The sequence below is a fragment of the Novosphingobium sp. BL-S-32 genome (genome assembly GCF_056857055.1).
The window spans coordinates 900,709-958,379 of sequence record NZ_CM166477.1 but is presented as its reverse complement, the minus strand read 5'-3'; the positions used below and the strand labels follow the sequence as shown (position 1 = coordinate 958,379).

General features: G+C 65.7%; 48 protein-coding genes (2 of these 48 only partly in view). 11 read left to right on the top strand and 37 right to left on the bottom strand.

Going from position 1 to position 57,671, the window contains the following annotated elements:
- Both AC1VVK_RS20885 and AC1VVK_RS20880 read left to right on the top strand, forming a co-directional pair.
- Nucleotides 1-571, top strand: partial view of a polysaccharide deacetylase family protein gene (locus tag AC1VVK_RS20885; protein ID WP_482906659.1) — the 3' portion only. The gene continues 305 nt to the left of window position 1, outside the view; the window shows 571 of its 876 coding nt (coding positions 306-876); the start codon falls outside the window, past its left edge; the stop codon is at nt 569-571.
- Between the two features lie 98 nt (nt 572-669).
- Entirely contained in the window at nt 670-1,005 is a 336-nt protein-coding gene (locus AC1VVK_RS20880) for a hypothetical protein (RefSeq protein ID WP_482906658.1), read from the top strand.
- Between the two features lie 14 nt (nt 1,006-1,019).
- Here the strand turns inward: AC1VVK_RS20880 and AC1VVK_RS20875 are convergent, their stop codons facing one another.
- From AC1VVK_RS20875 to AC1VVK_RS20840, 8 genes are all read right to left on the bottom strand, one after another.
- A complete protein-coding gene (locus AC1VVK_RS20875; RefSeq protein ID WP_482906657.1) occupies nt 1,020-2,252 on the bottom strand; it encodes an SGNH/GDSL hydrolase family protein in 1,233 nt (410 codons plus the stop codon).
- A gap of 96 nt (nt 2,253-2,348) precedes the next feature.
- The gene (locus AC1VVK_RS20870) at nt 2,349-5,270 is read right to left on the bottom strand and encodes a TonB-dependent receptor (protein ID WP_132385968.1); all 2,922 of its coding nucleotides are present in this window, start codon (nt 5,268-5,270) and stop codon (nt 2,349-2,351) included.
- 133 nt (nt 5,271-5,403) lie between these two features.
- Nucleotides 5,404-7,083, bottom strand: a complete 1,680-nt coding sequence (locus tag AC1VVK_RS20865; RefSeq protein ID WP_482906656.1) for a GH35 family beta-galactosidase — start codon at nt 7,081-7,083, stop codon at nt 5,404-5,406.
- A 1-nt stretch (nt 7,084) separates the two neighbouring features.
- Entirely contained in the window at nt 7,085-8,542 is a 1,458-nt protein-coding gene (locus AC1VVK_RS20860; protein WP_482906655.1) for a mannitol dehydrogenase family protein, read from the bottom strand.
- A gap of 8 nt (nt 8,543-8,550) precedes the next feature.
- A complete protein-coding gene (gene uxaC, locus AC1VVK_RS20855) occupies nt 8,551-9,963 on the bottom strand; it encodes a glucuronate isomerase (RefSeq protein ID WP_482906654.1) in 1,413 nt (470 codons plus the stop codon).
- Entirely contained in the window at nt 9,960-11,282 is a 1,323-nt protein-coding gene (locus tag AC1VVK_RS20850; protein ID WP_482906653.1) for an MFS transporter, read from the bottom strand. The genes uxaC and AC1VVK_RS20850 overlap by 4 nt, the downstream gene beginning before the upstream one ends.
- Nucleotides 11,279-12,490 carry a D-mannonate dehydratase ManD gene (manD, locus tag AC1VVK_RS20845; RefSeq protein ID WP_482906652.1) on the bottom strand — a complete coding sequence of 404 codons (1,212 nt, stop codon included), beginning with the start codon at nt 12,488-12,490 and terminating at the stop codon, nt 11,279-11,281. The genes AC1VVK_RS20850 and manD overlap by 4 nt, the downstream gene beginning before the upstream one ends.
- Nucleotides 12,491-12,501: 11 nt before the next feature.
- Complete coding sequence (locus AC1VVK_RS20840) at nt 12,502-14,871, bottom strand: glycoside hydrolase family 3 N-terminal domain-containing protein (protein WP_482906651.1); 2,370 nt, start codon at nt 14,869-14,871, stop codon at nt 12,502-12,504.
- 255 nt (nt 14,872-15,126) lie between these two features.
- On the opposite strand from AC1VVK_RS20840, the gene AC1VVK_RS20835 reads away from it, so the two are divergent.
- Both AC1VVK_RS20835 and AC1VVK_RS20830 read left to right on the top strand, forming a co-directional pair.
- Nucleotides 15,127-17,241 carry an alpha-glucuronidase family glycosyl hydrolase gene (locus AC1VVK_RS20835; protein WP_482906650.1) on the top strand — a complete coding sequence of 705 codons (2,115 nt, stop codon included), beginning with the start codon at nt 15,127-15,129 and terminating at the stop codon, nt 17,239-17,241.
- 111 nt (nt 17,242-17,352) lie between these two features.
- The gene (locus AC1VVK_RS20830; RefSeq protein ID WP_132385961.1) at nt 17,353-18,411 is read left to right on the top strand and encodes a LacI family DNA-binding transcriptional regulator; all 1,059 of its coding nucleotides are present in this window, start codon (nt 17,353-17,355) and stop codon (nt 18,409-18,411) included.
- A 199-nt stretch (nt 18,412-18,610) separates the two neighbouring features.
- Here AC1VVK_RS20830 and AC1VVK_RS20825 read toward each other — a convergent pair whose 3' ends face one another.
- From AC1VVK_RS20825 to AC1VVK_RS20805, 5 genes are all read right to left on the bottom strand, one after another.
- Nucleotides 18,611-19,471: an SMP-30/gluconolactonase/LRE family protein gene (locus AC1VVK_RS20825; RefSeq protein WP_482906649.1), complete on the bottom strand. Its 861-nt coding sequence runs from the start codon at nt 19,469-19,471 to the stop codon at nt 18,611-18,613.
- Nucleotide 19,472: 1 nt separating this feature from the next.
- Nucleotides 19,473-20,225 (bottom strand): D-xylose 1-dehydrogenase, encoded by a 753-nt coding sequence (gene xylB, locus AC1VVK_RS20820; protein WP_482906648.1) that lies wholly within the window; start codon nt 20,223-20,225, stop codon nt 19,473-19,475.
- Nucleotides 20,226-20,236: 11 nt separating this feature from the next.
- A complete protein-coding gene (locus AC1VVK_RS20815) occupies nt 20,237-21,346 on the bottom strand; it encodes a fumarylacetoacetate hydrolase family protein (protein WP_482906647.1) in 1,110 nt (369 codons plus the stop codon).
- 317 nt (nt 21,347-21,663) lie between these two features.
- Nucleotides 21,664-22,611 carry a glycosyltransferase family 2 protein gene (locus tag AC1VVK_RS20810; RefSeq protein WP_243652431.1) on the bottom strand — a complete coding sequence of 316 codons (948 nt, stop codon included), beginning with the start codon at nt 22,609-22,611 and terminating at the stop codon, nt 21,664-21,666.
- A 45-nt stretch (nt 22,612-22,656) separates the two neighbouring features.
- Entirely contained in the window at nt 22,657-23,622 is a 966-nt protein-coding gene (locus tag AC1VVK_RS20805) for a beta/alpha barrel domain-containing protein (RefSeq protein ID WP_482906646.1), read from the bottom strand.
- A 263-nt stretch (nt 23,623-23,885) separates the two neighbouring features.
- On the opposite strand from AC1VVK_RS20805, the gene AC1VVK_RS20800 reads away from it, so the two are divergent.
- Nucleotides 23,886-24,917, top strand: coding sequence for an NAD-dependent epimerase/dehydratase family protein (locus AC1VVK_RS20800; protein ID WP_482906645.1), 1,032 nt, complete (start codon nt 23,886-23,888; stop codon nt 24,915-24,917).
- 16 nt (nt 24,918-24,933) lie between these two features.
- Here AC1VVK_RS20800 and AC1VVK_RS20795 read toward each other — a convergent pair whose 3' ends face one another.
- Nucleotides 24,934-25,851, bottom strand: a complete 918-nt coding sequence (locus AC1VVK_RS20795) for an alpha/beta fold hydrolase (RefSeq protein ID WP_482906644.1) — start codon at nt 25,849-25,851, stop codon at nt 24,934-24,936.
- A 495-nt stretch (nt 25,852-26,346) separates the two neighbouring features.
- Here AC1VVK_RS20795 and AC1VVK_RS20790 point away from each other — a divergent pair, with 495 nt between their 5' ends.
- Nucleotides 26,347-27,180: an alpha/beta fold hydrolase gene (locus tag AC1VVK_RS20790; protein WP_482906643.1), complete on the top strand. Its 834-nt coding sequence runs from the start codon at nt 26,347-26,349 to the stop codon at nt 27,178-27,180.
- A 41-nt stretch (nt 27,181-27,221) separates the two neighbouring features.
- Here AC1VVK_RS20790 and AC1VVK_RS20785 read toward each other — a convergent pair whose 3' ends face one another.
- The gene (locus tag AC1VVK_RS20785; RefSeq protein WP_482906642.1) at nt 27,222-27,806 is read right to left on the bottom strand and encodes an isochorismatase family protein; all 585 of its coding nucleotides are present in this window, start codon (nt 27,804-27,806) and stop codon (nt 27,222-27,224) included.
- A gap of 83 nt (nt 27,807-27,889) precedes the next feature.
- On the opposite strand from AC1VVK_RS20785, the gene AC1VVK_RS20780 reads away from it, so the two are divergent.
- Together AC1VVK_RS20780 and pncB are read left to right on the top strand one after the other, a co-directional pair.
- Nucleotides 27,890-28,624, top strand: coding sequence for an NUDIX hydrolase (locus tag AC1VVK_RS20780; RefSeq protein WP_482906641.1), 735 nt, complete (start codon nt 27,890-27,892; stop codon nt 28,622-28,624).
- Nucleotides 28,625-28,635: 11 nt separating this feature from the next.
- Nucleotides 28,636-29,940 carry a nicotinate phosphoribosyltransferase gene (gene pncB, locus AC1VVK_RS20775; RefSeq protein WP_132385954.1) on the top strand — a complete coding sequence of 435 codons (1,305 nt, stop codon included), beginning with the start codon at nt 28,636-28,638 and terminating at the stop codon, nt 29,938-29,940.
- A gap of 15 nt (nt 29,941-29,955) precedes the next feature.
- Here the strand turns inward: pncB and AC1VVK_RS20770 are convergent, their stop codons facing one another.
- The 5 genes from AC1VVK_RS20770 to AC1VVK_RS20750 all read right to left on the bottom strand — a co-directional run bounded on the left by AC1VVK_RS20770 (nt 29,956) and on the right by AC1VVK_RS20750 (nt 35,830).
- The gene (locus tag AC1VVK_RS20770) at nt 29,956-30,825 is read right to left on the bottom strand and encodes an aldo/keto reductase family oxidoreductase (protein WP_482906640.1); all 870 of its coding nucleotides are present in this window, start codon (nt 30,823-30,825) and stop codon (nt 29,956-29,958) included.
- Nucleotides 30,826-30,935: 110 nt separating this feature from the next.
- Entirely contained in the window at nt 30,936-32,174 is a 1,239-nt protein-coding gene (locus tag AC1VVK_RS20765) for an MFS transporter (protein WP_482906639.1), read from the bottom strand.
- 17 nt (nt 32,175-32,191) lie between these two features.
- A complete protein-coding gene (locus tag AC1VVK_RS20760) occupies nt 32,192-33,049 on the bottom strand; it encodes a TIGR03620 family F420-dependent LLM class oxidoreductase (RefSeq protein WP_482906638.1) in 858 nt (285 codons plus the stop codon).
- Between the two features lie 193 nt (nt 33,050-33,242).
- On the bottom strand, nt 33,243-33,626 hold the full coding sequence (locus tag AC1VVK_RS20755; protein WP_482906637.1) for a YidH family protein: 384 nt from the start codon (nt 33,624-33,626) through the stop codon (nt 33,243-33,245).
- Between the two features lie 173 nt (nt 33,627-33,799).
- Nucleotides 33,800-35,830: a molybdopterin-containing oxidoreductase family protein gene (locus tag AC1VVK_RS20750; RefSeq protein WP_482906636.1), complete on the bottom strand. Its 2,031-nt coding sequence runs from the start codon at nt 35,828-35,830 to the stop codon at nt 33,800-33,802.
- 122 nt (nt 35,831-35,952) lie between these two features.
- Here AC1VVK_RS20750 and AC1VVK_RS20745 point away from each other — a divergent pair, with 122 nt between their 5' ends.
- Both AC1VVK_RS20745 and AC1VVK_RS20740 read left to right on the top strand, forming a co-directional pair.
- Nucleotides 35,953-36,522 (top strand): TetR/AcrR family transcriptional regulator, encoded by a 570-nt coding sequence (locus AC1VVK_RS20745; RefSeq protein ID WP_482906635.1) that lies wholly within the window; start codon nt 35,953-35,955, stop codon nt 36,520-36,522.
- A gap of 122 nt (nt 36,523-36,644) precedes the next feature.
- The gene (locus AC1VVK_RS20740) at nt 36,645-38,207 is read left to right on the top strand and encodes an MltF family protein (RefSeq protein WP_482906634.1); all 1,563 of its coding nucleotides are present in this window, start codon (nt 36,645-36,647) and stop codon (nt 38,205-38,207) included.
- 48 nt (nt 38,208-38,255) lie between these two features.
- On the opposite strand, the gene AC1VVK_RS20735 is transcribed toward AC1VVK_RS20740, so the two are convergent.
- Entirely contained in the window at nt 38,256-39,224 is a 969-nt protein-coding gene (locus AC1VVK_RS20735; RefSeq protein WP_482906633.1) for a quinone oxidoreductase family protein, read from the bottom strand.
- Nucleotides 39,225-39,281: 57 nt separating this feature from the next.
- On the bottom strand, nt 39,282-39,848 hold the full coding sequence (locus AC1VVK_RS20730) for a TetR/AcrR family transcriptional regulator (RefSeq protein ID WP_132385945.1): 567 nt from the start codon (nt 39,846-39,848) through the stop codon (nt 39,282-39,284).
- Nucleotides 39,849-39,964: 116 nt separating this feature from the next.
- Between AC1VVK_RS20730 and AC1VVK_RS20725 the strand changes: the two genes are divergently transcribed.
- Entirely contained in the window at nt 39,965-41,563 is a 1,599-nt protein-coding gene (locus AC1VVK_RS20725; protein ID WP_482906632.1) for an ABC-F family ATP-binding cassette domain-containing protein, read from the top strand.
- A 194-nt stretch (nt 41,564-41,757) separates the two neighbouring features.
- On the opposite strand, the gene AC1VVK_RS20720 is transcribed toward AC1VVK_RS20725, so the two are convergent.
- From AC1VVK_RS20720 to AC1VVK_RS20650, 15 genes are all read right to left on the bottom strand, one after another.
- Nucleotides 41,758-43,236, bottom strand: coding sequence for an aldehyde dehydrogenase (locus AC1VVK_RS20720; protein ID WP_482906631.1), 1,479 nt, complete (start codon nt 43,234-43,236; stop codon nt 41,758-41,760).
- A complete protein-coding gene (locus AC1VVK_RS20715) occupies nt 43,233-44,078 on the bottom strand; it encodes an HTD2 family dehydratase (protein ID WP_482906630.1) in 846 nt (281 codons plus the stop codon). The genes AC1VVK_RS20720 and AC1VVK_RS20715 overlap by 4 nt, the downstream gene beginning before the upstream one ends.
- Before the next feature lie 2 nt (nt 44,079-44,080).
- Nucleotides 44,081-45,031, bottom strand: a complete 951-nt coding sequence (locus AC1VVK_RS20710) for an SMP-30/gluconolactonase/LRE family protein (protein ID WP_482906629.1) — start codon at nt 45,029-45,031, stop codon at nt 44,081-44,083.
- Nucleotides 45,032-45,034: 3 nt separating this feature from the next.
- Entirely contained in the window at nt 45,035-45,928 is an 894-nt protein-coding gene (locus tag AC1VVK_RS20705) for an NAD(P)-dependent oxidoreductase (RefSeq protein WP_482906628.1), read from the bottom strand.
- A gap of 49 nt (nt 45,929-45,977) precedes the next feature.
- Nucleotides 45,978-47,165: a CaiB/BaiF CoA transferase family protein gene (locus AC1VVK_RS20700; RefSeq protein WP_482906627.1), complete on the bottom strand. Its 1,188-nt coding sequence runs from the start codon at nt 47,163-47,165 to the stop codon at nt 45,978-45,980.
- On the bottom strand, nt 47,162-48,322 hold the full coding sequence (locus AC1VVK_RS20695) for a CoA transferase (protein ID WP_482906626.1): 1,161 nt from the start codon (nt 48,320-48,322) through the stop codon (nt 47,162-47,164). Before AC1VVK_RS20695 ends, AC1VVK_RS20700 begins: the two co-directional genes overlap by 4 nt.
- A gap of 142 nt (nt 48,323-48,464) precedes the next feature.
- A complete protein-coding gene (locus tag AC1VVK_RS20690; protein ID WP_132385939.1) occupies nt 48,465-49,673 on the bottom strand; it encodes an FAS1-like dehydratase domain-containing protein in 1,209 nt (402 codons plus the stop codon).
- A gap of 252 nt (nt 49,674-49,925) precedes the next feature.
- Entirely contained in the window at nt 49,926-50,507 is a 582-nt protein-coding gene (locus AC1VVK_RS20685; protein ID WP_482906625.1) for a cysteine hydrolase family protein, read from the bottom strand.
- A gap of 139 nt (nt 50,508-50,646) precedes the next feature.
- Nucleotides 50,647-51,846 carry a thiolase family protein gene (locus AC1VVK_RS20680; RefSeq protein WP_482906624.1) on the bottom strand — a complete coding sequence of 400 codons (1,200 nt, stop codon included), beginning with the start codon at nt 51,844-51,846 and terminating at the stop codon, nt 50,647-50,649.
- Between the two features lie 9 nt (nt 51,847-51,855).
- Nucleotides 51,856-52,290 carry a Zn-ribbon domain-containing OB-fold protein gene (locus AC1VVK_RS20675; RefSeq protein ID WP_482906623.1) on the bottom strand — a complete coding sequence of 145 codons (435 nt, stop codon included), beginning with the start codon at nt 52,288-52,290 and terminating at the stop codon, nt 51,856-51,858.
- On the bottom strand, nt 52,287-52,718 hold the full coding sequence (locus tag AC1VVK_RS20670) for a Zn-ribbon domain-containing OB-fold protein (protein WP_482906622.1): 432 nt from the start codon (nt 52,716-52,718) through the stop codon (nt 52,287-52,289). Before AC1VVK_RS20670 ends, AC1VVK_RS20675 begins: the two co-directional genes overlap by 4 nt.
- Nucleotides 52,715-53,893: a thiolase C-terminal domain-containing protein gene (locus AC1VVK_RS20665; RefSeq protein ID WP_482906621.1), complete on the bottom strand. Its 1,179-nt coding sequence runs from the start codon at nt 53,891-53,893 to the stop codon at nt 52,715-52,717. Before AC1VVK_RS20665 ends, AC1VVK_RS20670 begins: the two co-directional genes overlap by 4 nt.
- Nucleotides 53,893-55,164, bottom strand: a complete 1,272-nt coding sequence (locus tag AC1VVK_RS20660) for an MFS transporter (protein ID WP_482906620.1) — start codon at nt 55,162-55,164, stop codon at nt 53,893-53,895. Before AC1VVK_RS20660 ends, AC1VVK_RS20665 begins: the two co-directional genes overlap by 1 nt.
- Nucleotides 55,165-55,225: 61 nt before the next feature.
- On the bottom strand, nt 55,226-57,589 hold the full coding sequence (locus AC1VVK_RS20655) for a TonB-dependent receptor (protein WP_482906619.1): 2,364 nt from the start codon (nt 57,587-57,589) through the stop codon (nt 55,226-55,228).
- 56 nt (nt 57,590-57,645) lie between these two features.
- Nucleotides 57,646-57,671: the 3' end of a class I adenylate-forming enzyme family protein gene (locus AC1VVK_RS20650; RefSeq protein WP_482906618.1), read on the bottom strand. It continues 1,663 nt past the right edge of the window; only the last 26 of its 1,689 coding nucleotides appear in the window; the start codon falls outside the window, past its right edge; it ends in the stop codon at nt 57,646-57,648.

Here is a 57,671-nt window from a genome sequence, read left to right as displayed (position 1 = left end):
CAATCTCGATGCCGTGGGCGAGCCGACGTTCGTCGCCGAGATCGACCGCAACGACGCCGAACTGGCGCCGCGCGGCATGAAGCGCTGGTTCCGCTATCCCTTCCTTGCTGAGGGCAAGAACCCAGCGGTCCGCGACGCCGTGCGCAAGGCACTGGCCGATCGGCACTACCATATCGCAGGCGTGAGCCTCTCGTTCGACGACTGGGCGTGGAACGAACCCTATTCCCGCTGCGTCACGCAGGGGAACCAGAGCGCCATCTCCGATCTCGAAACCCGCTACCTCGATGCCGCGCGCGCCGACGCCGAAGCCGCGCGCGCCGCGTCCAAGGCGCGCTTCGGGCACGACGTACCCTATGTGTTGCTGCTCCACATCGGCGCATTCGATGCGCGGATGCTTCCGCGATTGCTCGATCTCTATCGCGGCATGGGGTTCCAGTTCATCACGCTGGAACAGGCGCAGCGCGACAAGTTCTACGCCGCCACCGATCCGCGTGAGCCGGGCCCGACACCGGCTTTGCTGAGGACTACACCGCTGCCGCCGAAGCCGGGCGCCGAGGTTTGTCCGAGCTAAGCGTTCTTCGATCTAATCCTGCTTCAATAAGATCGCCTCGGCCCAAGCTCGCAATCAGTTCGATTGCGGGCAATGCTGCCCAGTGCCAATACTCCATCATGAAGAACATCCAGATCATCGACAGTGCTGCGAACGCCGCCTTCAGCGTATTTCAGGCGACAGCGGAGGAATTCGACAGGATCTTTCCGGATGGACGCGACATGGAGTTGATCGAAGACCTGATCGACCGGCTTGGGGAAGACGCCGCCGGGGCCATATTGACGCCTCTTTGGGACCGCCCGATCCTGAAGCGCGATGCGCTCGGCATCCACGGCACCCTGTTTTACGAAAATGAGGATCGGCGGGATTACATCCCGCCGTCAAAACGCGAAGTCGATTGGGACAGCGGTTCGATCAATCAGGCGCAGCGGGATTTCTTCGCCAAGCATCGCTAATTTGCACCCGCCCCCTATCGCAGCAATTCCAGCGGCACCGCCTCGCCCATAGCCTTGTATCCGGCCGGATTGGGATGGATCGCATCGCCGCTGTCGTAGGCCGGGTTGAGGTGGTCAGGACGCGCCGGGTCGCGCATGACTTTGTCGAAGTCGATCACCGCATCGAAATGGCCGGGCGTGCGGATCCAGGCATTCACCGCCTGCCGGTCCGCCTCGTTCGCGGCAGTGGGGTGGTAGAACTCCATGCCCATGAACGGCAGCAGCGTCCCGCCGTAGACCTTGACGCCATGCGCATGCGCACGCGCGACGATCTGGGCGTAAGCGCCGGTGATCTGCTCGACCATGGCGGCGTGCTGCTCGGCCGTAGCCGGGTGCTCGCGCGTCAGGTTGCCAAGGTCGTTAATCCCTTCCAGCACGATCAGGTGGGATACGCCGGGCAGCGCCAGAACATCGCGGTCAAGCCTGGCCATGGCGTTCGGGCCAAGGCCGTCCAGCAGCACGCGGTTGCCGCCGATGCCCTGATTGATGACCGAGCGCTTGCCGCCAAGGCGCCGGGCGAGCACGTCTGTCCAGCGGTCGTTTCCGTTGGTGGTGGTGCCGCGACCATCGGTGATGGAGTCGCCCAGCGCCACCACCGCTCCGGTACCACAAGCGTGTGCCTCGATGCCGGAGAGCAGGAACCAGTGCTCCATGGTCTTGGCCGTGGGCAGATCGGCCTCGCGCACATGGTCACCGGGGATCCAGTAAGACGTAGTGCGCGCGCCGGGGTGCGAGGTCTGGCGCTGCGGCACCGCCTCCACGTGGAGCGAGATGGCCAGATCCTCGAACGCCTTTACCGGCAGCTCCACCGGCTCGGAGAGCCAGTCGCTGCCCGGCGGGATCACCACGCGGGTCTTGCCGGCAAAGCGCAGCGGCGTGAGCGAGGCGGTGTCGATCCCGGGCTTGCCCACATGCGGCGCCCGCGCCAGCGTGGCCGCCTCGATCACCAGCGGCGTATCGCCGAAAGCATTGGAAAGCCGCACGCGCAGCCCGGTGCCGCCGATGGAGGTGCGCACGATCTGGCGCAGCGTTACGTCGCTACGGGCCTCGGCGGGCAGAACATTGTCTCCATCCGGCTGCATTTGGGACGATCCCCACGCCGGGATCCAGGGGCAGGAAGCCGCCTGTGCGGGCGCGGAAATTCCGGCGCCCAGCAGGGCGACGGGCAGAGCGGCGGTCAGGGCAAGATAACGGACTTTCGGCAGCATCGCGTGAACCCTTGAAAAGAAAAAAGCCGGCGCCCTAGGTACGGGGCGCCGGCTCGAAGTTTACAGGGAGGAGGAGGGGTTCCCTGGAAAGAACGATCAGAAGTTGGCGCGCAGACCCAGCAGGACCTGACGGCCCGGATAGTAGACCGAGTACGCAGCGTTGTCGTACTGGAAGGTCGTGCGGATCGGCGCGTTGTTGATGTTCAGCACGTCCAGCGTCAGACGCAGACGGTTGTCGAGGAACGGCAGCTGGTAACCGGCCGAAAGGTCGAGCTGACCGCGGGCATCCGAACGCAGCGCGGCGCCCTGGATGTTGTTCTGCGGACCGTTCAGCGCGATCGACGCGTCGTTCCAGACGTAGTTCAGGCTGACCGAAACGCCGTGGCCCTCGTAGAAGCCCTGAAGGTTGTACGAGTAGGGCGAGACGCCGGTGGCGACGAGGCCCGAGGACGACGACTGCTTCAGGTACGTGCCGTTGGCCGAGAAGCCGAGGCCCTGAACCAGGAAGTCGAGCGGCTGGACCCAGGTAACTTCGATGCCCTTGATGCGCAGGTCGGACAGGTTGATCGGACGGTTCACCGTGATTGGCAGATCGTTGATCGCCACGCCGGATGCGGCAGCGCGGTTGCGCAGCGCGTCCTGCTGGGTAGCGATCAGGCTGTCGAACGGAATGTTCAGCGAACCGAAGCTGGCGCTGGTCACCTGCGTGCTGGTGAAGCCCTGGATGTTCTTCAGGAACGCCGAGACGCCGACATAACCGATGCCGCCTGTGTAGAACTCACCGCCGATATCGTAGTTGTCCGAGGTGTAGGGCGTCAGATCCGGATTACCCGCAGTCGCCACCAGCGCCGACGGGTCGGAGAAGGTGATGCCCGGCAGGATCAGGCCCGCATCCGGACGGGTCATGGTGCGCGAAGCCGAAGCGCGCAGCTTGACGTTGTCCATCACGTCGTAGGTCAGGTTGATCGACGGCAGGAAGTTGTCGTAGTTCGCCCGTGAGGTGATATCGATGATGCTCGTGCCCACCTGGCTCGGGCCGGTGACGACCTGATTGGTGTGGGCATAGCGCATGCCGGAATTCATGTGCAGGTCGCGGCCGAAGATCTGGGTCACGCCGTTCAGTTCGAAGTAGGCACCCCAGACGGTCTCGTCCATGTCGCCGGTGGCGCCGCCGGTCACCGCACCGCTCGCCTGCGGCGCGCTGTCACGGTAGCTGGCGTAGTCGGTAGCCTGCCTCAGTGCATCGAAGTCCGGAACGACGAAGGCGTTGTAGCCGACGCTACCGCTGGCGAGATGGCCGAAGTTGTTGACCGGGAACTGCTTCAGATACTGCGAGATCGCCGAAGTGGGCACCGAACCGGTGGCGCCGGTGCAGCCGACGCCGCAGACCGAAAGCTGGTAGGCCGGGCTGTTGTCGTAAGCGCGGATCGAGCGCTCGGCGCGGTCATAGGCGCCGCCGAACTTCACGTTGAAGTCGCTGTCGCCGATCGTGGTGTCGAGGTGTGCGCCCTTGGTGTCGGTGCTGCGACGAACCAGCGCCACGTTCTGGCGGTACCACTGCCAGCCGAGGTTCGGATCGTTCAGGTTCGCGTTCGACGTGATGATCGGCTGGTTGGAACCGCCGGTGTTGTCGTAATAGACGTCCACGCCCGAATTCGGTGCGGTCTGGAAGGCCCAGGTCGGCTGTTCGCGGAAGAACGAGCTCTTCGACCAGTTGGCATTCGCCTCAACCTTGATGTTCGAGGCCGGCTGCCAGGTCACGCTGGGGTTGATGTTCCAGAACTTGGTCGTCTGCTTGAACTGGCTCGCCTCCAGGAAGAACGAGGAGTTCGCGAACGTACCGCTGGTGACGACGTTGTTGTCATCCACGGTGAGGTCGATCGGAACCATGCCGCCGGTCGCCTGCGCGCCGGTGCCCGGGCCCGAGTTACGGACCTGCCAGTTCATGTTGACCTTGTCGTAATTGCGCTCGGACTTGGCCCACATGGCGTCGAGAGCGAAGTGCAGCTCGTCGCTCGGGCGCCATTCCATCGACGCTAGCGCCGAAATGCGCGAGCGCGTGCCGGTGGTCAGGCTGTTGCGGCCGAGGCGCGGCAGCAGCGCGGTGCTGAGCTGGTCGCGGGTGAGGCCCGAGGTGGCAACGGGGTCCACCGGCTGCCCGGCGACAAGGCCGTGACCGGCATTGGCCGGAACGGTCGAAGCCCAGTTCCAGTTGTTGTTGCCGGCATCGGTGCAGCCCGTACCGCAAGGCAGGTTGCCGTCGCCCCAGCCCACGGATTCGAAGGCGTCGACGCGGGTCTTGGTCTTCACGCCGGCCACGCCGACGAGAATGCCGAAGGTATCGCTGGTGTGGCTGGCGACGATGGCGCCGCGCGGGCCGAACTTGTCGTTGCTGTCGGTATACTGGCCCTGCGCCACCACGGTAACGTGGTCGCCCGGCTTATCGAACGGACGGGCGTTGTGAAGGTTGACGGTACCGGCAATGCCGCCTTCGAGCGTCGAGGGCGTCGGGCTCTTGGCCAGGTCGAGGCGCGTGAAGAGTTCCGAAGGGAAGAAGTCGAGATCGACTTCGCGGTTGGCGCTGCCGCCGTTGGTGCCCCCGTCCGAGGCAACCTGAAGCTGCGAACCGTTGAGCAGAACGCGGGTGAAGCTGGGGCCGAGGCCGCGAATGGCAACCTGCGTGCCTTCGCCGTTGATGTCGCGGTTGAGGCGCACGCCGGGCATGCGGTTCAGCGTTTCGGCAAGGTTGGTGGCGGGCAGCTTGCCGATGTCTTCGGCGAAGATCGAGTCACCGAAGGCCACCGCATCGCGCTTGGCATTGGTCGCGCTCTGGAGCGAGGCGCGGATACCGGTGACGACGATATCTCCGCCCGACGGTTCAGCATTGGCATCCTGCGGGGCCTGGGCGGCGTCGGCAGCCGGTGCGGCGTCCTGTGCATGGACGGCAGGCGCGACAAAACCCTGGAGCGCGGCAGCACTCAGAAGAACGGCACGAACGGAAATACGGCTGGAACGCATTAAAAATACTCTCCCATGTAGGACATGTCCGCTTCCAAGCGGATCACGGGTCGCGCCACCGCTGGTAGCGCTATCATTAACCCCTACATATGGAGAGCACCGACCCGCGTCAATACCAATGTTAGCGGTATCTCTATTTGTAGGAGTAGAGCTTTACCCGCTGAATCTGCCACTTTCCGGCGTCCAGCCGGATATGACGGCCCTGATGGGTCTGGTCGCCATTGAGCAGTCGGCCGGGTATCCACGTGCCGGTCGAATCGAATTCGCCCTCGAATGCCGAATCGATTCCCGCCAGCGCGGCGGCGTCCGATTTGGGCTTGAAGGTCACCGTGATGCCCTGCCCGGCGATCAGATATTCCTCGGGGCCAATCTGGATGATCATCCCGCCCGCCGCAGCGATCGCGGCAGTCGTTCCCGGAATCGACGCATCGGCGCCGGGGTTCGCCACCGGCTTCTGGATATCGGCGTAGGCAATCGTGAAGCGATAGGGCCCAACGTCGCGGGTTTCCGGCTCGTAGACCAGCGTTTCGTCATAGAGCTGGCGCGGCTTGAAGCCCACCATGCGGTCGGTGCCCTGCGCATCGAGGATATAGGGCTTCAACTGCTGAAGCACGCCATAGGCGTCTTTGAGCGCGCCCGGATTCTCGTCGACGGAGTCGATGGAGAAGGGACCGAAGCCGATCGCGTCGAGCTGGCCGATCGCATAGAACGCGTTCGCCGGCGTCACTGGGTTGTTGGAATTGTGCGCCTCGGGAATGAACAGCACGTTATCCGGCCGCTTGTAGCCGTTCACGATCTCCACGAAGTTCGGGAAGTAGATGTCCGGCGACAGGAAATCGAGATGGGTACCGCCCGCCTTCCACACGTCGAGCAGGTGCGGGAGCGGGCCGCCGCTCGGATATTCGCCGGGGATGCGGCCCGGGCGATTGAGCGCCACGTTGACGTACATCGGGATCGGATAGGCCGCCTTGCCCGCCGCCGCGAGCTGGTCGGCGAAGCGGGCATAGTGCCACGCGGTGAAGACTTCGGCCGAGGCATCGCCGCCGCCGAACAGGTCTTCCCACGATCCGCTGGTGCGCGCGCCGTGCTCGAGCCACATCCGGCGCATGCCGGGGACAAGGCTGTCCTTGTGGGCGACGAGGTAGTTCACCAGTTCGGCCGGAACCGGCTCGCGGTAGGCGGCATTGGCGGCGGCGCTATAGTCGCGCGCGACCGGCAGCATGCCGATCTCGTTCTCCACCTGCACCATGACGACGGTGTTCTGCGTGGAATCGACCGCCTTCAGGTGCGCCATCAGCGCGGCATAGGCGCGCTCATCGGCCTTGAGCGTCTCCCCGCCGAACGTGGAGAGGATTTCCACGCTCTGCCCGTTGGGGAGCGCCGCACGCGGGAAGCGCTGCTGATCGCGCTTCACCCAGGCCGGAACGTACGTGGACATGGAGTTCTTCCACGCGCCGAACCACAGGATCACCAACTTGAGATCGTTCGCCCGCGCCGCCTTGATCTGCGAATCCACCGAAGACCAGTCGAACGTGCCCTCGGTGGGCTCGATCAGTTCCCACGACACCGGCGTCAGCACGGTGTTGAGGTTCATGGCCTTCAGCCGCTTCCAGTGCGGCGCCATGTAGGTCGCGCTGGAGGAGGCCGAATTGCTCAGCTCGCCCGCGATCATCAGCATCGGCTTGCCGTTCACGATCAGCTGCTTGGTATCGCCCTTGGCTTCGAGGCGAGGCGCATCGGCGCGCGCGGGAGCGGCCAGGCTCACGCTTGCGCAGAGAGCCGTGACCGCCATGAAGGCAGCGCGGAAGGTCATTTTACTTCTCTCCGAGGAACTGGGTAATGGCGGCGCGGGCGCCGGATTGTTCGAGCCGGGCCAGATGCGCTGCCACGGCAGCCAGCGCTTCCTCGTCCGGTACGAAGCCGAGCACGCCCAGCGCCGCCACGACGCGTTCGCGCGGGGTTTCGGCGGGGGCCAGCGCGGCGGCCAGAGCGGCAGCGGCGGGATCGTCAATGGCGAAGGTCTCGCCCGCGTCGGTCGTGCCCGCCTGCCAGCGCACCCATGCTGCAATGCCAAGCGCGATGGCAGCGAAGGAACCGCCCTGCCCGCGCACGGCGGTCAGCGGCGCGAGCAGGCGCTGCGGCAGCTTCTGCGATCCATCCATGGCGATCTGCCGGGTACGGTGCTGAAGCGCGCTGTTGGCGAAGCGCGCCAACAGCTGCTTGCGATAGGCCGCCACATCGAGCCCGGCAGGCGGATCGAGCGAGGGCACGACTTCGTCCCACAGCCGCTCGACGAACAGCAGCCCCTGCGCGGTGCCGACGAAATCATGCACGAACGCATCGCCCGCAAGACCGCCGAGATAGGCGATGGCCGAGTGCGCGCCGTTGAGCAAGCGCAGCTTGGCTTCTTCCCACGGGGCGACGGCATCGGTCAGCTGGACGCCGAATGCCGCGAAGTCCGGGCGCTCGCCCGCAAACGCGTCCTCGATCACCCATTGCAGGAAGGGTTCGGCCTTGACCATCGCGCGATCCTCGGCGCCGATCAGGGCGGCCAGACCGGCAATGTCCTCGTCCGTCGTCGCCGGAACGATGCGGTCGACCATGGTGGCCGGGAATGTGCAGGTCTCCGCGATCCACGCAGCCAGCGCCGGGTCGTGCGCCTCGGCCATGGCAAGCACAGCGCCCTTCAGCAGCGCACCGTTGTGCGGCAGGTTATCGCACGAAAGGATCGAGAGCGGCGCCAGCCCCTGCGCACGCCGACGCGCCAGCGCGGCGACGAGGAAGCCCGCTGCCGTGCGCGGGCGCTCCAGCCCGGCGAGATCGGCCGCCACGTCCGCATCCTCAGCCATGAGCTTGCCGGTCTTGCGGTCGAGGCAATAGCCCTTCTCGGTGATCGTCAGCGTGACGAGGTGCGTATCCGGTGAAGCCAGCGCGGCGATCACTGCCTCCGGGTCTTCCGGAGCGACCAGCACGCGCTGCACCACGCCCATGATCTGCGGCGTCTGCACCTCGCCCTCGCGCACGAGCAGCGTGTAGAGCCCGTCCTGCGGCGCCATCTGGTCCCGCACCGAGGCCGAGCGCAGCGAAACGCCGATCACGCCCCAGCGGAGGTCACCCGAGGCCAGCGCGGCCTCGAACACAGCGGCCTGATGCGCGCGGTGGAAGGCGCCGATGCCGAGGTGGACGACACCCGCCTTGACCGCCGCGCGGTCATAGGCCGGGCGGGCGACCGAGGCCGGAACCTCGGCGAGAGTCTCGTTCGAAAGCCTCACAGCTTGCCTCACAGTTTGTACGCCGCCTTGACCAGATCATAGGCGAGCGCGCGCGCCACTTCGTGCGCCTCGTTCTCGGGCAAGCGGTGTTCGGCCACGAGCTGCGCCAGCCATGCGCAGTCCATACGCCGTGCCACATCGTGCCGGGCCGGGATCGAGAGGAAGGCGCGGGTGTCGTCGTTGAAGCCGACGGTGTTGTAGAACCCGCCGGTCTCAGTTGCGCGCTCGCGGAAGCGGCGCATGCCTTCGGGGGAATCGTGGAACCACCACGGCGGCCCGAGACGCAGCGAGGGATAGTGGCCTGCCAGCGGGGCCAGTTCACGCGAATAGACTTCCTCGTCCAGCGTGAAGAGGATCAGCGTCAGGCGCGGATCGTTGCCGCAGCGGTCGAGCAGCGGCTTCAGGGCCTCCACGAATTCGCCCGGCATGGGAATGTCGCCGCCCTTGTCGCGCCCGAAGCGGTCGAGCACGGCCTTGTTGTGGCTGCGGTGGACGGCTGGGTGGAGCTGCATGACCATGCCGTCTTCCACGCTCATCCCGGCCATTTCGGTCAGGAGCTGGGCGCGGAACAGTTCGGCGTCTTCCTTGCTCGCGCCCGAAAGCACGCGCTGGTAGAGCGCCTCGCAGTCCTCGGGCGAAAGGTCGGCGGTCAGCGCGCTGGGATGGCCGTGGTCGGTCGAAGTCGCGCCCGCATCGCGGAAGCGCGCACGGTGGAAGCGGTGCGCGGCAAGGTAGCCCGCGTAAGTCGAGACGTCCTCGCCTGCCATTTCGCCAAACTTCGCGACCTTTTCGGCAAAGCCCGGCGTTTCGGGATCGACGACCGGATCGGGGCGATAGGCCGTGACGACGCGGCCGTTCCAGCCGCTTTGGCGGATCGCGCGGTGATGGGCCAGCGGGTCCAGCGGCCCTTCGGTGGTGGCGATCAGTTCGATATTGAACCGCTCGAATAGCGCGCGCGGGCGGAACGCCTCGGTCTTCAGCGCGGCGTCTATCACCTCGTAATAGTGGTCGGCCGTCGTCTCATCGAGCAGCACGTCAAGGCCGAAGACTTCGGCGAAGACCCAGTCCAGCCACATGCGCGAGGGCGTGCCTCGGAACAGGTGGTAGCTCTTCGCGAAAATGTTCCAGATCTTGCGCGGGTCCTGCTCCACCGGGCTGCCGTCGACGCTGGGCACGCCGAGCGATTCCAGCGCCACGCCCTGCGAATAGAGCATGCGGAACACATAGTGGTCCGGCACGATCAGCAGCGAGGCGGGATCGCTGAAAGCCTCGTCATAGGCGAACCAGGCCGGGTCCGTATGGCCGTGCGGGCTGACGATCGGCAGGTCCTTCACGCCCTCGTAGAGCGCGCGCGCGATGGCCCGGGTGCCGGGATCGGCAGGGAACAGGCGGTCGGGATGGAGAACGAGGGGACTAGTCATGCAGTAACTCTCTCACCGTCGGGATCGGCGACTTGATAGCGGGGAAGGATCAGGTGAATGACGCCAAGGGCCACGAGATAGGCGCAGGAGGCGACCACGAAGATCGGCTCGTAGCTGCCCACCCGCTCCAGGATAGTTCCGGCGAACTTGGCCATCAGCATGCCGCCCAGCGCGCCGGCAAGCCCGCCGAGGCCGACGACCGAGCCGGTCATCCAGCGCGGCATCGTATCGCCCGGAAGCGCGTAGAGATTGGCCGAGAAGCCCTGATGCCCGGCGCAGGCAAGGCCGATCAGCGCCACGGCGGTCCACAGGCTCTGCGCGCCCGGCGCAAGGGCAATCGGCACGGCGCAGAGCGCGGCAAGGAACATCGCCGTCTTGCGCGAACGGTTGACGCTCCAGCCCCGGCCGATGAAGCGCGAGGATGTCCAGCCGCCCAGCACCGAGCCGATATCGGCCAGCAGGTAGACGGCGATCAGCGGCGGTCCGAAGTCCAGCATCTTCACGCCGAACTGCTTGTTGAAGAAGTCCGGCAGCCAGAACAGGAAGGTCCACCAGACCGGGTCGATCAGGAAACGGCCCAGCATATAGGCCCAGGTCTGGCGATAGCCGAATAGCGCGCGCCACTTGACCGGGCGGACCGGCTCGACCGGATCGGCTTCGATCCAGGCCAGTTCCTCGGCGCTCAGGGACTTCTTGTCGCGCGGGCGGCGGTAGAAGCCGAGCCATGCGACCAGCCACACCACGGTCAGCAGGCCGGTGAGGATGAAGGCCCAGCGCCAGCCGAGCGTCATCGCGATGATCGGCACCACCAGCGGCGTCAGGATCGCGCCGACGTTGGAGCCCGCGTTGAAGATGCCGATGGCCAGCGCGCGCTCGCGCTTGGGGAACCATTCGTTGGTGGCGGCGATGGCGGCGGGGAAGGTCCCCGCCTCACCGATGGCCAGCGGGATGCGGGCGATCAGCATGCCGCTGGTGGACGTGAACAGCGCGTGCGCCATGTGCCCCACCGTCCACAGCGTCACCGCAAGGGCATAGCCCGCGCGTGCGCCGATCCGGTCGATCAGGCGGCCGAACACGACATAGGCAATGCCGTAGCCCGCCTGGAACCAGATCGCGAGGTCGGCATAACCGCTCTCGCTCCAGCCGTAGCGGGCTTGCAGTTCGGGCTTGAGCGTCGGCAGGACCAGCCTGTCGACATAGCTCAGGACGACCGCCGCGAAGAGCAGCGTGCAGACGATCCAACGGATCCGGCCCGCAGGTTTGCGCGGGCCGGTTTCGGTTTCGACTACTTTCAGCGTGGCGCCGTGCACAGTGCTCACCAGTTGTACATCGTGCCGTCTTCGAGGCGGTTCACCGGCAGGAAGGCGCGCGTATATTCATAGCCTGCCGCCAGTTCCTCGTCGATGTCCACGCCCAGACCCGGCGCTTCGCCCGGGTGCATCATGCCGTCGTCGAAGGTGTAGGCATGGGGGAAGACCGCGTCGGTCTCGGGCGTGTGGCGCATGTATTCCTGAACGCCGAAGTTCGGCACCGAAAGGTCGAAGTGCAGCGCGGCGGCCATGCAGACCGGCGAAAGATCGGTGGCGCCGTGGCAGCCGGTGCGGATCTGGTAAAGATCGGCCAGCGCCGCGATCCGGCGCAGATGCGTGATGCCGCCCGCGTGGACGACCGTGGCGCGGATATAGTCGATCAGCTGGTTCTGGATCAGGTCCTTGCAGTCCCAGATCGAGTTGAAGATCTCGCCCACGGCCAGCGGCGCGGTGGTATGCTGGCGGATCAGGCGAAAGGCTTCCTGATTTTCGGCAGGGGTCGCGTCTTCCAGCCAGAACGGGCGGTAGGGCTCCAGATCCTTGCCGAGGCGGCCGGCCTCGATGGGGGTCAGGCGGTGGTGGATGTCGTGCAGCAGGTGCACGTCCCAGCCCAGCGCCTCACGCGCGGCCTTGAACAGTTCGGGCACCACGCGCAGATACTTCGCGGTGTTCCAGACGTTCTCGGTCGGCAGATCGGCATCGGCCGGCTCGTAGAAGTACTTGTCCTTCGAGACGCCGTAGGTCGAGGCCATGCCCGGCACGCCGCACTGGAGGCGGATCGCCTTGTAGCCCTGCTTCTGGTATTCGAGCGCGACCTCGATCGTGTCCTCGATGCTGGTGCCGTTGGCGTGGCCGTAGACCATCACGCCCTCGCGGCTGGCGCCGCCGAGCAGCTGGTAGACCGGCAGGCCCGCGATCTTGCCCTTGATATCCCAGAGCGCCATGTCGACGGCGGCGATGGCGGTCATCGTCACCGGACCGCGGCGCCAGTAGGCACCCTTGTAGAGATACTGCCACACGTCCTCGATGCGATGCGCGTCGCGGCCGATCAGGCAGGGGATCACGTGGTCGGTCAGGTAGCTGGCGACCGAAAGCTCGCGGCCGTTGAGAGTCGCGTCACCGACGCCGGTGGTGCCGTCGTCACAGGTGATCTTGAGCGTGACGAAGTTCCGCCCCGGGCAGGTGATGATGACTTTGGCGTCGACGATCTTGGGCATTAGGGGAATCCTCAGGCGATTTCGAGGGTTGTGGTCTTATGATCGACGCTGCTGGCGCCGACCATGATATCGAACAGGCCGGGTTCGACGACTTCTACCATATCCTCGTTCCAGAGGCTGAAATCGTCGGGGCCGAGAGTGAACTCGATCTTGCGCGTCTCGCCGGGCTTCAGGGTGACGCGCTTGAAGCCGCGCAGTTCCATGACCGGGCGCGTGACGCTGGCGGCCTGATCGTGGACGTAAAGCTGCACCACCTCGTCCCCTTCGCGCTGGCCGCTGTTGGTCACGTCCACCGAGACGGTGACATTGCCCGCAACGCCGATGCGCGGGGCTGAAAGGCTGGGCGCGCCCACGGTAAACGTGGTGTAGCTGAGCCCGAAGCCGAAGGGATAGAGCGGCGCCGTCTCGGTGAAGAGATAGCCGCGCTTGGCCGATGGCTTGTGGTTGTAGAAGAAGGGCACCTGCCCCACGTCCTTGACCACGGTGACCGGCAGCTTGGCGCCCGGATTGACGTCTCCGAACAGCGCCTCGGCCATGGCAGTGCCGCCTTCCTGGCCGAGATACCAGCATTCAAGGATCGCGTCGGCCTGCGCGGCGACTGTGGGCCAAGAGGGCGGACGGCCATTGAGCGCGACCACGATCACCGGCTTGCCGGTGGCCTTGAGCGCGAGGAACAGTTCGTTCTGCTCGCCCAGCAGATCAAGGTCGGTACGGTCGCCAAGGTGGGTGCGGGCATAGCCCTCGCGGCTGGTCTGCTCGGTATCGCCGATGGCGAGCACCACCACGTCGCTACCCTTGGCCACGTCCACGGCCTCGGCAATCAGCGCGCGGTTCTTTGCGGGATCGGCCAGCAGCACTTCGTTGGCGGAGCGGTCCTCGCTGCGGGTGATGAACACGCCCTGCGCGAAGACGACTTCGGCCTTGCCCGCCACGCGCGCGGTGATGCCCTGCACCAGATTGACCGTGGTGCGCGGCTCCGACGAATAGCCGCCAAGGCGCGTGACATTGGCGTTCGGGCCGATAACCGCGATGCGCTTCTGGGCACCGGCGGTCAGCGGCAGGACACCGCTGTTCTTGAGCAGGCAGATCGACTTGCGCGCCGCTTCCAGCGCCAGCGCGCGGGCTTCGGCATTGGCGGTAAGCTTGGCCGAGACCTTCGGATCGATCGGCGCTTCCTCGAACATGCCGCCGCGGAACTTGAGCGTGAGCATGTGGCGGCAAGCGGAATCGACGGCGGCCAGCGGCACCAAACCCCTGCGGACCTGATCGGCCAGCGTGCGATAGGCATCGCCGTCCGGCAGATCGCAATCGACGCCCGCGTGCAGCGCAAGGCGAGCCGCGCCCTCCAGATCGCTGGCAAGGTGGTGGAACGTCGCCAGTTCCGGGATCGCCGCATAATCGCTGACAATGGCGCCATCGAAGTGCCATTCGCCGCGCAGCACGTCCTGAAGCAGCCAGTGGTTGGCGTGGCTGGGAATGCCGTCGATCTCGTTGTAGGAGGGCATGACCGCGCCAATACCGGTGCGGCGCACCACTTCGCGGAACGGCGGGAAGAAGGAATCGCGCAGTTCGCGCTTGCCGAGCGGGGCCGGGGCGACATTGTTACCCGCTTCAGGCTGGCCGTGGCCGGTCATGTGCTTGAGCGTGGCGAAGACTTTGCCCGGGGCCAGTTCCTTGCCCGGTCCCTGAAGGCCCAGCACGGCGGCAACACCCATTTCGCCGCAGAGATAGGGATCCTCGCCGAAGGTCTCCTCGATGCGGCCCCAGCGCGGATCGCGGGCAATATCGACCACCGGAGAGAGCGCCAGCGTGGAGCCGTGCGCGCGCACCTCGCGTCCGATCACCGACTGCACGCGCTCGACAAGGTCGGTGTCGAAACTGCCGCCCATGGCGATGGCCTGCGGGAAGCTGGTCGCCTCGGGCGCCATGTAGCCGTGGAGCGATTCCTCGTGGAAGAGGATCGGAATGCCGAGGCGGGTCTGCTCGCGCGCCCACTTCTGCGCGGCGTTGACGAAAGCGATGGTATCGGCGGGCTTGCGCCAGCGGCCGGTGACTTCGGTGCCGGTGTTGTTGGCGGTCGCCGCGCCGCCCCGGTCGGACGGGCGAGCGATCTGGCCGATGCCGTCGGGATGGTTCCTGCTGGCAAGCGCCGGATCGAAAGCACGCGAATCGTTCATCACCTCGCGCTTGCGGGTGGACAGCGTGATGAGCTGGGCGACCTTCTCGTCCAGCGTCATGCGGACCATCAGGTCCTTCACGCGCAAGTCGATGGGAACCTTGGGGTCCTTGTAGAGCGCCGTCGCGGCGCGCGCGGCTACTGGCATGAAAGCCAGCAAGGAAGCCCCCGCGCTCCAGCGCAGCAGTTCGCGGCGGGCGATCATGCGGACGTAACCTTGGCGACACGGCGCGAGGCCGCAAGCTTCAGACAAACCGGAAAAATCATCGTCCTACCTGCATCCCCGAGCCGCTCGCGGCCATTCCTAAGAAGCCGCTTGCGGCCATTTCCCAATTAGGCGGCAAACTGTGTTGCCTGCCCCGACTTTTATGTGGTAGCGCTATCATGCGCGACAACGAACAAGCTTGTCAATGGCGACGCCGCGTGAATTGAAATTCGATAATCTGGGACATTGGGCAGGATGATGAAGAAGCGGCTTCTGACGATTGGCGTGTGCATGATCGCACTCGGGGCTGCAAGTGCGCCGGCGCTGGCGAATGACGGCTACGATCTCTGGCTCACGCCCGCCGCCACCGGTACCGCTGCGCCCGATATCCGCGTGATCGGCCAATCCGAAACACTGACGTCTGACACACTGGCGCTTGCCGCCGGTGAACTGCGCCGCGACCTTGCCGCCTCGCCGCTGCCGGTAGTCCTCGCCCGCGCCGACGACCCGGCGCTGGCCGCCCTGCGCCTGTCCACCGCCACGCTGGGCGAGGAAGGCTACATCGTGCGCACCGCCACGATCGACGGCCGCCCATCGCTGCTCGTTACCGGCAAGACCGACCGCGCGGTGCTCTACGGCGCCTTCGCGCTGATCCGCGCCCAGAAGACCGGCGTGGACCTTGCCGCGATCAACCTCACCTCCGCCCCGAAGATCGGCCTGCGCGTGCTCAACCATTGGGACAATCTCGATGGCTCGGTGGAACGCGGCTACGCCGGCCAGTCGCTGTGGGACTGGTGGACGCTGCCTGACTTCAAGGACCCGCGCTATACCGACTATGCCCGCGCCAACGCCGCGCTGGGCATCAACGGCATTGTCATCAACAACGTCAACGCCAAGCCCGAAAGCCTCACCGCGCCTTATATCGCCAAGGCCGCCGCTCTGGCCGATGTGTTCCGGCCCTGGGGCATCAAAGTCTATCTCTCGGCCCGCTTCTCCGCGCCGATCGAGCTGGGCCACCTCAAGACCGCCGATCCGCTCGACCCCGAAGTACGGGCATGGTGGAAGGCCAAGGCCGACGAGATCTACCGCGCGATCCCCGATTTCGGCGGCTTCCTGGTCAAGGCCAACAGCGAAGGCCAGCCCGGCCCGCGCGACTATCACCGCAGCCATGCGGACGGCGCCAACATGCTCGCCGCCGCCGTGGCGCCGCATGGCGGCATCGTGATGTGGCGCGCCTTCGTCTATGCAGAGACCGACCCGGACGACCGCGCCAAGCAGGCCTATACCGAGTTCCACCCGCTCGACGGCAAGTTCGCGGACAATGTGCTGGTGCAAGTGAAAAACGGCGCCATCGACTTCCAGCCGCGCGAGCCGTTCCATCCGCTGTTCGGCGCCATGCCGAAGACGCCGATGATGCTGGAACTCCAGATCACCAAGGAATACCTCGGCTTCGCCACCCACCTCGCCTACCTTGGCCCGCTGTTCGAGGAAGTGCTGAAGGCGGACACCCGCGCCAAGGGCACCGGATCGACCGTGGCCAAAGTAGTGGATGGCTCGCTCTACGGCCACAAACTCAGCGGGATTGCGGGCGTTGCCAATGTCGGGCGCGATCGCGACTGGTCGGGCTCCACGTTCAACCAGGCCAACTGGTACGCCTTCGGCCGCCTCGCCTGGGATCCAACGCTCTCTTCCGAAGCCGTCGCCCGCGAATGGGCGCAGCAGACCTTCGGCAACGATCCCCAGGTGGTCGATACCGCCGTGCGCATGATGATGCAGTCGCGCGAGGCGGTGGTCGATTACACCGGCCCGCTCGGCCTTGCGCACCTCATGGGCACCGGCCACCACTACGGCCCCGGCCCGTGGATCAGCGACCTTGCCCGGCCCGAATGGAACCCGGTCTATTACCACAAGGCCGACAAGTCGGGCATCGGCTTCGATCGCACGAAGACCGGCAGCAATGCCGTCGCCCAGTACGAACCGCCGGTCGCCAAGCTGCTTTCCGATCCGCGCACCACGCCGGAAAGCGAACTTTTGTGGTTCCACCACCTGCCGTGGGACTGGAAGATGAAGTCCGGCCGCACGCTGTGGGAAGAGATGGTCGCGCACTATGATCGCGGCGTCACCACGGTGGCGCAGATGCAGGCCGAATGGCAGGGCGTGAAGGGCAGCGTGGACCCCGAACGCTGGCAGAAAACCGCGACTTACCTCGAAATCCAGCACCGCGAGGCCAAGTGGTGGCGCGATGCCAGCCTGGCCTACTGGATGTCGGTCAACGGCCTTCCGCTGCCCGCCGGGGCCGCCGCGCCGGAGCACGACCTAGCCTGGTACAAGGCGCAGGACTTCCCCATGGCGCCCGGACACCCTCACTGAAGTCATCCTCACCGATTGCAGTTCGATGGTTGCGCTAACGCCGGGAATTGTGGAGTTAGCGGACTGGCCCCGGCGTTCCACCCGGAACCCGGGGCACCGCCAGGGAACCAGATGACCACAAATACCAGAGGCCCGCGCAAGCAGCGCTCCAGCGCCAAGATCGACGATGTCGCACGCCTTGCCGGCGTTTCCCCGATGACGGTCAGCCGGGTCATCAACAAGGGCGCCAATGTCCGCGAGGAGACTCGCCTCAAGGTGGAAGCCGCCATCGCGGAGCTGAACTACGCCCCCAGCACCGCCGCGCGCGTGCTGGCGGGGGGCGAGGATCTGCGGATCGGCCTGCTCCACTCGAACCCGAGCTTTGCGTACCTGAGCGAATTCCTGGTCGGCGCGCTGGACGAAACCAGCGCCGCCAATGCGCAGTTGCTGGTCGAACCTTGCAACGAGGAAGGGCGTGAGGCCAAGGCCGTCGAGCAATTGCTCCGCACCCGGATCGACGGCGTGATCCTGCCCCCGCCGCTCAGCGATTCGCCTGCCGTGCTGGAAGCGCTGAAGAACGCCGACGTGCCGGTCGTGGCGGTCGCCACGGGCCGCGCGCCGGAATGGGCGCTCTCGGTCAGCATCGACGACCGCGAGGCGGCGTTCACGATGACACATCACCTCGCCACGCTGGGTCATCGCCGGATCGGCTTCATCACCGGCCACCCCAACCAGACCGCCAGCGCAGAGCGCCTTGACGGCTATCGCGAGGCGCTGGCCGCGCTCTACATGCCGTTCGACCCGGCACTGGTGGCGCAGGGCTACTTCACTTATCGCTCCGGGCTGGAAGCGGCGGCGCAATTGCTGGACCTTCCCGAGGCACCGACCGCGATCTTCGCCTCCAACGACGACATGGCCGCCGCCACGATCACCATGGCGCTCCGGCGCGGGATCGAAGTGCCGCGCCAACTGACCGTCTGCGGCTTCGACGATACGGCACTGGCCGTCTCGGTCTGGCCCGAACTGACGACGATCCGCCAGCCCACCACCGAAATGGCGCGTAAGGCCGTGCAATTGCTGATCTCGGAAATCCGCGCGCGCAACGCCGGGAAATCGCAGATCGGCCATCCCCATACGGTGGCCGAGTTCAAACTGATCCGCCGGGATTCGGACGCCAGCCCGGTAGCCTGAACGCACGAAAACGCCCCCTTGCGACGGATAGTTGCAAGGGGGCGTTTTCCCATTGCGAGCATAGCGAAGCAATCCAGGACAGTTTTACGCCGCTCTGGATTGCTTCGCTATGCTCGCAATGACGAGGAAGGTTACACAGGCGCAACGTCGCCCAACCGGAAGCCGCCGATGGTGACGACCTCCACGGTGAACCCGCCGATCAGCTGTTTGCGAGGTGAACCGGCAAGCCCGCAACGCCCGGATCGAATGCAAAGACGTTACCCGCCAGCGGCTGCGCTTCCAATTCTGCCGCCGACAGACCCTTGCGCGCCGTGGTGGCATAGGCCGTGCGCAAATCAGGGCCGCCGAACGCGATCTTGGTCACATTGGCGACCGGGAAGCGCACCGTGGCCATCAGCTTGCCCGACGGATCGTAGCGCCTGACGCCCCAGCCGCCGAACAGGCCGGTCCAGAAGCAGCCCTCGGCATCGATCACCGAGCCGTCGGGCCAGCCCGCTCCGTCCTCGATTGTGACGAAATGCTCGGGCGTGCCGAGAGTGCCGTCCTCGCGCACCGGCACGCGCCAGATCGTCTTGCCCAGCGTGTCGGTGTGCCACAGCGTCCGGCCATCGGCGCTGATCGCGGGCCCGTTGGTGATGACCACCTTGGGCAAGCCGGAATCGGTGCAGTGCCCCTTGTCGAGGCGGTAGAGCGCGCCCGAAGCCTCGGTTTCCGCGTCATCCATCGAACCCAGCCAGATACGTCCGGCGGGATCGGTGGCGGCATCGTTGAGCCGGTTGTGCGGGCGCGTGGGTTCGGGGTTGTGGAGCAGCGCGAACTGGCCCGTTTCCGGATTGAAACGGTGCAGCCCGGTCTTGATCCCGGTAATCATGTCCCCGCGCGCCGCAGGCAGAACCCAACCGATCTGGTCGGGCGCCTGCCACGTATCGAGCGCACCCGTCGCCGGGTCATGCCGGTAGAGCCGGTGCTCCTTGATATCGACGAACCACAGGCGGTCGCCGGCCCAGACCGGCCCCTCGCCCAGCGTGGCGCCGACCGAAAGGACGGATTCGGGCGTCATCTCAGCGCCACCCGGCGTCGATGAAGTAATCGTGGCCGGTGCACATGGCGCCGTCGTCCGAGGCCAGGAACATCGCCAGCGCCGCCACGTCGGCGGGCTGGATGCGGGCCTTGAGGCACTGCGCGGCCATGATCTCGGCCTCGCCCTCGGGCGTGTACCACTGCTTCTGGCGCGGGGTTTCGACGTTGCCCGGAACGATCGTGTTGACGCGGATATTGTCCGCACCCAGATCGCGCGCCATCGCGCGGGTCATGCCTTCCACGGCCGCCTTGGCGGTCTGGTAGAGCACGAGGTCGGGCAAGCCGAGGTGCCAGCTGATCGAACCGAAGTTCAGGATCACGCCGTGGCCCTGCGCCTTCATCGCGGGCACAACGGCCTGCGCGGCGAAGAACTGATGGCGCAAGTTGGTGGCCATGCGCTCGTCCCAATAGGCGGGCGTCACGTCCTCGATGGTGTGACGGTCATCGCGCGCGGCATTGTTGATGAGCACGTCGACGCCGCCGATCGCCTCGGCCAGTTCGGCAAGCACGGCAGCGGTGGCACCAAGGTCGCGCAAATCGCAGGCGCGGAAATGCGCGCCCGGCAGCGATGCGGCCAGCGTCTCACCGGCAGGCGCGTCGATGTCGAGGAAACCGACATGGGCGCCCTGCCCGGCAAAGGCCTCGACCAGGCCCGCGCCGATACCGGTGGCGCCACCGGTAATCAGGACGCGCTTGCCCTTGAGGCTGGGATAGATGGCGGAATGGTTCGTCATGGATGTGATCTTCATGATGCCTTGAGCAGACCGCGCGACAGCAGGTTGGCGTAGAGCGCGGAGATTCCGGAGCGCCAGGGCGCGGCATCGCGCGACGTGACGACACGGTTGCGCAGCTGGCCGAGCTTGTCGCTCTCGATGGTGACGGTGTCGCCCACCTTGTGGGTGAAGCCGCGGCCTTCCTCGTCGCGGTCCTGAACGGGCGCGAAGAGAGTGCCGAGGAACAGCACGAAGCCGTCGGGATACTGGTGCTCGCTGAGCGTCTGGCGCACGAGATCGAGCGGATCGCGGCTGATTTCGGCCATGTTGCTGGTGCCGTTCAGCACGAAGCCGTCTTCCTCGCCGGTGATCGAGAGGCGCACTTCGGCGGCGCGCACGTCGTCGATCGTGAAGCTCTCATCGAAAATGCGGACGAGCGGGCCGAGCGAGCAGGAGGCGTTGTTGTCCTTGGCCTTGCCCAGCAGCAGGGCCGAGCGGCCCTCGAAGTCACGCAAGTTGACGTCGTTGCCGAGCGTCGCACCCACGGCCTTGCCGTCGCTGCCGACCAGCAGGGCGATTTCGGGCTCGGGATTGTTCCAGCTCGAATCCGAACGCACGCCGATCTCGGCGCCGGCGCCCATCGTGGAAAGCACGGGCGACTTGGTGAAGACTTCCGCGTCGGGGCCGATGGCGACTTCGAGGTACTGCGACCACAGGCCATCCTCGATCAGCGCGGCCTTGAGCTGCGCGGCACTTTCGGAGCCGGGCACGACCGAGCGGATCTGGCCGCCGATGCGCGCTTCCAGACGCTCGCGAATGGCGGCGGCGGCGCTCCAGTCACCCCGGGCGCGCTCTTCGATCACGCGCTCGATGGCGGAGGTCGCGAAGGTGACGCCGCAAGCCTTGACGCACTGAAGGTCCACCGGGCTGAGGAGATTGACCTGTTCGGCATCGAAAGTGCCCAGTCGCGCGCCGCCCTGGCCGGAGAAATCGCCCGCTTCCACCAGCGCCGTAACAGTGGGCACCACAGCGGACATGTCGATCAACTCGCCGCGAACGACAAGAATCGGGCTTGGCCCTTCGCCGAAATCGGCGCGACCCAGGAAAGTGCCGGAAATCCAGTCAGCAGGCATCAACGACATGCAGTATCGGGATTCGTCACGAATTCCCCCTCCCACGTTTCTTCAGTGATAGCGCTACCAATTGGCAGATCAGAGGCCGTTGTCAAGGCCGATTGCGCGCAGGTGCCATGGTTCCAATATCGGCCCGGCATACCGAATGGCTTATGCGCCGGATACCGCGCGGTTCCGGACCGGAAAACTCCAGCCCCGCAGCCTCGCACGAAAACACGGGAAGACCTGAAAACAGGGAGGATTTCGGCGGGCGCTTACGCATGCGGAGAAGCACGGTCGGTCCGGACAAGGCCCTCCGTAACGGCAGCGCCGTTGCTCGAAAGCGGTTATTTATACTCGATCAACTGCGTCTTGCGCGCACGCAGAGTGGTCCAGCAGAAGCCGAGTTGCCCGAAACAATGGGGCACTTTGCCCAGTACGATGTGGGTGGCATAGCTCGCGCCCGAACGGCGATAGACCCGCCACCACAGGACCGGCCACAGCAACCAGAACGGCGGCAGCGCCCACAGCAGGTTGCTCAGCAGGTAGCGGATCATCCGCGGGTCTTCCGAGCCGCGCCGGTACCATGCCTCGGCGCCCGCATGGCCGCTGCGCCGGTTCCGCTGCCACCATTGCCACCACGTGGTCATCGCCGCGTCGTGCAGCGTCATCTCGTCGGGCAAGCGGACGATGTTCCAACCGCGACGGCGAATCCGGTGGCACAGATCATTGTCCTCGGCCGCAATCAGGCCCGGGTCGTAGCCGCCGACCGCCGAGACGGCCTCCACCCTCATGAGCGCATCCCCCCCGCAGCTATCGGTGGGACCCGGCTTGCCGTCCCATTCGATGTCGCAGACGCGGTTGAAAAAGGTCTGGTCGGGATAGCGTTCGCGGCGACGACCGAAGACCACTGCGGTACGCGCATCGTTTGCGAGCCCGGCCAATCCTGCCGCGATCCAGTGGGAATCGAGTTCGCAGTCGCCGTCGATGAACTGGACGAACTCGGTATCCGGCCAAAGCTCGCGCACACGCGCAAAGCCGGTATTGCGGCCGCGCGCGGCGGTGAATGGCGACGAAGTGTCCAGTTCGATCACCTCGATACCGTAAGTGCGTGCCAGCGCCGCGCTGCCGTCTTTCGAACCTGAATCCACGTAGACAACGCGGTCGCTCGCCAATCTTGCCGATTGCAGGCAGGGCGGCAGCCGCTCGCCTTCGTTGCGCCCGATCACCACCACGCCAACGGCTGCATTCCGTACCGCACCGCCGTTGCCGCCCACATCTTGCATAATCGACATCGCCTGGTCTTCCATGACTTCAAGCCCGGGGTCCGACAGATCGGTTCAGATCGGGGCCGGGGGGATCAGTTTCAGCCACGCGGGGAGCCCCTCTTGCCAGAGCGCGCTGGCGCGCTGGCGCGGCGACATGCCCTGCACCAACTCCGCGATTTCACGCCGTTTCAGGCCCGACCGCTCGCAGAAATAGGGGTGCCGCGTGCTGTTCGCGAAATAGCCGTAGAACAGCGCGGCGCGGTCCTTGTCGTGCGCCGGTGCGCCGCGATGGAAGAAGCGCGCAGTGTCGGCGAAAACCACCGTTCCGACCGGACCGGTGCAACTGACGACATCGCGCGAATAGTCGGCACCCAATCGTTCGTTGAGCACTTCCGGAGTGCCGAACTCGTAGACGTAGCGGTCGTCGACACCTTGCGACGGGTCTACCCGGCTGATGAGTTCGAACGGGCCGCCCCGGTCGGTCACGTCGCTGCAATAGACCGCCAGCTTGATCATCTTGCGATCCTCGCGGTCGCGGTGCCATTGGCGCGGGCCCAGTTCGGTGCCGTCCGCAACGGTATAGATCAGCGCCATGCCGTCATAGGCGGCGGGCAGCCCGATATATGCCTCGGCAATGTCGAGCAGACGGTCGTTGAGGCCCCAGTGGAATATCTCCGGATTTTCGACCGTGGCGGACGCCGGCGCACACGTGAACTCGCGCCCAGCACCCGCTTCACGCCGTGCGTCCTCGGCGCATTCGCTCGCCGCCTTTTGCGCCGCGCGCAGCATTTCCGCCGAACCCGACAGGCCCAGCGCGTCGAGCGAGGTGATGAATACGCCGTCGCGCTCCAGCCCTTCCACGATCTGCCGGTCGATCCCCTCAAGCCGGGGCAGCAACGGGCGATGGGATGCCAGCGCTTCGTTGTAGCGCCGCCCAAGCTGCCGCCGCATCAGCGTCGTGTTCGAGAGGTTGAAAGCCAGTTGTGCCGGTTTGTCGCCAAGGCGGTTCAGTATTTTCTGGGAAATCGTCTTCGACATGCCGGCTCCATCGATAGGCAGACCTTTGATGATGCCGCGGCGTAGACTCGGATTTGGGCAGGCCCGTATTTTCGACGTGCCTCCTCTTCAACGAGCAAGATGCCACCCCGACATCAAGAGAAGTCTCGAACCCTCAATTCATGATCTGCTATGTCCGGGTTCGGCAAACAATCCGGAGTTTCCGGTCCCCATTTCCCAAACTTCCGCGAGCGCGAGAGCGCATTATTCTCATGGGATCGTTTTGCCGGGAGTGTGCCCTCACCATGTCATCGCCACAATTTCCGGAGAGCGCGGAGGCGCGGCGCGTTCTGGTGGTGGGCGGCACCGGTTTCGTCGGCCAGCACCTTGTCGCGCGGCTTGCCGAAAGCGGCCGTGCAGCGCGCGTGCTCACCCGCAATGTGCTGGCCGCGCCCCCTGCCCTGCGCGGTGAACGGGTCGAACTGGTCGAGGGCAACTATCGCGATCCTGCCGCGCTCCATGCCGCGCTGGAGGGCGTCGATGCGGTCTGCCATCTCGCCAAGGGCGAGGGGCGCAACTGGCAGGAATACCTGGACAACGACGTGGAGCCGACGCGGCAGGTGGCCGAAGCGGCGCTGCGCCAGGGCGTGCGCCGGTTCATCTATGCCGGATCGATCGATTCCTATGCCTCGGCCTGCCCCGACGACCGCATCGACGGATCGACCACGCTCGACCCGCGGATAGAGCGGCGCAACCACTACGCCCGGTCAAAGGCCGCTTGCGAGGAAATGCTCCGCACGATGGCGCGCGAGCAGGGCCTGCCGCTGGTCATCCTGCGCCTTGGGATCGTGATCGGCGCGGGCAGTTCCCCCGTCCACTACGGCGTCGGCCGATTTACCGAGTGGAACCGGCTGACCTATTGGGGAGACGGCAGGCACAAGCTGCCCTTCGTGTTGGTAGAGGATGCCGCCGATGCGCTCGTCCGGGCGCTGGACGTACCCGCCATCGAGGAGCGCAGCTTCCTGATCGCCGATGCTCCGCTGCTCTCCGCGCGGGACTATGTCGCGGCGATGCAGGCGCGTTCGGGCGGCAGGGTCCACGCCGCGCCGCGCGCCATCTGGCGTTATTGGCTGACCGATCTGGCGCGCGGGCTGGTCAAGACGGCGATCCGCCATCCCAACCGCCACCTTTCCAGCCTGCACGACTGGCGCTGCCGTTCCCACCGCGCCACGTATGACGCCGCCCAGAGCATTGCCGCCCTGGGCTGGCACCCCGCCGGCACCCGCGAGGCGCTAATCGAGCGCGGCATCTACCCGGCGGTAGAGGCCATGCTCTGACGGCGAGCCCCGCGCGTTATTTGGCGTCCAGAAATGCGACGATCGCGGCGGTCGTCGCCGCTGGCTGTTCTTCCATCAGCCAATGTCCCGAACCGTCAATCACCGACTGCTGGACATTGGAAAAGGCGCCCTGCGCAACGGCCGCCATCGTCGGCCCGAAGGACTTGGCGCCGCCGATGGCCAGCACCGGATTGGACAGCTTGCCCTTCGCCATAAACGCACGGTTGTCGATCACGTCCTGATCGAACGCGGCAAACTGCGCAAAACCGGCGTGCATCGCGCCGGGCCGGGCATAGAGCGCGGCATAGTGCTGGCGCGAAGCCTCATCGAAATGCGCCGGATCGGCCGAGAATTCGTTCCAGAAACGGTCGAGATAGATCCGCTCGCGCCCGGCCACCAGCCGTTCCATATCCGGTCCGCCGAAGCGGAAATGCCAGAGCATCGGGCTCTTGAGGATCTCGTCCCACGGACCGACGCCGGGGATCGGCGCGTCCATGAGCACCACCTTGCCGACGCGCTGCGGGTTTTCGGAAATGAAGGCGAAGGCGACCATGTTGCCGATGTCATGGGCGACGACATCCACTTTGCCGACCTTCAGACTATCCAGCAGCCCGGACATGTCCACGCCCTGCGTCTTCTTGTCGAACCCGCTTTCCGCCCGGGCCGAAAGCCCCATACCGCGAAGATCGGGGATGATGACCTGATGGTTGCGCGCCAGCGCGGTTGCCAGCGGGCCCCACATGTCGCCGCTTTCGCCATAGCCGTGGATGAGCAGCACCGCCGGGCCCTTGCCGCCTACGCGAACATGCAGGGTAGTGCCGTTGGTGGCGATGTCCTTGACCGCGAAACTGGCGGGAAGCGGCACGATATCGGCCAGCGCCGGAGTCGCCGTGGCAAGCAATGTGGCAGCGGCAACGACAAGAAATTTCAACATCCTGTTCTCCTGTGACATCGCCCGGCGCAATCGGCCCGGCATACATTCGATCTGGGAAAGGGTCTGGACGTCTGGCACCGTTCGCGGCGCAGTAATGCGGACTATCTACTTCGCTTGAGACACACCTCAGCGGGCCGTGAAAGATCCTGTTTGTCGCTACGGCCAGAAATGGCCGCATCTTGTTCTTGAAGGATAGCCGCCAAATGGCCCCGACCGGCGGCGTAGTCGGCGCGACTGTAAACCAGATCCGCACCGCGAGAAAGCATTCGTGCATATCTGGCAGTGACATACGGAAGATTTCTCATGCCGCCCTGACATCGCGCTGCCCGGCAAGGACCAGACGCGCGCAAACGCGTGATCTTTTCCATTTCATAGAACGTATACAGAGGTTTTATCGGGATTTTTCCAAACCGGGTTTCCTCATAGTGTCCATTTACCGCAGCAAACGCAGCGACTTACACCTTTTTACCGGCCCTCCCAGCAAGGATCAGCATCATGGCATATGTGACCACCACCGACGGCACCCGCATCTTCTACCGCGACTTCGGACAGGGCCGTCCGATCGTCTTCTCGCACGGTTGGCCGCTCAGCTCGGATGCCTGGGACGGCACGATGCAGTTCCTTGCCAACAACGGCTTCCGGGTCATCGCGCATGACCGCCGCGGCCACGGCCGCTCGGACGCCAGCGCCACCGGCAACACCATGGATACTTATGCCGACGATCTGGCAGCGGTCATCAAGCACCTCGATCTGAACGATGCGATCCTTGTCGGCCACTCGACCGGCGGCGGTGAAATCACCCGCTACATCACCCGCCACGCCGGTTCGAACGGCACCGGCCGTGTCTCCAAGATGGTGCTGCTCGGCGCGGTCACGCCGCTGATGGGCGCGGTGAACGGCAATGACGACGGCGTGCCGATCGAAGTGGTCGACGGTGTCCGCAAGGCGCTCATCGACAACCGCTCGCAGTTCTTCCTCGACTTCCCCGACGTGTTCTTCGGCATGCACAAAGAAGGCGCGCCCAAGAGCGAAGGCTGGCGCATGGACTTCTGGAGGCAGGGCATGGCGGCCGACATCAATGCACTTTATGCCTGCGTCGAGCAGTTCTGGGCCTCGGACTTCCGCGAGGAAATGAAGCACATCGAGATCCCCGCGCTCGTCATCCACGGCACCGGCGACGAAGTCGTGCCCTTCGAGATCACCGGCAAGCGCGCCGCCGAAATCCTGCCCAATGCCACGCTGATCGCTTACGAGGACGCCCCGCACGGCTTCCCCAAGACGCATCAGGACCGCCTCAACGCCGACCTGCTCGCCTTCGCCCGCGACTGACGATCATCTTGGCGAGCAGGCCTGCCTGCTCGCCAAGCCACTCAGACCAGCGTCACTTCGCCGCGCGCCTGCAAATCCTCGGCCACCGCATCGATGCCCTGCCCGATACCGCGCGTGAGTGCGGCGGGAAGCGCCACGGCAAACCCGCGCGCGATCAGACCGTCTGCCGCCCAGCGAACGCAGTAGTCCGCCGCCACGCCGACCACCGTCACGTTGCGCACGCCCGAAGCGGCCAGCCGCGCGAAGAACGCGTCGCGGTCCACGCCTTCTCCGCCGCCGAGCGGACAGATCGCGATCCCCGGCTCCGCCCACATGTCGAACACGCCTTTTTCCAATGCATGCACCGAAATCGCCGGATCGATGAGCGCGGGATCGAGCACGGTTTCCCACCCCGCCGTGCCGCGCACGCAGTGGATCGGAAACGCCTCCGCCTCCGGCGAACCCACGTAGGCTTCCGGCACATGGGTATCGAACGTCATCAGCACGCCCGCCGTATCCTGCGGATCGAGCGCCGCCAGCCATTGCTGCATGGGCGCGACGATTGCCTCGGCATCCGGCACGGGCAGTGCGCCCAAGGCCATCACGAAGTCGCGCTGCATGTCCACCACGATCACGAAACCGGCCATCGTCACGACTCCCTACGCTGAGCCCATTGACTTATATTCAAATCGCGAATAAGTAAAGTGCAACCTGAACATAAGGGTGCATCATGGCTTTGAGCGAAGCCGAATTCCTGACGGGATACGATCCCGGCGCCTATGACCGGCCTTCGGTTGCGGTCGACCTCGTGCTGATGTCGGTGATTGGCAGAGCCCCCGCGGCGCTGCTGGTCCGGCGCGAGGAACCGCCTTTCGCCGGCCGCTGGGCGCTTCCCGGCGGCTTCGTGCGGATGGACGAGGGTCTGGACGAGGCCGCGCGCCGCGTGCTGGGAGACAAGGCGCACATGGCGGGCGCCTATGTCGAACAGCTCTACACATTCGGCGCCGTGGACCGCGATCCGCGCACGCGGGTCATCTCGGTGGCCTATTTCGCACTGCTTCCCGCCGACTGTTTCGCCGCTGCGCTGAAAGCCGACAGCAGCCTCTCCCTCGCCCGTATCGCCGTGCCGCGCACTTCGGGAGACGTGCCGGGCGAAGCATGGAGCGAGAACGGCACACTCCCCCTCGCGTTCGACCACGCGCAAGTCCTTGGCCTTGCCGTGCAGCGTCTGCGCGGCAAGATCGACTGTTCGCCGGTTGGTTTCGCGCTCCTGCCCGAGCGGTTTACCCTGCGCGCCTTGCAGGACGTACACGAGGCGATCCTGGGCGTGCCGCTCAACAAGCCGGCCTTCCGCCGCCGCATGCTCGACCGGGGCTGGCTGGAGCCGACCGGAGAGCGCGAGACCGGCTCCTCCTTCCGCCCCGCCGAACTCTTCCGGTTTCGCAGTCTTCCCATTTCCGGCTGAACAGGTTTCCCATGGTCTATACCGACATCGCCACGCGCACGTACAACCACAACTGGCGGCTCGATCCGGTCGTGCGCAGCCTGCTCGATACCGATTTCTACAAGCTGCTGATGTTGCAGATGGTCCGCCAGCTTCATCCGGACGTGCACGCGACGTTCGAGCTGATCAATCGCACGAAAAAGGTCCGCCTTGCCGAGGTGATCGACGAGCAGGAGCTGCGCGCCCAGCTCGATCATGCGCGCTCGCTGCGGTTCGGCAAGAAGGAGCTGATCTGGCTGGCGGGCAACAGCTTCTACGGCAAGCGGCAGATGTTCAGCCCGGATTTCATCGCTTGGCTCGCCACGTTCCAGCTTCCCGAATACGATCTCCGCAAGGTCGACGGGCAGTACGAACTGCGCTTCCACGGCCCCTGGACGCACACGATGATGTGGGAAATCCCGGCGCTGGCGATCATCAACGAACTGCGCTCGCGCGCGGCGATGAAGGGACGCGGCCGTTTCGAGCTGGACGTGCTCTATGCACGCGGCAAGGCCAAATTGTGGGAGAAGGTGGAACGGCTCAGCAAGCTGCCCGACCTTGTCATCTCCGACTTCGGCACGCGCCGCCGCCATGGCTTCCTGTGGCAGCGCTGGTGCGTCGAAGCGCTGAAAGAGGGCCTTGGCGAGCGTTTCATCGGCTCCTCCAATGTGCTGCTGGCGATGGATGCGGATCTTGAGGCAATCGGCACCAATGCCCACGAACTGCCGATGGTGCTCGCCGCGCTGGCGCCCGACGATGCGGCGCTGGCCGAAGCGCCCTACCGCGTGCTGCGCGACTGGCAAGACCACTATGCCGGCAACCTGCTGGTCGTCCTGCCTGATGCGTTCGGCACTGCCGCTTTTCTGCGGAACGCGCCTGCATGGGTGGCTGACTGGACCGGCTTCCGCCCGGACAGCGCGCCGCCCATCGAAGGCGGCGAGCAGATCATCCGCTGGTGGCAGGAACAGGGCCGCGACCCGCGCGAAAAGCTGCTGATCTTCTCGGACGGGATGGACGTGGACAGCATCGAGGCCACTTACCGCCACTTCCACGGCCGCGTGCGCATGAGCTTCGGCTGGGGGACCAACCTCACCAACGACTTTCGGGGCTGCGCGCCGTTCCAGACCGACGGGCTCGACCCGATCTCGCTAGTCTGCAAGGTGACCGAGGCCGAGGGGCGGCCCGCCGTCAAACTGTCGGACAACCCCGCCAAGGCCACTGGCGATCCGGCCGAGATCGAACGCTACCTGCGGGTCTTCGGAGAGGCGGGACGTCAGGCCGCCGAAGTGACGGTCTGACGCCCGGCCCACCGATCAATCTGCGGCGATCTGCTCCAGTTGCGCCATCACCTCGGGCGTGAGTTCGAGTTCGGCTGCCGCAAGGTTCTGCGCAAGGTGCGCCGGGCTGGAGGTTCCGGGAATCGCCAGCATGTTGGGCGAGCGTGCCAGCAGCCACGCCAGCGCCAGTTGCAGCGGTGTCGCCTCCAGTTCCGCCGAAAGGTCCGAGAGGGCCTGCGACTGGATCGGCGTGAAGCCGCCGAGCGGGAAGAACGGCACATAGGCAATGCCCTGCGCCGCTAGGCTATCGACCAGCGCCTCGTCCGTGCGGGTGACGAGGTTGTAGAGGTTCTGCACGCAGACGACCGGGGCGATGGCCTGTGCTTCCTGGATCTGCGCGGCGGTCGCGTTGCTCATGCCCAGATGGCGGATCAGGCCCTTCTGGCGCAGTTCCGCCAGCGCGGAGAACTGCGCCTCGATCGATCCCTCGCTGGGCGCATGGACATCGCCCATGACGCGCAGGTTCACCACATCGAGCACGTCGAGCCCGAGATTGCGCAAGTTGTCGTGAACCGCCTGACCCAGCTCCGCCGGGCTCTGCGCGGGCATCCATGAGGCGTCCTCGCCGCGAACCGCGCCCACTTTGGTGACGATGACGAGATCGTCGGCATAAGGATGAAGCGCCTCGCGGATGATCCGGTTGGTTACGTGGGGTCCGTAGAAGTCGCTGGTGTCGATGTGGTTGACGCCGGCCTCCAGCGCGTCGCGCAGCACGCGCACGGCGGCGTCATGGTCGCGCGGCGGGCCGAAAACGCCGGGGCCCGCGAGTTGCATGGCGCCATAGCCCATGCGCCGCACGCTGCGATCGCCCAGAACGTAGCTGCCGGCCTTGCTGATATCGGTCATGTACGGATGTCCTTGGATGCACGCACGGGCAGCAGGCGTTCAAGAACCGCCTGCGCCGCACAATAGTGCCTCCGTCCCACCCATCAAATAGGGCGAAGAGAAGCACCTGGTCAAGACGCGCGCGGCGCCAATCCCTCGGCAACCGGAATCCGCACCGGCGCGGCGCGGCCGAGCAGCAGGATCATCGCTGCCCCGGCCAGCACCGCACAGCCGACGATCACCAGGAACGTCTCGTAACCACCCGTACGGGCCAGCGTATAGCTCAGCAGCGCCGCGCCCGCGGCGGTCGAGAACGACATCGCCGCCGTCAGCAGGCCAAGCGTCGAACTGTAGATCTCGACGCCGAAGTGGCGGGCAACGAGGAAGGCGACAATGTCACCCTCGGCACCGAATGCGAAGCCGAGGCAGAACACGGCGGCGGTCAGGACCGCCGGCGCGTCCAGGCTCGAGGCGATGATGAACAGACCCAGGCTTGGCAGCGCGAGGCTGACGAAAGACACGAAATAGGGCGGGAACCGGTCCAGCGCGACGCCGGTGACGAAGCGCCCGGCCAGCATGCCCACCGACACCGTGCTGAGCATGACCCCCGCGCCTTCGCCCGTAACGCCGTTGGCCAGCAGCAGCAGCTTGAGCTGAACGAGGATGATGGTCTGCGGCAGATTGCAGAGCAGCATCGCCCCCAGCAGGATCCAGAAAGCGGGCATGCGGAAGATCGCCGGATAGTCCTCACGCGCGCGGCGCTTGGGCGCCGCCGTGCCGGACTTTGCGGGCGCGCTGCTGGCAGGGATCAGCAGGAATGTCGCCAGACCGGCAATCGCGGTGAAGATCGCCACCGCCTGATAGGCCGCACGCCAGCCGTGAAGCTCGACATAGTCGTTGAGCAGCGGCGCGATGACGATGCCCGCCAGCGCCGGGCCGGACGCGACGATCGCCAGCGCCAGACCACGCGCGTTCTTCACATATTGCACCGGCAGGCGCGTGTAGACGGTGGACGTGGTCGTCACGCAGATCACGCTCTGGACCGCGAAGATCACCATGTAGACGCCCAGCCGACCGTCCATCAGGCTATAGGCCAGATAGACCAGCGGCAGCACGACCTGCCCGATCAGCGCCGTGCGGCGAACGCCGAACAGATCGGTCAGCCGCCCGATGAACGGAAAGACGAACGACATGATCAGCGCAAGGCTGCCCACCATTGCGAAATCGGCCTTCGACCAGCCCACGTCCGCCACCAGCGACGGCGCGATGGTGCTGGTGATAACGCCCACCAGCGACATGCCGCTACCCATGCCGATCGTTGCGGCCAACAGCGGTCGCCAGTTACGGCGCAGCTCACCCAGATATGTCATTGCATCCTCTCGCGGCCTCAGTGCAGTGCTGGTGCCAATTCCCGTAATACCTCAAGCGCCGGCGCCATATCGAGGCCGGCTCCGGTGATCGCCTGAATGCAGACATGGTCCGCTCCGGCGGTGAAGTGTTCGTTCACGCGCGCGGCGATGGCCTCCGCATCGCCCCAGGCGAACAGCGTATCGATTAGGCGGTCGCTGGCCGACGCGATTTCCTCGTCAGTAAAGCCCAGTCGCCGCCAGTTGTTCTGATAGTTCGGATAAGTCTGGTAATTCGCGAGCGCCGCGCGGCCGATGGTACGCGCGCGCTCGGGATTGGTTTCGAGGATCACGCCCTGCTCGGGCGCGACCAGCCTGTCCGGACCCACGGCTTCGCGGGCAATGGCGGTGTGAGCGGGCGTCACCAGATAGGGATGGACGCCGCGCGTGCGCGCACCTGCAAGTTCCAGCATCTTCGGCCCCAGCGCGGCAAGACAGCGCGCCTCGGACGGCAGGCCGGCTTCGTCCAGCCGGTCGAGATAGTCCCGCATCACCGCAAGCGGCTTTGCGTAAGCCTCACCCACGATATGCGCATGGCTCACGCCGAGGCCGAGCAGCACGCGCGCACGCCTGTCTTCAGGCAAGGCCTTCCACCAGTCGGCAATCTCTACGGGATCGTGCTTCCAGATATTGAGGATTCCGGTCGCAATCGTCGCGCGCGTGGTGGCGTCGAGGAGATGGTCGATATCGCCGGTAATGTCGCCGCCAATGCCGCCGGGCACCCACAGCGCCGAATAGCCCAGCGCCTCAAGTTCCGCAGCGGCGGCACTCGCCGCGTCGCGATCTCCGAAACGCAGTTCGAGCGACCACACGCCAACCCGGCCGATTCCAGCCGTCATCGCGCCAGATCCTTGACCGTAACGGTGCCCCGAAGCGCGGCATGCTCGCGAGTCTCAGCGTCTCCGATCGCGGGAAATTCCATGCGTACGACCTTGTCCGGTTTTTCGCCTTTCGGCGTCAATGCGTGAGCCTAGCCCACCATCGGCCCGATCCCGAAACGCCGGGGCGTTATCGCGCGGGAAGTCGGAACCGCTAGACCGCCCGCTTGGCGATGCCGATGAAAAGCAGGATGCCCAGAACCGACATGATCGCCGCCATGACCAGCACCGGGCGGCCGAGCCGGAATTCGCCCACTTTCTGAAGATCCTTCAGTGTCAGCCAATAGCCGAACGAGCCCAGAAGGATCGCCGTGACGCCCAGACCCGCCAGCACCAGCCCAGCGGTCTGCGCGCTTCGGGACGAGGCGATGGTCCCGGCCTCCGCCATCGACTGCAAGACCTTGTAGATCGTGAAGCCGAAGCTGAACATCGACAGCGCGGTTCGTATCCACGCCATCAGCGTCCGGTCCGCCGCCATGACCGTGCGCAGCTCGCCCAGATCCGACGGGCGCATGGGCTTGTGAGCGGACTCCGTCATCGCGGTTCTCCCCGCAGTGAATTCGTCCGGTGGGCACGGCCTTCGATGATCTTCATCGGACACACGGTGGCGGGCATCGTTTCCTCCTTCGGAGACGAAGGAAAACTAGCGACAAGGCAGCGCGCTCCCATCGGTATAAACCCTCGGTCGCGCGGGACGCGAGCACCGAGGGCCTAGCCCAAGGCAGGCGCGATCTCTATCGGAATGCCAGTGTAGCGCACCATCCCGGTCGTCCGGTCGACCTCGCTGGTACTGGTCAGGAGATTGACATTGGCCGTCTCGTGCCCGTGCGGGATCGAGGCGACGCCGGGGCGGATCGTGTCGCTCACATTGGCGGTCAGCACGATTTCGCCGCGCGTCGTGGACACGCGCACGGGATCGCCATGCACGATCCTGTAGGCTTCGGCGTCGCGCGGATGGAGAATGATGTCGGCCGGGCTGCCCAGGAAACTGAGCGCGGCATTGAGCTTGCGCCGCTGACGCCGGGAAATGAAGCACAGCGGGTGCGCGCGCCCGATCCGGGCCTCGTCGTCTTTCAGCAACGCGTGCCAGGTAGCCACGAGAACCTCGGGCGCCAAACGCCAGCCGCCCATGCGATCGACATGGTCGTCCACCCATTTTCCGGGGAATTCCAGCGGTTTCGTGATCGCGCCCTCGCGCGCGAGTTCGTCGAAACCGGCGCGCGCATAGGGCATCAGCGATGCCAGCATCGCATCGTCCGCCCCCGCGTCGAGATCGCTGGCAGGCACATGCGGAGCGACGGGCATGCCAGCGCGCTTCATGAGCTGCGCGATCACCCACCACGCCGAGCGCCGCTCCCCCTGCGGCGCCACGACCGGCGGCGTGTAGAGTAGCGAAACGCTGCCCGCGAGCGTATCCCAGAACGAGATATCCGCCCGCTCAACCTGATCCTTGGTCGGCAGGACATGGGTGGAAAGCGCGGTCGTCTCGTTGGCGATGATCTCGAACGTGACATTAAGGTCCAGCGTTTCGAGATTGCGCCGGAGCAGATTGGTATCGGGAAATGAGCGCAGCAGACTGCCGCCGAAGTTCATCATCGCCCGGATATTTCCGGCGGCGATCTCGCCCGGCAGCGCGGCGCAGGGCCAGTCGCCGATCATCCCGTTCACTTCCGGCATCGTCGGTGCGCCGGGCGTGAAGGGATGCTCCATCACCGGGAGTTCGAAACTGTCGTAACAGGTGATGAAGCCGGGATGGAACCAGGCCCCGCCCTTGCGGTTCATACGGCCCGTCAGGATCATCAGCACCCAGGCCAGCCACTGCGTGACATTGGCGGAATCCGCCATCGTCACCCCGGTACCGGTCTCGACCACGACATGCCCCTTGCGCCGGATCGCCGCAAGCAGATCGGCCAGATCCTCCTCCGGCACCCCCGCGATAGCCGCCGCCTTCGCCCGGTCGAACCCGGCGAGTGCCGCGCGCAGTTCCTCCTGCCCCTGCACCGGCTGCGCAAGGTCCATCGGCCCGCCATCCAGAATTTCGCGCACCAGCCACGCCAGGATCGCATAGTCCCTGCCCGGATAGGGTGCGATGTGGCGGGTGGAGAACTTCGCCGTCTCGGTGAAGAGCGGATCGATCGTCCAGACCTCGCCCCGCTTCGCCGCCGCGCGGATCGGGCCTGCCGGATTGAACATGCCAGTGTTGTGGCCGTGGCTGACCATGGGATTGACGCCGACATAGAGCAGCATCTCCACATCGTCGTTGTCGGTCTTAGGAGAAAGGCCGGGGAAGCCGCCGACCATGGTCGCCACCAAGACTTTGGCTGTGCCATCGATGGTCAGCGGCGAGAACTTCGGCGCCGTGCCGAGCGCCTTATGGAAGGCATCGACCATGTGATAGCCGGAAGCATCCATGCCCAGCCCGCTGCCGAAATAGACGCCCACCGCGCCGGGGCCGTGCGCATCGATCACCGCGCGCAGCCGCTGGGCGATGTCGTCCAGACATTCCTCCCAGTCCACTTCCACCAGCACGCCCTGCTTGCGCATCATCGGCCGGGTTATCGCATCGGGATGGTGGTGAATGCCGCCGAGCGCGCGCCCCTTGGGGCAGCTGTAACCCTTGCTGAGCGGGTGGTCCCGGTCCGCCCTGACCTTGACGATCCGATCGTCTTCCAGTTCCACCACCATGCCGCACTGATTGGTGCAGACGCGGCAATAAGTACGCTTGCTGCTGGTGTCCTGCACGTAACCTCTCCCGGCTTTGGCAGCATGCGAAGCCGCATCGACGAACGCGATTCCGCATAAGTGGTCAGTCGGCCACTTAGTGCATCTTGTCAACGCCCGGGATGATGGATAGGCCGTCCGCAATGGACAAACCGATCGTTCCGAAGCGCCGCAACCTGGCCGCGACACAGGAGCGCATTGTTACCGTCGCCGCCGCGACGTTTGCACGGCTCGGCTATGCGCAGGCCAGCCTGCGCGAAATTGCGGAACGCGCCGACGTGGCGCCATCGCTCATCAGCAAATACTTCGGCACCAAGGCCCGCCTGTTCGAACATGCGCTGATGCATGTGGTGCGGGCCAACACGGTATTCAGCCAGGAAAAGGCCGGGTTCGGCGAAGCAATGGCCCGGCTGATCCCCGATCGCAGCAATGCCGACATCACCGTGATGCTGGTGCTCGCGCTGGCCCATCCCGAATCCCGCGAAGTGGCCATGCGCGTCTCGCGCCGGGAGATGATCGAGCCGCTGATGGAATGGCTGGGCCCTCCCCATGCCGCCGAGCGCGCGATGGACATGTTCGCGCTGCTCAGCGGCTTCGCGATCCAGATGCAGGGCCTGCACGAGGGGCCGATTCCCGAACACTCGCTGCGCTGGCTGGCGCGATCGCTGCAAGCCATCGTCGATGGCAGCGGAGACGCCGCCGACGATCGCTGAGCGCCGCCGAAATTTCCGCTCTACATCAACAACCCACGCCGCCTCATGGTTAATCCGGATGCACAGGCCCGCCGGATAGGGACATATGCTGAGATAGTCACCGGGACCGCCAGGAAAACGCCATGCGAAAGAGCCCGCCAGCCGACCTTACCCGCAGCGAACTCCGCCGTTCGGGCCGCCTCCGTATCGCGGCCCTGATCCTCCTGACGCTGGCCAGTTCCTGTAACCAGAAGAAATCGGCCACCCCGTCCGAACAACAGAAGCAGGAGCAGGCCGTCAAGGACGACGTTCCGCGCTCCGAAGTGGCCCTTCCCCCCGAATTGCGCTCCCTAGTCGACAAACCCTTCACCGGCGACCTCGACGAAATGATCAAGCGCCGCATCATTCGTGTGGGCGTCACCTACAACCGATCGTTCTACTTCATCGACAAAGGCTCCCAGAAGGGATTGTCCTACGAATACATTACCTTGATGGAGGACCGGCTCAACAAGCTATACGGGCCGCCCAAGAACCCGGAAGTGCACGTCATCCCCATTCCGATGCAACGGGACATGCTGCTCCCGGCCCTGCGCGACGGGAAAGTGGACTTCGTCATCGGCCAGCTGACCACTACGCCGGAACGCCAGAAACTGGTGGACTTCACCGATCCGACGCGCCGGAACGTCAGCGAACTTCTGGTCACTGCGCCCGGCACCCCGCCGGTCCGTTCGCTGGAAGACCTGTCGGGACGGCAAGTCTTCGTGCGGAAGAGTTCCAGCTATTTCAACAGTCTGGAAGCGCTCAACCAGCGCCTTGTGGCGCAGGGGAAAAAACCGGTCGACATCAAGGCGGCGCCCGAGACGCTTGAAGACGACGATATACTCGAAATGGTCAATGCCGGCCTCGTCCCCGCGACCGTGGTGGACGACTATCTCGCGAATTTCTGGCATCAGGTCCTGCCCAAGCTGGATATTCACAAGGATATCGCCTTGCGGACCGGCGGAAATCTGGCCGTCGCCGTGCGCAAGGGCAATCCGCAGCTGCGTACCGCGCTCAACGGCTTCATCGCCAAGGACGGCCTCAACTCCGTCATCGGCCGGGTGCTGAGCAAGCGTTACCTCCAGAACACCCAGTTCGTCACCGACGCGACATCGACGGACCAGCGCCAGAAATTCCTGTCCATGGTCGATCTGTTTCGCAAGTACGGCAGCCAGTACAAGTTCGATTTCCTGCTGATGGCCGCGCAGGGCTATCAGGAGTCCCACCTCAACAACGATGCCAAGAGCCATGTCGGCGCGATCGGCGTCATGCAGCTCATGCCCACCACGGGCGCCGAGCAGGAAGTCGGCGACATCCGCAAGCTGGAGCCGAATATTCACGCCGGCGTGAAATACATGCGCTTCATGCGCAACCGTTACTTCGAAAATGAGCCGATGGACGATCTCAACAAGGGACTGTTCACGTTCGCCGCCTACAACGCCGGCGCCGGCCGCATTCGCCAACTGCGCCAGATCGCCGCGGAGCGGGGCCTCAACCCGAACGTCTGGTTCGGCAATGTCGAGCGCGTCGCCATGGAGAAGATCGGCGTCGAGACGCCCACTTACGTCAGCAATATCTACAAGTACTACATCGCCTACCGCCTCGTTCTGGACGAACGCACCCGTCGCGACGCGGCCAAGAAACAACTCGAGAAGACGCTGCACTGAACCCGACTGCCCCGGCGACGCCTCCACCGCCGGGGGTCGGTTCACGGATCAGGGAATGAGCAGCAGCTTGCCCGTCGTGCGGCGACCCTCCATGTCCGTGTGAGCCCACGCCGCATCGCGCAGCGGATAGGTCGCGCCGATGTGGATCTTCAACTTGCCTTGCGCGATCCAGTCGAACAGCTGCGCCGACTTCTCGCGCAGTAGCGCCGGGGTTGCGATGTGGTCGGAGAAGACCGCATAACCCAGCTTGATGCTCCTCGGCAGGCTCATCACGTCGATGGGCCCCGGCCCGCCCAGCACCGGGCCGTACCAGCAGAACGTCCCCGAACGGCGCAGCACTGCCAGCGACCCGGCAAAAGTGGCGGGGCCCGACCCGTCGAATACCACGTTCACGCCCTCCCCGCCGGTCAGCGCCAGTACCTCTTCGGCGAAATTCCCGTCCGCATCGACGACGACATGATCGGCCCCGGCCGCGCGCGCGGCGGCGACCTTGTCCGCGCGGGAGACGCGGCCGATAACCGTGCCGCCGCGCAGCTTGACGATCTGCGTCAGCAAGAGCCCCAACCCGCCCGCCGCGGCATGGACCAGCGCCACATCGCCGGGCTGCACCGGATAGAAGTCCGTCGCGAAGTGGCTTGCGGTAAGGCCCTGCATCATCACGGCAGCAGCGGTTCGGCCGTCTATCACATCCGGCACGCGGACCAGCGCATCGACCGGCGCGACCACGCGCTGCGCATAGCTGCCGGGAAGGTAGACCCACGCCACCCGGTCACCCACCGCGAAATCACCGACGCCCTCGCCCAGCGCGATCACCCGGCCCGCGCCCTCGACGCCGAGCACCTTGGGATCGGGCGTCTCGTTCCAGGCCATGCCCTGCCGCACGCCGATGTCCATGAAGTTGACACCTGCGGCCGCCACTTCGACCAGCACTTCGCCGGGGCCGGGCACCGGCTCCTGCCATTCCACGAATTCCAGCCGGTCGGCGCCGCCGATGCCGTTCATCACTACTGCCTGCATCTTGATTCCTTTCTTGAACGATCGTTCCATAATAAATCAAAGAAAGGGGCGGCCGGATCAGCGCAGCGCGCGCATGACCATGCCGCCGAGCGCATCCAGTTGCGCACCCTCCGCGCCGCCCCGCGCGGCAAGGCGGATACCGGCAAAGCTGGCGATAAGGTAAGTCGCCGCCGCATCGGGATCGAGCGTTGCGGCCAGATCGCCCTCAGCCTGCGCGGCCTCGATCCGCTCGATCAACCCGGCGCGCAAGGCACGGTCGGCAGCGGCATTGATCGTGTTGAGTTCGCGATGCGAGCAGCCGAATTCCGCAATCGAGCCCACACCCAGACAAGGCACCGCCGCCTCGCGCACCACGCGCGCTACCATCGCCTCGATCCCGTCGACCGCGCGAGGCCCAGTGCGCAGGGCGGCGCGGTGGGCCTGCCCCTCCGCCAGGACGTAACGGCGCAGGACCTGCTGGTAGAGCTGCCACTTGTCCCCGAACGTATCGTAAAGGCTCTGCCGCCCGATCCCCATCGCCGCGACCAGCATCTGCGCCGAAGTGCCTTCGAAGCCATGCTCCTGAAATACAGCGATGGCCGCATCGAGGGCGGCGTCGACATCGAAAGTGCGGGGTCTTGCCATGCGCCGCATATAAGGTTATTGGAACGACCATTCAATAACGAACTGACGAGAGATTCGCCGCATGTGATCCGCCCCTGACCGCAACGCCCCAACCGCCTTGCCTTCAGGGAATCCCCATGCCTGCGCCTTCCAGAATCGTATCTTCGCTTTCGCTTGCCGACGTCTCGTGGTCCACGCCCGACGGTCAGCCCGTGCTCACGCACCTTTCCATCGACTTCAGCCGCGAGCGCGCGGGGATCGTTGGCCGCAACGGCGTGGGCAAGAGCACGCTGCTGCGCCTGCTGACCGGCACGCTCGAACCCGAGCGCGGGCAGGTGATCCGTTCCGGAACCATCGGCACGATGCGGCAGATCGTCCAGGTCTCGCCCGAAGAGACCATTGCCGATCTCATGGACATCGCCCCGGCCCTTGCCGTGCTGCGGCGCGCGGAGGCGGGCACCGCCACGCTCGACGAACTGGCCGAGGCCGACTGGACGCTGGAGGCGCGCCTTGCCGAAGCGCTGGCGCAAGTGGGTCTCGACATGGCGCCCGAAACCCGGCTTGCCGCGCTTTCCGGCGGGCAGCGTACGCGCGTGGCGCTGGCGGGCGCGGTCTTCGCGCGGCCTGATTTCCTGCTGCTGGACGAACCGACCAACGACCTCGACCGCGAGGGGCGCCGCGCGGTGCGCGAATTGCTGGAAGGCTGGCGCGCGGGCGCCGTGGTGGTCAGCCATGACCGCGAACTGCTGGAAGCGATGGATGCCATTGTCGAGATAACCACGCTGGGCGCCGCGCGCTACGGCGGCAACTGGAGCGCCTATCGCGAGCGCAAGGCCGTGGAACTCGCCGCCGCCGAACAGGATCTTGCCGCGGCCGAACGGCGCATTTCCGAGGTCAAGCGCAAGGCGCAAGTCGCTGTCGAGCGCAAGCAGCGGCGCGATGCGGCGGGCAGCCGCAAGGCCGCGCGGGGAGACATGCCCCGCATCCTTGCCGGCGCCCGGCGCGACCGGGCGGAGAAGAGCGGCGGCGACAATGCCCGCCTGGCCGACCGCATCGAACAGGCGGCCTCGCAAGGGCTGGAGGACGCGAAAGGGCGCGTCGAGCGGCTGGAGACGCTTTCCGTCACACTGGCGCCGACCGGGCTTGCCGCCGGGCAGCGCGTGCTGGATGTGCGCGGCGCGACATTTGGCCATGAACCAGGCGTGCCACTGCTCAAGGGCGTGAACCTTGCCCTCACCGGGCCCGAGCGGGCTGCCGTCACCGGGCCGAACGGGGCGGGCAAGTCCACCCTGCTCGCGCTCGTTGCCGGGCGCAGTGCGCCGTGGTCGGGCAGCGCCGGGACTCTGGTGCCGTTCGCCTTCCTCGACCAGCGGCTCTCGCTGCTCGATCCCGCTGCATCGATCGTCGAGAACTTCGCGCGGCTCAATCCGGGCATGGACGACAACGGCCGCCGCGCCGCGCTGGCACGCTTTCAGTTCCGCGCCTCGGCGGCGGACCGCGTGGTCGGCACGCTCTCCGGCGGCCAGACCCTGCGCGCGGCGCTGGCCTGCGTGCTCGGCGGGGTTCAACCGCCGCCGCTGCTGATGCTGGACGAGCCGACCAACCACCTCGATCTCGATTCCATTGCAGCCGTGGAGGCGGGCCTGCGGGCTTACGACGGCGCGCTGCTGGTGGTGAGCCATGACGAGGCGTTCCTCGATGCCATCGGCGTTTCGCGGCGGTTCGGGTTGGGGTGAGCTGAGATCCCCCCGCCGGGGAAGGTGACAAGCCCCCGTTTTCCTCCCCCGCAAGGGGAGGTGGCAGCCGGTTAGGGCTGACGGAGGGGTGTCCAGCTTTCGGCGTGGCTCTCTACTGAGGGCGCGACACCCCTCCACCACCCTTCGGGCGGTCCCCTTCCCCTTGCAGGGGAGGAGCTTGGTTGCGCGCGCCCTCAGAACTTCATCGAAAACGGATCGCGCCGGTCGCCCGAAAAGTCGATGAACACATTCTTCGTCTGGGTGAACTCCAGAATCCCCGCCTCCCCGCGCACGCGCCCGAAGCCGGAATCCTTCATCCCCCCGAACGGTGCCTGGGGAGCGGCCACACGGTAGGTATTGACCCAAACCACGCCCGACTGGATCGCCCGCGTCATCCGCATGCAGCGGCTGATGTTCTCGGACCAGACGCCGCTCGCCAGCCCATAAGGCGTGTCGTTGGCAATCTGGACCGCCTCGTCCTCATCCTCGAAGGGAATGATCGACAGCACCGGGCCGAAGATCTCCTCGGCGGCGACTTTCATGTCGTTGCGCACGTCCGCAAAAACGGTCGGCTCGATGAAGAAGCCCTTCTCCAGCCCCGGACCCTCGGCCCGGCCACCGCCCGCAACAAGGCGCGCGCCGTCGCCCTTGGCGGCTTCGATGAAGGAGAGGATCTTCTCGAACTGCGGCTGGTTGGCGGCCGTGCCCATCTCGGTCTCGGGCAGGCGCGGGTCGCCCATGCGGATCTGCGCCGCGCGTTTGGCAAGGCCGTCCACCATGCGCTCATAGATGCCGCGCTGGACCAACAGGCGCGATCCGGCGATGCAGGTCTGCCCGGTGGCGCCGAAAATGCCCGCCAGCGCGCCGATCAGCGCGCAGTCGAAGTAGGCATCGTCGAACACGATGTTGGGTGACTTGCCGCCCAGTTCCATCGTTACCGGCTTCAGGTTCGCGCCCGCCGCCTGCGCAATCAGGCGGCCGACGCCGGGGCTCCCGGTGAAGCTGATCTTGTCGACCCGCTTGCTCTCGCTCAGCACGCGCCCCACGTCCCCTGCGCCGGTCACGACTTGCACGACACCGGCCGGGAAGCCCGCCTTCTCGCACATTCTGGCCACTTCCAGCGTGGTGGTGGAGGCATGTTCGCTGGGCTTGAGGATCACGCAGTTGCCCGCCGCCAGCGCCGCGGGCAACGTGTTGGTCAGGATCGCGACGGGCGAGTTCCACGCGGTGATCGCGGCCACCACGCCGAACGGCACGCGGATCGCGAAATCGAGCGTGTCCTTCTGGTCCAGCGGCACGACATCGCCATGCATCTTGTCCGCCCAGCCCGCGTAATAACGGAAGATGCGCGCGGCATAGCCCATCTGGTTGTGCGTCTCGCGGATCACCTTGCCGTTGTCAGTGGTCTCCAGCAGCGCCATGCGGTCTGCATCGGCATCAAGCAAGTCGGCCACCTTGTTGAGCAGTTTCGCCCGCTCGCCGGGCGTGGTCTTGCTCCACACGGTATCGAAGGCGCGGCGCGCGGCGGAGATCGCATCCTCGACATCGCCGGACGTGGCGACGGCGATATGGGCATGGACCGACTGGTCGTAGGGATTGATCGCCGGAAGCGCGCCGCCGTCGGAAGCCGGGCGCCACTTGCCGTCTATAAAGAGGCCGTAAGTCTCGGTCATGATGCGCTCCCGGCCAGAACCGACGTACGTACGGTGGCGACCATGTTCTTTGCCTCACCCTGCTGCGTCCAGACTTCGGCGCCGCTTTCCGTCGTCTGTCCGCAGACGTGGAGCGGCACGCCGTCGAATGCGGGCTGCTGGCCCCGGAAATCGAAGCCCGTGACCGGCGCGTCGAGGCTGCGCGCGGCGAGCGCCACCAGCAGCGTCGCCTGTAGCGGCCCGTGGACGACAAGGCCGGGATAGGCCTCTTCCTCCATCGCATACGTGCGGTCGTAGTGGATGCGGTGGCCGTTCATGGTGAGCGCGGAGTAACGGAACAGCAGCACGGAATCCGGGTTCACCTCCTCGCGCCAGGCCACATCCGGCGCAGGCGCGGCGACCGGCGCGGGCAGCATGGCAGAGGCCGGTTCGCGGTAAACGAGATCCTGCTCCTCGCTGACGGCAATGCCCTCACCCGCATCGAGATCGTGGCGGACCGTGACGAAGACCAGCTTGCCGGTGCTGCCGGTCTTCTCCTTGATCGCCGTGATCGTCGAGGTCTTGGTGACGGTCTGCCCCAGCAGCAGCGGCTTCACGAACGAGACACGCCCGCCCGCCCACATGCGGCGCGGCAGCTGCACCGGCGGCAGGAAACCGCCCTTGGCTGGATGCCCGTCCGCACCAAGGCCTTGCGGCGGCTTCACGTCCCAGAAATAGAGCCAGTGGTGCAGTAGCGGCAGCGGGTCGCCCGCCTTGCCGGCCCCGTCTCCACCCAGCGCCACGTCGAGGGCATTGCTGCGCGCGGGTTCCAGCACGTCGGTCACCGAAACGCTGCGGCCGATCCAGTCTTCGAATTCGCTCAAGTTCAGTTCCTTTGATGGAGCAGAGGCAGGCCCGCGCGCGGCCAGTCGACGGCGACCAGCAGTCCGTGGCCGGATATGGTGATCCACGCCGTCTTCATGTCCGGCCCGCCGAAACAGATGTTGGTGCAAAAGGGCTCGGGCCCCTGCCAGTATTCGAGCTTCTCACCCTCGGGAGAGAACACGGTGATCCCGCCCGTCACCAGCGTGGCGACGCAGATATTGCCGTTCGCCTCCAGCGCCATGGAATCGAAGCGCTGGTAGCCGGTCGCCTGCCCCAGCATCGTACCGCCATTGGGCGAAGGCCACGCCTTCTTGCCAAGCTCACCGCCTGCCAGGATCGGCCATTGCCACAGCCGCCCGGTCTCGGTCTCCGAGACATAGAACGTCTTCTCGTCGGGCGAGAGGCCGCAGCCGTTGGGCGTCATCAGCGGGAACGCCGCCTGCCGGATCCACGAACCGTCCGCCGCCGCATGATAGAGCACACCGCAGTCCATCACGCGGTTGTAGGTCTTGCCGTGATCGGTGAACCACATGTCGCCCTGCGCATCGAAGATGATGTCGTTGGGGCCGTTGATCGGCACGCCGTCGCAATGGGTGTAGAGCGCTGTCACCTCCCCGGTTTCGAGGTCCACGCGCTGGATGCCGCCGCCGGTATAGTCGGCCGCGCGGCCGTGCGGGCGGTTGTAGCCCTTCACGCCCTGATTATCCTCGGTAATCCAGTGGAAGCCGCCGTTATTGGCGATATAGCAGGCCCCGTCCGGCCCGATCGCGGCACCGTTGGGCCCGCCGCCCAGATGCGCGATGACCTCCTTGCTCCCGTCCGGCTGCACGCGGATCAGCCGCGTCCCCTTGATTTCCACCACCAGTACCGAGCCGTCGGCCATGGCGATGGGGCCTTCGGGAAAGATCAGCCCATCGGTGACAACGCGGTATTCCAGCTTGCGCAATTCCATCGCTCAAGCCCCCTTTGCGGTGCGCGGATCGACCACTTCGATGATCCCGGGGAAATAGCTTTGGCCGATCCCGGCATCGATGGCGGCCTGATAATACTCGGCGGCAAGACGCGGCAAGCGCGGCTCCACGCCCATCTGCTCGGCGAGTTCGATCGTGTAGCCCAGGTCCTTGACCGCATAGGGCATCGGAAAGGCCTTCTCCGGGAACTGGCGCGGGACCATCGCCTTCAGCCCATGGTTGCGCAGCGCGAAGCTGTCCCCGGACCCCAGCGAAACCGCCTCCACCAGCTTGGCGGGAGCGACGCCCGCACGCTCCGCCACGACGAACATCTCGGCCAGCGCGGCCACTTGCTCGAACAGCAGGGTGTTATTGATGAGCTTCACCACTTGCCCGCAGCCCACATCGCCGCAGAGCGTCACGTCCGATCCCATGTAGCGCAGCAGCGGCTCGATCCGCGCGAACAGCGCCTCATCCGCGCCAACCATGATCGAGAGCGTGCCGTCGATGGCCGCCTGCCGCGTGCGCGCCACCGGCGCATCGGCGAAAGCGATGCTCTTGGCCGCCAGCAAGCCCGCCACCGCGCGCGCCTCGGCCACGCTGGTGGTGGAGAGATCGACGACGATGGTGCCGGGCGCGGCATGGGCAGCGATCTCCTCGCACACCGCATGAACCTGCTTGCCGCCGGGCAGCGAGAGGAAGATGACGCGCGCCGCCCGCGCTACATCGGCAATCGAGGCGGCCGCCATCGCTCCGTTCGCGACTTGCGCGGCCAGCGCCTCCGGACTCACGTCGAAGGCGTGGAGCGGCCCGGCATGCTTGCGCGCCGCATTCGCGCACATGCCGCTGCCCATCACGCCCAGCCCGATGAAACCCAGTACGGGTATCGTTTCAGTCATCTTCCCAAGGTCCTTGCTTCTTGCGTTTCAGGTACCTGCGATCAGGTCTTCAATAGATCACTTCAGCCTCTTCCAATGCATTGCGCTCCGCCCGGCCCATGCCAAGCAGTTCGCCGTAGACATAATCCTCGTGCTCGCCGAGCGCGGGGGTGCCCCGAACTATGCCGATATCTTCGCCCTTGGACAGCCGCATCGGCACGCCCACCGCAGCACGGCGCTTGCCGTCCGGCTCGGTGACTTCGACCACCGCCCCGCGCGCGCGAAGGTGGGGGTCTGCGGCAATCTCGGGCGTGGTCCACGAGGCATGGGCAGCAACGCCCGCCGCCTGCAACCACCGCGCCGCATCCTCGGCCGGGAGCGTCGCGGTCCAGGCCGAAACCAGTCCATCCAGTTCGCGGCGATGGGCATGACGACCCGCCTCGCTGGCAAAGCGCACATCCGGCGCGATTCCGGTCACAGCGCAAAGTGCCTGCCACTGCGCGTCATCTTCCACGGCAATCGAGATCCAACGATCCTCGCCCAATGCAGGATAGACGCCGTGCGGCGCCATGCGCGGATGGTCGTTGCCGGCACGCCGGGGCTCTCCTCCCGCGGCGGCCAGCAACAGCGCCTCGCCCACCAGCGAGGCGGCAACCTCGCGCGCGGCCACATCGACATGGCCGCCCTCGCCCGTCACCCGGCGGCGATGGAGCGCGGCCATAACGGCAACAGCAGCGTTCATGCCGACGGTGTGGTCCATCACATGGCGCATCTCGACCGGCGGCCCGTCCTCGTAACCGGTCAGTTCGCCCAGCCCGCCCCATGCACCGAACAGGGGCGCATAACCGGCGAAGTGGCTGTCCGGTCCGGTCTGGCCGGAGGAGGACACCGACAGCATCACCAGATCGCGGCGCACCGCCTGCAAGGCCGCGAAACTCAGCCCCAGCCGGTCCATCACGCCGGGCCGGAAGCTTTCCGCCGCAACGTCCGAGACGGCGACGAGCCGCTTGGCCAAAGCCGCGCCCTCGGCCTTCTTCAGATTGATGCGCACCGAAAGCTTGTTGGAAGCGACCTGATCGAACGTCGCCGGGCCCATGCGGCCATAGACCGGGTGCGGTTTGCGGAAGGCATCGAGCCGCATCGCGCTTTCCACTTTCACCACTTCGGCGCCGAGCTGCGAGAGCAATTGCGTGCAGAACGGCCCCGCGTTGTGCACGGTGAAATCGGCGATGCGGATACCCTTCAAGGGGAGCGTCATGACAGCACCTCGGCCGGGATGTGGTTCATTTCGCCAAGTTCCGGCGGACCGCCACGCAGCGAAAGCGGCGTGCCATCGACGTGGACGGGAGAGACCAGCATGTTCACCAGCCCGGTTCCCGAAACGGGCACCGGCTGGAACAGGCGGCGATGATGTTCCTGACTGCCCCGCAGGATTTCGGCGGGCGTCTTGTAGCGGGCGATGGGGACCGAGAGCTTCTGCCCCTCCGCCACGATATCGTCGACCTTGCGCACGATGGCCCATTCGCGGATGTGGCGGTTGATCTCGGGTCCCCGGCGGCTGCGATCAAGGCTATCCACCAGCGCCGGATCGAGCGCCCATTGCGGGCTGCCAAGCAGCTTGACTAGACCATCCCACTGCCGCTGCTCCAGCGTCAGCAATTCCACGAAACCGTCCGCGCAGGGGACCACGCCGCCGTAACGGAACGAGCGTTCGACGCGGTGCTCGATGGACCCGTCTCCCAGCCGCTGGATCGCGAAAGCGCCCACGGCCAAGGAGGCATCCTGACTGGCAATGTCCACGAACTGGCCGCCCAGATCGTCCCGCACCCAGAGCGCCGACAAGGCGCCAAGGGCAGCGGCGATGCCGCCCTGCATCTCAGCAAAGTGCCCGGCGATCTTCACCGGCGCGCGGTCCGGGAAAAGCTCCACCGAGAGGCCGTTGGGCAGCAAGTTGCCCTCGCCCGAGGCGTGCTGGAGATTGAGCTCGCTCGCCTTCCAGTGCGCCTTGGGACCATGGGCGCCGAACGGCAGGACCGAGACGTGGACGAGTCGGGGATGGCGTGCGGAAAGCGCCGGGTCGTCCAGTCCCAGGTCCTGCCTCCCCGCGAGCGGGGAATCGTCGATGAAAATATCGCTCTCGCTGAGCAGGGCGCCCAACGCGGCCTGCCCCTCGTCCGCCGTGAGATCGCAGACCATGCTGCGGGCGCCTGCGGCGAGATAGGCGAACAGGGCCGAAGTGGGCTTCGCTCCCTCCCCTGACGGAACGAATGGAGGTTCATCGCGCAGGACCGAACCGCAAGGCGGTTCGACGAAGATCACTTCGGCCCCCTGCACGCCCAGCAGGCGCGCCGCATAGGCCGCCGCCACGCCCGAAGCGTGGACGACGACCCTGAGCCCATCGAGAGGCGCAGTCATCTTGTCCTCCCCGTCCCGGGGAGGTGGCAGCATGAAATGCTGACGGAGGGGAGTCGCGTCCTCAAGCAAGATCGCGTCAGGACGCAAGCCCCCTCCACCACCCACTGCGCGGGCGGTCCCCCTCCCCGTTTTGGGGAAGACATCAGCGTACCACCGGCAGTTCGAGGTCGAGGCCCGAACCGTCCACGAACACCTTGATCTGCGGATCGAGCGAAGGCAGCACCACCGTCGCCAGACCCGGTGTGGTCAGTTCGCCGCGCTGGTTCTCGCCCTTGATCTCGATATCGACGAGAGCGTGGCCGTCCTTGATATACTTGCGCGTCACGGTGCCGCGCGCCCAGGTGCAATCGCCCATGGTGTTGAAGCGGCTCATGCGGGTCTTGATGCGCTTCAGGAAGCCGGCGTCGCCCATCCAGTTGGTGATGAGGCTGGCCATCCATGCCGAACGCTGCGGGCCGTAATCGTAGACGCCCGGAACGCCCACTTCCTTGGCCGTGGATTCGCGGTGGTGGCCGATGCCGGTGTACTCGATGCCGCCGCCCGCTTCGGGGTTGCGGAAGAAGTGGCCCGGGTGCTTCACCGCGTTCTTGAAGATCACGCCGTGGGTATGACCGCGACCGCAGCCGACCAGGAAGCCCATGGTGTCCATCAGGCTGAGCGGGCCGCGCACGATTTCGGGAAGCTGTTCGCCCTCCTGCACTTCTTCCCAATAGCGCACGTTGCCGCCGCGAATGTTCTTCTCTTCGTCAAGAATAGCCTGATCGATGTGCTCGAATTCTTCGGGCGTATATTCGTGGGTCTTGATGTCGGCATACTTGCCGGCCTCGCGCGCGGCCTTGCGCTCGTGGCGGGTGCAGGTGCCGAGCGCGCGGGCGACAAGCTCGCCGCGCTGGTTGTAGTAGCTGGCCTCGACATACTGGAGGACGAGGGTGCCGGAGAACTGGCTTTCCTTCACCTCGACGCCGACGACGCGCTCGATGGCGGTCAGGCGGTCACCCGGGCGGATGTGGCGGAACATTTCCCAGTCGTTCCCGGCGTAGAAGCCGTGGACGCCCGGCAGACCCCAGCGCGTGCGACCGACCCAGCCGAACGCCATCGGAAAGTTCGGATGCGCCAGCATCGAGCCATGACGAGTCAGGCGGCCGACTTCGAGATCGCGATAGAGCGGATTGAGATCGCCGATGCCGTTGCAGAAGTTGCGGATCGTGTCCTCGGTCGCGTCCTGAAGGTAAGGGCCTTCAGGGCGGAGCTGCATGCCGATCATGTTCTCGGCCGCCTTGATCGCCTCGGGGGTGATCTTCCCTTCGGCGGGCGCGGCGCCGACTTCCTTCTCGCTGGTAACGGTAGCCATGATTTCGAGATCCCTTTTCCCATCGGGCAAGGGGCTTCCCCTCACCGCATCTGCATCAATGATGGATAATGCATTATTTTCGGGTGGGGTCGAGGTCCAGCGGCGGCGAAGGACGGATCGCGATTGATCGCGGAGGCGGTAACTGCCCGCTGACGGCAGGCGCGCGTAAAGGCTGCGCAAAGGGCGCGCAGGTATGTCCCATGTCACGTTAGGTGTCGTTCAGGTCACGCCCCGAAAACGGGCGTTTTCAGGTCATTCCGACCAGTCGAACGCGCCGCTTTCGACGATCCGGGCAAAGCGGCCAAGGCAGGCGAGAGCATGCATATGCTCGTCCGCGGAGACGCCGGCGCAGCAATCCTCAAGGATGACCACTTCGTAGTCGCGGTCATGCGCCTCGCGCGCGCCGGAATGCACAACGCCATTCGTGGAAACGCCGGACATCACGATCCGCTCGACCTTGTGCGCGCGCAGAATCGCTTCAAGCGCGGTGGCGTAGAACGGGCTGACGCGGTGCTTGACGATGTCGAAATCGCCCGGCTGCGGCGCGATCGCCGGATGGACTTCGGTGCCCGGCGTGCCGAGCTGAAAAATCCCGTTCTTGCGCGCGCCGGAGAAGATCGGCGAGCTTTCGGGCGCCTCGCGGTAATCGGGCGAAAACCCGACGCGCACGTAGCCCACCAACGCGCCTGCCGCGCGGGCCGCGGCGATGGCGGCGCGGGTATGCTCCAGCACACCGCGCCGGCGCACTTCGGCGGCATAGGTCTGCATGCTGAAGCCATCTTCGGCGACAAGGTCGTTCATCATGTCCATAACAAGGAACAGAGTCGTCTTCATCGCGAGGCCAGCCTTCCCTTTAAGCACCTGTTTTCATGATTCTTTTCCGCCGAAGCCAAACATGGCGACAACAAATGGCGTGAAAGTCAGGTAGATCGCCCCCCCACGTCGGGTCAATCTCGGATATGCCATCCAGCGCTCAGGCGCGCAGGATGACGGCCGCCGGATCGTGGAAGAAGCTGCCGATGCCGATCAACGCCGATTGCGCGCCGGGGACCTGCCGATTGCCCAGATTTCCGCGCAGTTGCCGCGCGGCCTCGGCATAGAGATTGGCCCCTCCCGCGCGGCCGTGCGCAAGCCCGCCGCCATCGGTCAGAACGGGCACGCGGCCGTCGAGCATCAGGATATTGCGGGTGCTGTCCCACGATGTGCTGAAATAGTCGGTCGCCTCGCCGATGCCGCAGTAACCGGCAGCTTCGGTGATGGCGATGGCGTCCATCGTATATCCGTCATAGGGATAGAACAGGTCGATATCCGGCAGCCGCAGTTCGCTGCGGTCCCACAGACCGGACATCGAAACCTGGAACGAATTGTCCCGCCAGCCCGCGAAATTCTCGTAATATTCGCCGATGCGCGTGCCGCCCAGGGCCACGGCATGCACGAAAACCGGCTTCACATTAAGATCGCGCGCACGCTCGGCCGTGGTGATGACAAGCGCCTCGGCGCAGTCGCACGGCACGTCCATGTCGGCCACCTGCATCGGGTCCCAGATCATGCGCGAGGCGTGATAATCCTCCAGCGAGAGCGCCGACTGAAACACCGCCTCGGGATTGAGCGCACCATAGCTGCGGGTGTTCACCGCGAGCATGGCGAAAGCGTCCTTGTTGACGCCGAAATCGTGGCAATAGCGCCGCATGATCGCGGCATAGGGTTCGCCCGAGTGGATCCAGCGCTTGGCGAAATCCCCCAGCCCCACATCGCCGCCGATGCCCGCAAACTGCGCCGCACGGGCGCGGAACGGGTCGCGGGCGGCCGCGCGCGACATGCCGGGCGAGCGCACATTGGCCTGCACCAGCAGCGCCATGTCGCACAGGCCGGAGAACACCGCCTCCACCGTGTAGACCAGTGCCGAGCCGAGCCAGCCATTCTTGCCCCATGTGCAGCGCTCTATCCCCAACGCGCCCTGAAGGCTCAGGAATCCGGCATTTCCCATCGCCAGCGAGGTCATGCCGGAACCGCAAATGCCGTCGATCTCCTGCCGGTCTATGCCCGCGTCGGCGATGGCCTTGACCGCCGCTTCAAGCCCCAGCGAAAGCTCCGAACGCTGCAAGTCGCGCCCGTAAGGGCTGGAGCCGATGCCGACTATCGCGACCCGATCGCGAAGAGGATTGCGTGCCATGGTATCCCCTCAGCCGGCCGGTTCGAAAGCGGGCCAGTTTCGACCGGCTTCCTCGATCCACTTCAGGCGCAGCGGCATGTCGTGGCGCAGCGCGTCCGGCGGGCATCCCACCACACGCGACAGATAGCGGAGCCCCGGCTGCTCGGCCAGTTCCACCGCCACCGTCAGGATCGGCTCGTAGAGCGGTGTGTCGGGATCACGCGATTGGTAGATCAGCGTCCACATATAGAGGCTGCCCCGGCCGCTGACTTCGGTCGGCACCACGTTCCACGAAAGGCAGGCCGGGCACAGCGGGCGGTGCGGATAGATCCAGTGGCCGCAGTCCGAGCACCGGTTGATGAGCAGCCGTCCGCACATCAGCCCCCGGTAATGGGCGATATTGTCCCGATCGATGTGGACGTCGGGATAACGGGCAAAGACCTCTGCATCGTCCGGTTCGCTCATTCTGCGCCCTCCCGGCGGAATAGCGGCACGCTGGCATTGGCGGCCGGCTGCCAGACCACCTCGACGCGGTCTCCGATCGCCACGTGCGCCGGATCGGCATCGACCAGCACCGACACCAGGCGAACGCCCGGCGCCGCATCGAATTCCACCAGCGCGGGAATGCGCCATGCAGGCGGCGCGTCGGGCTCGGCGCCGCGAACGGGCAGGATCGTGAACGAATAGAGCCTTGCCTGCCCAGCCGCGACCCACTCGACCGGCTGGGTGTGACACTCGGGACAGAACGGCCCCGCCGGCCAGCGGAACGTGCCGCAGGCAAGACATCGCGGCATATGCGTCTCGCCGCGCGCACCGGCCTGCCAGAACGGCTCGCTCCATGCGTCCATGGGCACTTCGAAAGTGGAGAAATCCGGGGTGATGCTGCGGGTCATAGGGCGTTCGTCAGAATAGCGGCGGTCATCGGAGTGGGCGCGGGACCGCCGGTTACCAGCGCCGTTCGGGCTTCGGAGACCTGATTGACGGCAACCCCGCGCAATTGCTCCACGGCCTCGCGAATGTGAGTCATCCCCACGACATAGGCCTCGGACAAATGCCCGCCATGCGGATTGACCGGGATCCTGCCGCCAAGCCGGATGGCCCCGCTCTCCACGAACGGGCCGCCTTCGCCGCGCGCGCAAAAGCCGAAGTCTTCCAGTTGCATGACGACCAGGGGCGAGAAGTGATCGTAAAGGCAGGCCACATCGATATCGTCCGCGCCCATGCCGGTACGTTCGTAAAGCCGCCGCGAGACATCCATGCCGCCAGCCGAGACGAACGCTTCGGCGGTCTGGCCAAGCCAGAAGAACGCGCGGCCCCAGTCACGGCTGCCGTGCTGCGCGGCGCCGGCAATGTAGACGGGCTTGTGCGGCAGGTCCCGCGCGCGTTCGGCGCTTGTCACCACGAAGGCCAGCGCGCCGTCGGTTTCGAGGCAGAAATCGAACTTGCACATCGGATCGGCCAGCATCGGCGCGGCCATGTATTCATCGAGCGTGACAGGTTTGCGACGAAACGCGGTCTCGCGCGTGGCGGCGGCGGCACGCGATGCCATGACCACTTCGGCAAAAGCCTCGCGCCGGGTGCCGAATTCGTGGCAATGGCGCCGTGCCTGAAGCGCCAGCGCCTGCCCCGGCCCCTGAAGCCCGGCAAGCCGATGGAACACGTTGTCCGGGCTGGCCGCGAAGTTGCCCAGTGCCTGCCCGACGCGGCGCCCGATCTGTTGGGTCGCGCCGATGCACACCACCGTCCGGGCGCGGCCGGTCTCGACCGCCATCTCGGCCAGATCGAGCATGCCCGCCATACCGCCGCCGAACGCCGAGACGCAGTGCGCGAACGTGACGTTCCTGAGCCCGAGCTGCTCGATAATCATGCCGGTGTCGAAGCCGAAGGCGAAGAAGGCTAGGCCGTCCACGTCATCGATCCCGAGCCCGGCATCGGCCAGCGCGGCGAGGACGGCCTTGTCGATCAGTTCGATCAGCGTCTGCGGCGCGCTTTCGCCGTGAAAGTAATAGGGCGTCGCTCCGCTGCCGACGATTGCCGCCGTGGGGCCCGCTGTGGGTTTGCGCGCCATCACCCGGCCTCCGCGGCGAGTTTGGCGGGCAATCCGCCCGGCACATCGCCCTCATCGCCAATGCGCAAGGCCGGGCCCTTGTTCGGCAGCAGGAGGAACAGCAGGCTGCCCGCGAAGACCGCCACCGCCATCAGCCCCAGAAACGGAGCGAAGGTATTGCTCAGCCGCAGCGAAATGCTGAGCGCCAGCGCGCCTAGCGCCGAGGCGGCGAAAACGCCGACATAGACGCAGCTGAGCGTCGAGCTGAAGATGCGCAGGCCGAAATGGCGCGCCACCAGAAACGACTGCAAATCTCCCTCCGCGCCGACGGCGATGCCGATCATGGCCATGGACATCCCGATCACTACGGTCTGGTCAAGCGGGCTGGCCAGCAGTGCGTAACCGATCGACGGCACGATCATCGAGACGGCCGCCACGTAAGGCGCCGGAAACCGGTCCAGCGCCAGCCCGCAGGCGATCCGTCCGACCACGGTCCCCAGCCCGTAGACCGAGATCATCGCCGCGACCGACCCGCTGCCGAGGTGATTGTCATGCAACATCATCCCCATCTGCGAGGAATGAAGCGGGGTCTGCAATGTGCAGAGGAACATGGCGGCGAAGATCACCCAGAACGTGCTGCTCGACAGGATCAACCGATAGTCGCCACGCGGCGCCGGCGTCTGGACATGCACGGAAGTCGGGGTCATTCCCGCCCCCTGCTCCGCCGGGATCAGTGCGATGGCGAGAAGGCTGCACGCGAATACGCCGGCCGCTAGCAGACGATACCCCACACGCCAGCCCCACGCGTCGATTGCCGTCGTCAGCACAGGCGCGGCGATGGCGCCCAGGATAGCCGGGGCAATCGTCACGATCGTCAGGGCAAGCCCCCGCGCCCGCGTGAAATTGGCCGCGATCAGCCGCGTGTAGACCACCGGACTGGTGAAGCTGCCCAGCATCAGGATCGAGCAGGAAATCGCGAAATAGACCAGAAACACCCCGTTCATCAGGCTGTAGGCGACAAGGCAGGCCGGAATGCCGAACGCGCCCACCAATGCCACGCGCCGAACGCCGAAACGGTCCGCGAAGCGCCCCACGAACGGCAGGGCGATCAGCGTCGTCAGCATCGACAGGCCGATCAGCGCAAATTGCGAGCGCGACCAGGCGAATTCCTTGACGAGATAGGGCCCGAAAATCGTGGTCGTATAGCTCATCAGCATCAACCCGGCCCCGGTGCCGAGGCTTGCCGCGAACAGCGTGCGGGCATTGGTCCTGAGTTCACCGAGGTAGGTCATCGCGTGCATCCTTCGGCCGATATCCCCTGTCGGCCGCCGCAGCCGACAAGATGACAAGAACTCAACGACTTCCGATCGCAAAGCGAGCGGTAATGCCCACTTCGCGCTCTGCGGTCATGCTGATGTTCCGATAGGCGCTTGCCGGCGCCACTCCGCCCACCACCGAAGCGCCGCTGACGGGCGCCGTCGCCGTGCGGGACAGGACGCGGTCGGTATCAAGCATGTTCTTGGCATAGATCCCGATGTCCCAGCTATCGTCCTCCGCACGGATGCCGGCGAAGAGATTGATGAGCCCATAGGCGGAGATGTCGTCGATCGGGTTGGTGGGATCGTTCTTCGACTTGCCGTAGAAGGTGACCAGACCGCGCAGATACCCGTCGATGGAGCTGCTCAGCCCGGTTTCGTAACTCGACTGAAGCGTGGCGACGAACGGCGAGTTCGTGCCCGAGCGCAACTTGTCGACCTGGCAGACGGCCACTTGCTGGCCGCCCGTGGCAGCCAGAATATCGGCCGCCGTGGGAATACCGGCGTAGGGATTGCACGGGATCGTGGCGTTGGTGATCCGGCCGTTGGCATAGCTCAGATTCGCCCCGATATCCCAGCCCCGCATCGGCGTTCCGCCCACTTCCAGTTCAATGCCGTCCACCTTGGCGGGAACGCCTACCGTGAGCGTAGTGATCGACCGCACGCCCGTCGTGCCGCCGACGTCGGAGATGTAGAAGATGTTCGGTGCCGCGTAAGCGAAGTTGTCGAACGTCTGGTGATAGCCGGTCAGGTTCACCCGCAGCTTGCCGTCGAGCCAGAGAGACTTGATGCCCAGTTCGTAGGACTTCGATTTCTCGGGGTCCGGGTAATAGAGGCTGGCAAGCAGGCCATAGGGCTGGGACTGGTTGCGCAGTTGCACCGGGTTGGTGGCCGAACCCGGCCGCCATGAGGTGCCGAAGCTGGCATAGGCCATCAGGTTTCGCGTGAAGTTGTGCTTGAGCGAGGCGGAATAGATGGTCGCGTGGAGCACCCGGTCCTCGTCGGCAGCGGGGATATCGACGCCATTGGTGCTGAGGCCGCCGGTCGAATGATAGCGGATCCGCCGAATGCCGCCGGACAGTTCGGTGGACGCGCCGATATGCGCGGTGAGGTTGCCGAAGAACGACCGCTCGAACGATCCCCCCGTGCGCAGCACCGACGTGTGATTGAGCAGCAGCGGCCTGGCGGTGCTCCCCGCGAACACCGGCGTCTGGATGTCCAGCAGCGTGGGATTGTCGTTCTTGTTCCACAAAGCGCCGACCACGTAATCGAAGATCCCGGCGATGCGGGTGTCGGACGAGAGGCGCAATTCGTGGTTGGTCTGCGTCGCGGTGATATCGGCCACTTGCGCCGCGTCGAGGAACGCTTGCGGCACCGTTGCGGGCAGCGCCGCGCCAAGGTCGTTGGTCTGGCTGGAGTGGATCTCCTGCCGGTTGTGCGAACCGACATAGTTCACCGACTGTCCCCACACTTGCAAGTGCGCGGACCAGTTGTAGACCGTGAAGGCCTGCCGGTAGGTATAAGGCGCGTACATCACCGAAAGACGATCCCCGGGCGCGATGGGGATCGGGGACGGCGCCGCCGTCGGGTCCGCGTAGTCGAGCGATTCCGCCTGCACGAACGTCACGGCCTTGCGCAAGGTCGTTGTGTAGGACCCGTCAAGCGTCAGGGCATCGAACGGCACGGCCCGCAACGACACGCGCCCGCCTTCGGTGCGGCGCGATGGATCGGTGGAATTGTTGATGCTGGAGATGCGGTTGTCATCCCCTTCGTCAAGGATGCCGGCAAGGCGGATACCCAGCCTGTCGTTGATGAGCGGAATATTGAGCGCGGCCTGCCCGTTCACGTCGCCCCAGGTGTTCACCGTGCCCGAGATGCTGCCACCCACCTCGATCAGATCAGGGCGGCGCGTGGTGACGGTGATCGATCCCGAGGGGGACGCCCGCCCGCGCAAGGTCCCCTGCGGCCCGCGCAGGACTTCGATCTGGCCGATGTCGAACATCGACTGGAACAGGATCGGCGCCGAAGTGGGGGCATCGTTGAGATAGAATTCGATGGTACCATTGTTGCCGCTGGCGTTCACGTCGTAGGCAATGCCGCGCAGCGTTGCCCGCGTGGCAATGCCGTTCGGGTCCTGCGCGAGCGTCAGGCCCGGGACGAGGCTCTGGATTTCCTTGAACTCGCGGACATTCAGCTTGCTGATTTCCGCCCCTGTCACGGCCTGAACGGTGAGCGGAACGTCCTGCAACGTCTCCTCGCGGCGGCGGGCCGTGACGATGATCTCGCCCACGCCGATGGCGGACTGCGACGACGAATTCTCTGCCGTTTCCTGCGCGAGAGCGGGATCGACAAGACCCATAAAGCTGACTCCCGCGAGCAGCAGCGTACCAATTCCCCTCATTATGTCCTCCCCAGGCATGTTGTTTTTGTGAATTGGAATGGCGTAAAATCAGGGTGTTATGCCGGTGTTTTCTCCTGCGCCC

Excerpts from the sequence above, each read along its gene's own strand:
- AC1VVK_RS20825 (WP_482906649.1), bottom strand. The coding sequence starts at position 19,471 with ATGACGCCCGAATCCGTCCTTTCGGTCGGCGCCACGCTGGGCGAGGGG.
- AC1VVK_RS20840 (WP_482906651.1), bottom strand. The coding sequence starts at position 14,871 with ATGATCGCCCGCCGCGAACTGCTGCGCTGGAGCGCGGGGGCTTCCTTG.
- AC1VVK_RS20745 (WP_482906635.1), top strand. The coding sequence starts at position 35,953 with ATGGACAAACCGATCGTTCCGAAGCGCCGCAACCTGGCCGCGACACAG.
- AC1VVK_RS20755 (WP_482906637.1), bottom strand. The coding sequence starts at position 33,626 with ATGACGGAGTCCGCTCACAAGCCCATGCGCCCGTCGGATCTGGGCGAG.
- AC1VVK_RS20695 (WP_482906626.1), bottom strand. The coding sequence starts at position 48,322 with ATGACTGCGCCTCTCGATGGGCTCAGGGTCGTCGTCCACGCTTCGGGC.
- AC1VVK_RS20660 (WP_482906620.1), bottom strand. The coding sequence starts at position 55,164 with ATGACCTACCTCGGTGAACTCAGGACCAATGCCCGCACGCTGTTCGCG.
- xylB (WP_482906648.1), bottom strand. The coding sequence starts at position 20,225 with ATGACGAACCATTCCGCCATCTATCCCAGCCTCAAGGGCAAGCGCGTC.
- AC1VVK_RS20875 (WP_482906657.1), bottom strand. The coding sequence starts at position 2,252 with ATGCTGCCGAAAGTCCGTTATCTTGCCCTGACCGCCGCTCTGCCCGTC.
- AC1VVK_RS20765 (WP_482906639.1), bottom strand. The coding sequence starts at position 32,174 with ATGACATATCTGGGTGAGCTGCGCCGTAACTGGCGACCGCTGTTGGCC.
- AC1VVK_RS20870 (WP_132385968.1), bottom strand. The coding sequence starts at position 5,270 with ATGCGTTCCAGCCGTATTTCCGTTCGTGCCGTTCTTCTGAGTGCTGCC.
- AC1VVK_RS20665 (WP_482906621.1), bottom strand. The coding sequence starts at position 53,893 with ATGGCGCGCAAACCCACAGCGGGCCCCACGGCGGCAATCGTCGGCAGC.
- AC1VVK_RS20760 (WP_482906638.1), bottom strand. The coding sequence starts at position 33,049 with ATGACGGCTGGAATCGGCCGGGTTGGCGTGTGGTCGCTCGAACTGCGT.
- AC1VVK_RS20690 (WP_132385939.1), bottom strand. The coding sequence starts at position 49,673 with ATGGCTACCGTTACCAGCGAGAAGGAAGTCGGCGCCGCGCCCGCCGAA.
- AC1VVK_RS20740 (WP_482906634.1), top strand. The coding sequence starts at position 36,645 with ATGCGAAAGAGCCCGCCAGCCGACCTTACCCGCAGCGAACTCCGCCGT.
- AC1VVK_RS20730 (WP_132385945.1), bottom strand. The coding sequence starts at position 39,848 with ATGGCAAGACCCCGCACTTTCGATGTCGACGCCGCCCTCGATGCGGCC.
- manD (WP_482906652.1), bottom strand. The coding sequence starts at position 12,490 with ATGCCCAAGATCGTCGACGCCAAAGTCATCATCACCTGCCCGGGGCGG.
- AC1VVK_RS20710 (WP_482906629.1), bottom strand. The coding sequence starts at position 45,031 with ATGGAATTGCGCAAGCTGGAATACCGCGTTGTCACCGATGGGCTGATC.
- AC1VVK_RS20675 (WP_482906623.1), bottom strand. The coding sequence starts at position 52,290 with ATGAGCGAACCGGACGATGCAGAGGTCTTTGCCCGTTATCCCGACGTC.
- AC1VVK_RS20770 (WP_482906640.1), bottom strand. The coding sequence starts at position 30,825 with ATGACCGATATCAGCAAGGCCGGCAGCTACGTTCTGGGCGATCGCAGC.
- AC1VVK_RS20705 (WP_482906628.1), bottom strand. The coding sequence starts at position 45,928 with ATGACTGAAACGATACCCGTACTGGGTTTCATCGGGCTGGGCGTGATG.
- AC1VVK_RS20685 (WP_482906625.1), bottom strand. The coding sequence starts at position 50,507 with ATGAAGACGACTCTGTTCCTTGTTATGGACATGATGAACGACCTTGTC.
- AC1VVK_RS20720 (WP_482906631.1), bottom strand. The coding sequence starts at position 43,236 with ATGACCGAGACTTACGGCCTCTTTATAGACGGCAAGTGGCGCCCGGCT.
- AC1VVK_RS20835 (WP_482906650.1), top strand. The coding sequence starts at position 15,127 with ATGATGAAGAAGCGGCTTCTGACGATTGGCGTGTGCATGATCGCACTC.
- AC1VVK_RS20805 (WP_482906646.1), bottom strand. The coding sequence starts at position 23,622 with ATGTCGAAGACGATTTCCCAGAAAATACTGAACCGCCTTGGCGACAAA.
- AC1VVK_RS20680 (WP_482906624.1), bottom strand. The coding sequence starts at position 51,846 with ATGGCACGCAATCCTCTTCGCGATCGGGTCGCGATAGTCGGCATCGGC.
- AC1VVK_RS20830 (WP_132385961.1), top strand. The coding sequence starts at position 17,353 with ATGACCACAAATACCAGAGGCCCGCGCAAGCAGCGCTCCAGCGCCAAG.
- AC1VVK_RS20725 (WP_482906632.1), top strand. The coding sequence starts at position 39,965 with ATGCCTGCGCCTTCCAGAATCGTATCTTCGCTTTCGCTTGCCGACGTC.
- AC1VVK_RS20790 (WP_482906643.1), top strand. The coding sequence starts at position 26,347 with ATGGCATATGTGACCACCACCGACGGCACCCGCATCTTCTACCGCGAC.
- AC1VVK_RS20700 (WP_482906627.1), bottom strand. The coding sequence starts at position 47,165 with ATGACGCTCCCCTTGAAGGGTATCCGCATCGCCGATTTCACCGTGCAC.
- AC1VVK_RS20670 (WP_482906622.1), bottom strand. The coding sequence starts at position 52,718 with ATGACCCGCAGCATCACCCCGGATTTCTCCACTTTCGAAGTGCCCATG.
- AC1VVK_RS20880 (WP_482906658.1), top strand. The coding sequence starts at position 670 with ATGAAGAACATCCAGATCATCGACAGTGCTGCGAACGCCGCCTTCAGC.
- AC1VVK_RS20785 (WP_482906642.1), bottom strand. The coding sequence starts at position 27,806 with ATGGCCGGTTTCGTGATCGTGGTGGACATGCAGCGCGACTTCGTGATG.
- AC1VVK_RS20780 (WP_482906641.1), top strand. The coding sequence starts at position 27,890 with ATGGCTTTGAGCGAAGCCGAATTCCTGACGGGATACGATCCCGGCGCC.
- AC1VVK_RS20865 (WP_482906656.1), bottom strand. The coding sequence starts at position 7,083 with ATGACCTTCCGCGCTGCCTTCATGGCGGTCACGGCTCTCTGCGCAAGC.
- AC1VVK_RS20735 (WP_482906633.1), bottom strand. The coding sequence starts at position 39,224 with ATGCAGGCAGTAGTGATGAACGGCATCGGCGGCGCCGACCGGCTGGAA.
- AC1VVK_RS20795 (WP_482906644.1), bottom strand. The coding sequence starts at position 25,851 with ATGTTGAAATTTCTTGTCGTTGCCGCTGCCACATTGCTTGCCACGGCG.
- AC1VVK_RS20800 (WP_482906645.1), top strand. The coding sequence starts at position 23,886 with ATGTCATCGCCACAATTTCCGGAGAGCGCGGAGGCGCGGCGCGTTCTG.
- uxaC (WP_482906654.1), bottom strand. The coding sequence starts at position 9,963 with ATGACTAGTCCCCTCGTTCTCCATCCCGACCGCCTGTTCCCTGCCGAT.
- AC1VVK_RS20815 (WP_482906647.1), bottom strand. The coding sequence starts at position 21,346 with ATGTCGTTGATGCCTGCTGACTGGATTTCCGGCACTTTCCTGGGTCGC.
- AC1VVK_RS20810 (WP_243652431.1), bottom strand. The coding sequence starts at position 22,611 with ATGTCGATTATGCAAGATGTGGGCGGCAACGGCGGTGCGGTACGGAAT.
- pncB (WP_132385954.1), top strand. The coding sequence starts at position 28,636 with ATGGTCTATACCGACATCGCCACGCGCACGTACAACCACAACTGGCGG.
- AC1VVK_RS20655 (WP_482906619.1), bottom strand. The coding sequence starts at position 57,589 with ATGAGGGGAATTGGTACGCTGCTGCTCGCGGGAGTCAGCTTTATGGGT.